Genomic DNA, 57671 nt, shown 5'->3' with positions numbered 1-57671 from the left:
TTCCTCGAAGCCCTCGCCTTCCCAGCCGAGACCGCGATAGCCCATGATCTCGATCATCAGCTCGGCGCGTTCCTGCCCCAGCTTCGTGCCGGCCTTTTTCAGGATCGAACTGATGTCGGACACGCCGCCGGCCGCCTTGCTTTCGTCCATCGCGCGCCGCGCAGTAAGCAGGAAGGCACTCCAGCGCATCTCGAAATCGGCGACCTTCACGCGCAGCTCCGCGTCGGCCAGCTTGCCGTTCTCGTCCAGGCCGATGTAGCGTTCGGCCACCTTGCCCAGCGGCTGGGCGTTGAGCGCGGCCAGCGCCCCGCCGCCCGAAAGATTCGTCCGCTCGTGCTGCAACAGCCGCTTGCCGATGGTCCAACCCTGCCCTTCCTCGCCCACGAGGTTTTCCTTGGGCACGGCGACATCGGTGAAGAAGGTTTCGCAAAACGGGCTCATGCCCGAAATCATCTTGATCGGCTTCACCTCCACGCCCGGCGCGTGCATGTCGATCAGCAGGAAGGAGATGCCCTTGTGCTTCTCGCTGCGGTCGGTCCGCACGAGGCAGAAGCACTTGTCGGCCCATTGCCCGCCGCTGGTCCAGGTCTTCTGGCCGTTGACGAGATAATGGTCGCCCTTGTCCTCTGCCATGGTCTGCAGGTTCGCGAGATCGGATCCGGCATTGGGCTCCGAATAGCCCTGACACCAGCGCACCTCGCCCCTGCAGATCGCGGGGATATGCTCGTGCTTCTGTTCTTCGCTGGCGAATTCGAGCAGCGTGGGGCCGAGCATCATCACGCCCATTCCGCCGATCGGGTTCCACGCGCCTGCCTTCGCCATTTCTTCTTCCAGCGCACGAGCCTGCGCCTTGGTCAGCCCGCCGCCGCCATATTCCTTGGGCCAGGTCGGTGTGCCCCACCCCTTTTCGCCCATGGCGAGGCGCCACGCCTTTTCGGCCGCGCTTTCCTGCCCCGCTTCCTCGACACTGCTGAGAAGGTTGTTCTTCCCGCGCAGTTCGGGCGGGAAGTTTTCCGCCAGAAACGCACGAACCTCTTCGCGAAAGCTGTCGAGGTCGGGTTTGGTCCCGGATTCCTGCGTATCGGGTTCGGCGACACTCGCCATGGCAATTCTCCCAAATCGTCTGTTCTTGGTGCGAACCTACGCGCTGCCTTACGCTTGCGTAAAGGAGAATCTGCGTGCGACCGTCCTGACGCTACGGCACTCGCCCGTTGACCGTTAGCCGTCGGGGATGGCGGCCTCGCCGATCAGCAGTGCATCCTCGTAATACATGCGCAAGGCATCGGTAGTGCAGGTGGCCGCGAGCTTGGAGAGCATGTTTGCGCGATGGATTTCGACCGTGCGCGGACTGATCCCGAGATCGAGCCCGATCGCCTTGTTCGACTGGCCCTCTGCCATCTTGGCGAGCACCTCGGCCTCTCGCGGCGACAAGGTCTTCAATCTCATGCGTGCCGCGGATGCCCGCCGACGCGCGGCGGCATAGGGGGTGCCACCCCGATCGAGTTGCGAGAGGCTTCGCGCCAGGCTCGGCGTGTCGAGAGGCAGCGCGAAATAGTCGTAACCGCCGCCGCGCATGAACTCGACGATGCGCCGCAGGCTTGGCCGGGCAGAGTAGGCAATCACCGCCAGCCACTCCCCCTCAAGGCACAGGCTCTTGCGCAGATGCAGCGCATCAACCCGCTCGTCTCCGACCAGCACCGCATAGGATTCGGCCCCGCGAAACCGTACGAATTCGCGAATGTCATCGAAGGGATCGGCAAGGAATCCCGCGCTATCCAGCGCGCGCAGCACTTGCGAACGCAAGGCGTCGTCCGGCTCGATCAGTCCCAGTTTCTCGCGCATACCCCAATGATCTCCGTTGCCCGGACCGACAATTGGCCCGCGCCCAGAGCATCAGCATTTTCCCGGTTCGCAGAAATACGAGGTACTGCGAATATGGAGGTATTACCGCACGTTATTCCGCTGCCATCGCATCAGCGATCCTAGGTATCCGCGCAAGAGCCCTTCATCCCTTTTGGACGCGATAATCCGCCATCCACCCCACCGGCATTAACCCTAAGGTAGGATTACGGCATCGGCGCCGTAAATTTTTTCCCGTCCCCAACTCCGCCTTTAATGCGGGATAGCGCTGCCGTTCTTCTGGGCAGAGGGGGAAAACTGTCATGCCGCAATCTCTGGCTGCAAGCGCGCCGATTAACCACGAGACCGCCATGGGGATGCCGGTCCAGGATGGCGACGTCCATGAGGCGATGGCGCGCATTGCGGACATCATCGTAGAAGGCGGCGAAGGCCTGACGCTGGAAAGCCTGATCAAGGCTTTCTGGCGCACCTATTCCACGCCCGAAGGCAATATCGTTTCGATCCACGAAGGGCGCGGCAATTCCAGCGATGCCGCCCTGCCCGAAGATGCCTTTGCGCGCCTTTCCGGGCGGATGGACCAGATCGCAGAGAGCCTCGGCTTCCTGTCCGGTTCGGGCGAGGATGCCGCGCCGCCGGCGGTTGGCGGGGCAGTACTTGCCGCGAACGCCTATCGGCAGGATGGTCAGACAGCTTCCAACGGCATTGGTGGGGCCGGCGATACGCCCGCCCGCCGCCGCCGTGCTGACGACGCTGCCGATGGAAACGACGGCCCGCGCATCGAAACCAGCCTGCCCGACCGGGCCCAGTTCGAAGTGGCTCTGGAGGAAAACTTCCGCATCGCGCGCAACGAGGTGGAGCCTCTCTCGGTCGCGATCTGCTCGGTCAGCCGGATCGACCAGATCGTGGAACAGCACGGCTTGCATACGGCCACCCGTCTTATGGAACGGGTGGCGAGCACGCTCTCAACAGCGACTAGGGGCGAGTGCTACAGTGCCCGCAAGAGCAATTCGGAATTCATCATGCTGGCGCGCGGAATAACGATTTCGCAGTTCCGCGAGGTGCTGGAACAAAGCATCTACGACCTTTCCGTGCGCCGCTGGCACGACAAGTTCTCGAACAAGACGCTCGGCATGATCGACATGCATGTCGGCATTGCACACGTTTTCGATTTCGCCAGCCCTTCACACGCAATGCGCGCAGCCGACCTCGCGCACGAGCAGGCCGTGCTGGAAGCGAGCAGCAATGTGGTGCTGGCAGACGAGGCGATCCTCGCCGAAGACTGAGGGCTTCCGGCGATATGGCACGGTACTCAAGGGCGTCTTAAATCCTTGGAAAGAGGTTGCGGTGTAAGCGGGTCCCATGCGTAGCGATGGGCCTTCCGCCACCTTAGCGTCGATGCCGCGTCCGGTTGAGGACGCCATGCAGATCGCGCGGATCGGTGGCAGCCAGCACACGCCGGTCCTGGTGACGGGCGGGGCAGGCTATATCGGGTCGCACGCGGTGCTCGCCCTGCGCGATGCGGGTCGCCCCGTTGCGGTGATCGACAACCTCTCGACCGGATTTCGCTTCGCGGTGCCCGATGGCGTGCCCTTCTACGAAGGCGATATTGCGGACCGCGCATTGCTGGAACGGATCTTTGCCGAACAAAGCATGGGTGCCGGACGCGGTGCGATCATGCATTTCGCCGGGTCGATCATCGTGCCCGAATCCGTCGCGAAACCACTTTGGTATTACGAGAACAATACCGGCAAGAGCCGCGGCTTGATGGAAGCGGTCGTCTCTGCCGGTGTGCCGCACATCCTCTTCAGCTCGACCGCCGCGACCTATGGTGTGCCGGACGTATCGCCCGTCACCGAGCAGACGCCGACGCGGCCGATCAATCCCTATGGGTGGTCAAAGCTGATGACCGAGCAGATGCTGGCCGACAGCGCGAATGCGTTCGATTTCAACTACTGCGCGCTGCGCTATTTCAATGTCGCCGGCGCCGATCCGCAGGCCCGTACGGGTCAGTCGACAGCCGGCGCCACGCACCTGATCAAGGTCGCGGTGGAGGCTGCGCTGGGCAAGCGCGACCGCGTCAGCATTTTCGGCACGGACTACGACACGCCCGACGGCACCGGCGTACGCGACTATATCCACGTGAGCGATCTGGCGGCGGCGCATGTGCTCGCGCTCGATGCGCTGATCGCCGAGCCCGGACGCTCGATGACGATGAATTGCGGTTATGGGCGCGGCTATTCGGTGCTCGAGGTGCTCGATGCGGTGGACCGGGTTACCGGCGGAGCCATAGAGCGCATTTATGGCGGGCGCCGTGCGGGCGATCCGGCTAGCCTCGTCGCGGACAGTTCGCTGCTGCGCGCGACTGTCCCTTGGCAGCCGCGCTACGACGATCTGGACACGACCATCGAGCATGCGCTGGCGTGGGAAAGCAAACTGCCCGAAGTGCGCCGCTCCGCCGCCTAGGCGCGAGCATGCATTAGCCTGCGCGCACCAGTTCGCGCAGCTGGAACACCATCACCGTCACGAAGGCACAGGCGTAGCCCGCGATCCGCGTGAGAGCGAGCGCCGCAAATGCGAGCGCGGGGGACCCGCTGGTGACCGCAGCCAGCGTAGCGCCAATCGCCTCGGAAATACCCAGCCCGCCGGGGACGATACCGACCGCCGAACCGACCACCGGCGCAATGGCGTGAAGGGCCGCGTCCACGATGGTTGCATTGGCGCCCAGCGCCCAGAAGCACAGCATCAGCTGGCCAGCGACGATGCCCAGCATGCCAACGCGCAGGCCAAGCAGGATGCAGGCATGCCCGATGCCGCCGACGCGAGCGATCAGGAAAAGCAGGACGGCGCTTGCCGCGCTGCTTGCGATCACAACGGGCATGCCGACCGGACCCGACATTAAGGCAACGCCGGTGAACAGCCCTGCGACACTCAGCCGCAGCAGCCCGACATAAAGCAGAATCTGCCCACTCTGGGCGACACTCGCGCCCTTGGCGACCAGCGCCCCACCGCGCACAAGCGCACTCGCCGGAATAGGCAGCAGGTTCGAGAGGATACCGACGCTGGAAAGGTGGATCGCTTCGCCAGCAGGCACTTGCCTGCCGATGGCACCGCCACTTGCGCTCAGCTCCAATCCGTTCAGGATCACTCCTGCGAGACCCAGCAGGATGGCCGCGCCTAGCCACGACCAGTTGAAATCCACCGGGTCGATACCAGTGCTGTTCAGCGCCCACGCGAGCCCGCCGAGGAACAGTGCGGCCGCGACAGCCAGCAGAATGTGGCGGTGTCGGCCAGCCACCTCTCGCAGCCAGGCGAAGGCGGGCAGCAATCGGCTGACGATCGCGGTGTTGCGAGAGGCCTCGAACCGGGAGGGTTGCTCGGCGATCATGTCAGTATTCCGACATCATCATGCCGCGCGGTGGCGCAATGTCTGGCCGGGGCAAGTGATCGCCCCAGCGAAGGGTCGCTTCGCCCGTCGCGTCGACGCTTAACGGCCCGCGCTCAACCTCGATTGTATCGCCGACCGCCAGCGTGCGGCCCGAGACGGTCAGGCCCGAACCCTCTACCGTGTAGGTGCCCGGCACGCCGATTTCGACGGTCGATGTGCCCGGCGCGATTCGCTTGCCCGCGACGAACATCGGCCCCCAGTGCCGCACGTAATTGTCGCGGATGAAGCGCTCGTCTTCCGGCAGGAAGCGCTCAGGGGCGGCCTGCCCGGACAGGGCGGCAGAAATCACGCCGTGATTGTCGATCAGCAGAGGAATGGCTTCGCGCTGCGCCCGCTCGACGATCTCGGGCACGCCCCGCTCGCGATACTTGGCGAGCCCCCAGCCCGAGGTCATGAATTCGACCGCGCGCGGATAGTCCGCAATCTGCCCGCTGAAATCGATATAGGTCACCGGCTGCGGGAAGACCTCGCGCACGCCAGCCTGCACGATGCGCTGGTTGGGCAGCGGATCGGCCGGATCCAGCGCGTACAGGATGCCGCCATTGGCGACGAAGATCAGCGCATAGAGCGGCGCCGCGCCACGTGCCGTCACCTTCGAGAGCAGCGGAGCCAATGCGATCGCCACCGGCGGCAACAGGAAGACGAAAAAATAGGGGTAGGCATTGCGGTAGAAGACGAGTGTCAGCAGCATGCCGTAAAGCCCTGCGAGCAGCACCAGCGTGCGCGGCGAGCCGTCACCCTGCCGCCAGTCGCGGATGGCCAGTACGGCCAGTGCCGCGAAGGGCAGCCCCATCACGACTTGCCGCAGCAGGAACCTCCACTGCGGGAACAGGCCTTGCGAGAACACGGTGGTGCCCGCCGAGTTCAGCGCCTTGCCCGAAGCCTGTGCAGTATCGCTCGGCAACCCCGCCCCGTGCAGCGCGATGGCGATGCCGAACAGCAACGCTCCCCCGCCCGCCAGCGCCCCTAGCCGCATCAGGCGCGCGATCTGCGCGCCACGGCTCATCGGCCACAGCGCGTAGAGCGCATAGCCACCGATGGGCAGCGCCCAGAATGCGCTCTTGATCGTGAACAGTCCCGCCAGCGCGACCAGCGCCGCGCCGATGGCGACCTTCACCCAGCCCAGCCGCTCCGCCCCCGCGATCCACAGCACCCAGACGAGGCACGCCGCCGCAAGCGGATCGGCACGATAGGCAAAGGCCTGCGTGAAGACGTAGCCTGCGGTGAGGTAGGCGAGCGCGCACAGCAGCGCCGCAACGGGCTCGACGAAGCGTCGTGCCACCGCGAAGATGCCACCGGCGGTCACCAGAGCCGCACCCAGCATGAAGACGCGCACCAGGATGACCTGGTCGACCGAGGTGCCGCCGGTCGCGGGCACCCACGCAAGCAGTCGCACCCAGAAGGTCTGGAGCGGATGGGTCAACGTGCCGTCGCGAAAGCGATAGACTTCGGTCAGGTGGAAAAACTCGTCCCAGTTGATGCCCTTCTGGAACAGCAGGGCCATCTGCAAGGCGACGACCGTACCCAGCGCAAGGGAAACGATGACCGTCTGGCTCGGCGCACGCAGGCGCAGCGGCGCCCGTGGCGCGGAAAGACTTCCGGTCAGGGCGTCCACCGCCCTACCCTTTAGCGCGCAGCGAAACGGGCGCGCTGTCGTTGGTCTCGGCAGGATCGGGTCGTTTGTCGGCAGCCGCTTCGTCCGCCGCAAGCTCCAGCCGCCGGACCTTTTCCAGCGTGAGTTCGAGCAGCTGTCGGTTGCGGCTGACCACGTCCGCCAGCAGACCGGCGGTAAAGGCGATGAAGGCCATCACGCACAGCACCCCGCCCAGCACCAGCGATTGCAGGTGTCCGGTCCCGTCGCCGCTGAAATAGAACCACAGGAACCGCGCAATCGGCGCAATCCCGATCATCGCAAGCACCAACCCCAAAGAGCTGAACGCGCGCAGTGGCGAATACATCACGTACATCTGCAGCAACGTCTTCAGCTGCCGCGTGACGAAATGCGGGATGTTCGTGAACAGGCGGCTCTCGCGCGTCTTGGCGTTGGTCCCCACCGGGACCGAGACGATCGCCATCTTCTTGCGACCCGCCTGCAGCACGGCCTCGATCGTGTAGCTGAAGGGGGAGACAATATTGGTCTTGATCGCGGCCTCGCGGCTGATCGCGCGAAAGCCCGAGACTGCATCGGGAATGCGTGCCCCCGCCAACGTCGAGACCGCAGCACTGCCGAGCCGCTGGAGCAGTTTCTTGCCGGGCGAGAAATGGACGATTTTGCCGGTCTGCCGGTCACCGATCACCATGTCGGCCTCGCCCGCAACGATCGGCGCGACCAGCTTGGCGATATCCTCACCGCGATACTGGTTGTCGCCATCGGTGTTGACGATGATGTCCGCGCCCTGCCGCAGCGCTTCTTCCATACCCCGCGCAAAACTGCGCGCGAGCCCACGATTGGTGCCGTTGCGGACGATGTGGTGCACCCCGAAACGCCTAGCGACTTCCACCGTGCGGTCGGTCGAGCCATCGTCGATGATGAGGATTTCGACCTTGTCGATACCCGGAATCGCGCGCGGCAGGTCGACCAGCGTCTGCGGCAGCGTTTCCTCTTCATTGAGGCAGGGTATCTGGATGATCAGTTTCACTACGGCGAGGCCCCTTCGCGTCACGCCGGTCTAGGCCGATGATGGTTACCTTCGGGTAAAGATCGGCGCCCGAAAGCCCGTGATGCGAAGGGTTTCCGCGTTCTTTAACGCAGGAGCGCGAGGCCTATAGCGACTGGCCGTCATCCACGGTAAAAACCGATCCGGTGATGTGCCCGGAGGCGTCGGACGACAGGTACAGCACCAGATCGTCAAGCGCATCGATCCCCATGATGCGGCGACGAGGCCAGCTGGCTACCTGCGCCTTCCCGCCTTCGCTGTCGAACCAGTCGCCCACCAGCTCGGTACGGATATAGCCCGGCTGGATCACGTTGACGTTGATCCCCTGCCGCACCCACTCGCGCGCCAGCTGCCGCGCCAGGTGCGCGACGCCCGCCTTGCTGGCCGCGTAGGCGGCATCGCCCTGCCCGGTCATCTGCGCCGTGATCGACCCGATGATGACGATCCTGCCCGATCCGCTGTCCCGGCTTCCCGCCGCCATCATCGCGCGGGCCGCCGCATTTGCCGTCAGGTGGACACCCAGAAGGTTGGTATCGATTACCTGCCGCAGGTCGCTTTCGGCGAGGTCTGTGGATCGCCCGTAGCGAGAGACCCCGGCATTGGCGACAACCGTATCGACCGGGCCAAATGCCTCCCCGGCCATCGCGAAGGCGCGGTTCACCGAATCCTCGCTGGCGACATCGAGCGGCACGGCCAGCGCCTCGCCGCCAGCCTCACGAATGTCGCTGGCGATCGTTTCGGTCAGCTCGGTGCGCCGCGCGCCCAGCACCACGCGAGCACCCGCCTGCGCCATGCGCTGGGCAAGGTGCGCCCCGATGCCGGAGGATGCTCCGGTGACGAGGCAAGTCCTGCCCGCAAGGGTCTGATTTCCTGTCATTCGCTCTCGGTCCGCTTGTTCGGCGCGACCAGCGTATTCGCTTCTTCGTAAAGGTCGAACCAGTTTTCCGGCGGCAGGGGAAGCGCGCGGCTTTCGTTCGCGCGTGCAGGCGTGAAGGCCCGCAGCGGAGTGTCGCTACGCAGCTGCTCTAGCCAGAAAACCCCGTCGAACCGCCCGCTATTTCCGCGCGTGCCGACAAGGTCGATATCGCCGTCACCGTCCATGTCGCGCGCGATGAACTGGTCGAACATTCCGCGCACCCGCCGCGAAATATCGTGCCGCTGCCACTCGCTACCTGCCGCGCCCGGATTCTCGAACCACGCGATGCGCCCCACGGTGGAGGACGCTGTGACATCGGGATGGTCCGCATCGCGGGTCGCACCGGTATAGCCGCCTTTCAGGATGTTGAGCCCGGAATAGCCGCCGGTGATCGCGTCGAGGTCTCCATCACCGTCGATGTCGGTCAGTTCGACCGCGATGACCATGTCGGGCACGATATCGCCGATGCGGGTGTAGCGCCACGGCGCGTCTAGCGCGTCGGGCTGCTCCAGCCAGCCGAGTGCGGGCAAGCCGCCCGGCGCACGCGGATCGCCGCATTTCTCGAACACGCCGGTGACGAGGTCGGGTCGCCCGTCGCCGTTCATGTCGCGGAAGGCAGACTGGAAGGCCGAGGTCGTGACGGTGCATTCCGGCAGGCTGCTATCGTCGATCGCGATCTTGTGCGCAGCGGTCCGCACCGTGCCATCCTCTGCAGGCCCCAAGTTCTCAAGGATATAGGCATCCTGCGCAATGCGCGCCGCCGCGAGGATATCCAGATCGCCGTCACCATCAATGTCGAACGGCACGGCGGTGTTGGGCACGTCTTTCTTGAAAAGCACCTGTTCGCGCCATGACCCGGCCTCCATCGGATCGCCGTGAAGCGTGAACAGCGAGGTCGTCCGGTCCTCTCGCGGAGCATCGGGATCGACGATGTCGCTCGCGCCCTTGTTGGCGCCCGTCACATCGAGCCGCCCGTCCCCGTCGATATCCGCGATGAAAACCCGCAGCCACGAACCGCGACCCTGCGTGACCGGCGGCACGAAGCCGGGCCATGCGCCCGCGCGCGCAGCATTGCGGCTTCCCGGATTGCGAAAGACCGCGAGGTGCGCCTCCTCGCTGGCGGCGACCAGATCGGGCCATCCGTCGCCGTTGAGGTCGCCCACCGAGACATCCTCTATCGCGGCGACGATATCGCCCGAGGCCACGGTGGCGAGCGTCCAACTATCGGGGTCAGCGCTGCCGAAGGCGATCCGCAGATGGTTCGAATCCTCGTGAACCGAAACAATGTCGAGAAAGCCGTCCCGGTCGATATCGGCCATCTGCAACCCGTCGCCGCCACGGATCGGCACGCCGCCCAGATCCTCGTCGTCGATCCGGTGTTCGCGCCACGCGATATACTTCCCCGAAGGCGTGCGGGCCTCGCTGGGCGTATCGGCTACCGTGAGCGGAGCGGCGGGCAGGCCCTCGCTCGTCGCGCAGCCCGCCGCCGGCAATGCGGAGAGAGCTGCGAATGAGACGCGCCAGTCGCCCCGCAGCCTCACGTTGCCTCCACCTTGGGCGCGGTCGCCGGGCTATCGGCGATATCCTGCCGGATATGGCGCGAGGCGAACATGTAGTGCGCAAAGGCCCAGATCGACGCCGCGCAGCCCACGATCAGCATCGCGGTGGGCAGCGCCGATTCGGAGCCGGCAGCGGTGAAGCTGTCGCTTAGGAAGCCGACGATCGCAGGGCCACAGCCGAGACCGATCAGGTTGATGAAGAAGAAGAACACCGCCGATGTCAGCGCGCGCATTCGGAGGCCCACCAGCCCGTGCGACACGGCGAGGGCCGGGCCGAGATAGGATGCGGAAAGGAAATGGAACGCGCCCATCAACATCAAGGAAAGCCTCATGTCGCCTGTGTTGAGCATGATCAGGAGCACTGGCGTGATGGCGAGGACCATGAAGGCTGATCCCCAAACATACCAGCGGCGGTCGCGCTGGCCCATCTTGTCCGCAAACCACCCGCCGAAGAACGAGCCTGCACCGCCACCGAAGCCTGCGGTCAGCGCAAGCCAGACGCCAAGCTCTGCCAGCCCGATTTCGTGGTGGCGTTGGTAGAAGGAGGGTAGCCAGTTGCCGATCGCATAGATCACGGTCGCCTGCAGGCTACCGGCAATGACGAGATGACGGAACGTCTTTCGCGACCACAGGAACGTGAGCACCGTGAGGAATGTGGGATCGTCGCCGGATTCGGTTTCGCGTTTTTCGGACCAGCCACGGATCGGTTCGGCCACGGTAAAGCGCAGGAACAGCGCCACGAGGATTCCCGGGAGGCCGACGACGAAAAAGGCCATGCGCCAGCCGAAGGTCTGAGCAATGTATCCGCCCAGCGCAAAGCCGGTGAGCATACCGATGTAGATGCCGACGGAGTAAACCGACAGCGCGGTGGCGCGCTCCTTTGCCGGGAAGATATCGGAAATCATCGAGTGGGCTGGCGGGCTACCGCCTGCTTCGCCCACACCGACACCCATCCTGGCCAGCAGCAGGTGCCAATAGTTCTGCGACAGCCCGCTGATTGCGGTCATTCCGCTCCACACAGTCAGCGCAAGCGCGATGATGTTGCGGCGAACGCCCTTGTCGGCCCAGCGCGCAATTGGGATGCCGCAAATTACGTAAAACAACGCGAAGGCAAATCCTGACAGGATGCCCAATGCGAAATCCGACAGAAGCAGTTCTTCCTTGATCTGGTCCTGCAGGATCACGAGCAGCTGGCGATCGACGAAGTTGAGCGCATAGACCAAGGTCAACACGCCGAGGACGAAATACCGGTAGGACGCCTTCGAATAGGGCGTGTCGACAGGCGGGGCCGCCCCCGTCTGAGTAGTACTGGTAGTGCTCATGATCGGGCTCTCCCCCTGGAATTCACGCTATTATGTGTCGTCGGACGGTGGTGCGACATTCAGGCCCACGGGCATTCCCCATGATCGCCCCGCCGCGCGCTGCTGCGCTGCGAATGTTTCGTGCAGTTCGAACATGCCCGGCTTGTAATTGCGACCGGGCAATGGCTTGTCGGCAAACCGGACGTAGTGCTCCGCCGAACCATAGGGCTGCCATGCGGGCAGGCGGGCTGCATGCGGGCGGCCGCTGGCGGCGAAGCTGGTCCAGTAGTCGAGCATCGCATCCGAGACCGCGCGATCATACGCGCCATCGGGCACGGGCCACACTTCGGTCAGCGATTTGGCGGCAAGGTTGCCGAAGGTGAACGGCAACTCGCTGGCATGGAAGGCGCACAGGTCGCGCGCCCGTGCAGACGGATAGCAATGGTCGAAAACGTAGAAGTAGGACGGGAGGCCCAGCGCGTCCTGGCTTTGCGCGATGCGCTCGCCCGACCAGCCAAAAATGATGTCGCCCGTCGCGTCGAGCAGTGCGTCGTCACCCCCCTCATGCGGATAGATCCGCAGGAAATCGGACGTCAGCGCACCATAGGTGTTCTGGATCATCGCTTCGTATTGGCCGGGCGTTGCCGGCATGCGCAGACCGAGTCCGCCTACGGGCCGATATTCGTGCGCGTTATAGCCCACGATCACGGGCACACGCGCCTGATCGCCGCGGTCGAAAACGTCGTTGAGCTGGTCGGGCAGCACCTTGCCATCGATCGTGCCCTGCGGTGCAAATCCGGCGAGAGTCGCGCGAATGGTGATTTGTTGCGCATCCATAGCCCGCGCCGCCTCGATATCGGCCACGCCCAGCTTCTCTAAAAGGTCAGCCCCGATCTGCTCGCCCGAGGGCATCCCGTTGGCCGCTTCCGACAGCTCCGGGAAGCTGCGCACATTGGTGCTCTGGATGATCGCCTTGTCGAACAGGCCGCGCGCCTTGGGCGAGACCATCAGGTAGGTTGTGCTGAGCGCTCCGGCGGACTCGCCCATAATGGTGACATTGCCGGGGTCGCCCCCGAAGGCGGCGGCATTCTCCCGTACCCATTGCAGCGCCGCGATCTGATCGAGCAGGCCGTAATTGCCCGAAATCCCAGCTTCGGACTCTGCGGACAATTCCTTGTGCGCGAGCCAGCCGAGCGGCCCGAGCCGGTAGTTGATCGAGACGAACACAATCCCGCGCTGCGCGTAGTTCGCGCCATCGTACATTGGCAGGCTGGAGGCCCCGATGCGCAGGGAGCCACCGTGAATCCAAACGATGACAGGCGCACCCTCAGCATCGCGGGGCACCCACACGTTGAGATTCAGGCAGTCCTCGGATGAGCTTTCGGGTGGATCGTTGTAGAGGCTCGTCGGCGGAACCGGCGGCTGGATGCAGGCCGGACCGAAAGTGCTCGCATCGCGCACGCCGCCCCAATGCGCAGCAGGTTGCGGCGGAGCCCAACGGAGATCGTCGACCGGCGGTGCGGCATAGGGAATGCCGCGGAAGACGTTCAGGTCGCCCTGTGCCGTGCCTCGCAGCGTGCCATGCGATGTGGTTACGGCGGGATCGGCGCTGCCCGCGACTGGTGCGTCGCGCATGCTCGCACAGCCTCCCAGCAGCAATGCTGCGGCGATCGTCCCCATCGTCAGGCCACGCTTGGTCATGCCTGTCTCCATCCTCTCCTGCGGGGGCCGGCGAAGTTTCTTCGCTGTCGTAACCCCCGCTTTTCTCAGCGGCACTATCGGAAGCGCCGCCTCTCAATAAATTCACTCTCCAGCGAGTTAGTATTTTATATGCTCTTCAACGCTGGAGCCGCAGGGTACGGCATCCCCGACGGCTAAAGTGCCTCTTGCTTTGCCTCCCGTTCAGCGCTGCGCGTTTCGCAAATTTCCATGAAACCCGCGGCCATGAAGCGTGCCATGCGATCCTTGATCGCGCCGAAATCCTCGGACTTCGCGAGCCCGCCGGAAAGCTTGTCGATACGCCCCGTCCTCGCGAGCGTCAGCATCAGGGCACCGGTTACGAAGTGGTACCCCCAGAAGATATCTTCCTCGCACGCTTCGGGCAGTGCCTTCTTGAGGAGGTCGATCAGCCGCAGGACGATAGGATCGAACCATTCGTCGAACATGTTTGCGCCCCATTCGGGAGTGTTGGAGACCAGGGCCGCGAGCCGCCCGGAGTGGCGCCACTGGTCCCCGCCTTCGCCGTAAAGATCGAGGTTGGTGTCCAGAAACGCGCGCAGGGCCCCCTCCACCGTGGGATTACCGCCAGTCTGGCGATCATACTCGTCCATCGCCTTCATACGGACTTCGTTGGCGACGACTGCGCGGCGGCCGAACACCGCTTCGAAGAGCTTCTGCTTGTCGTCGAAATAGTAGTTCAGCAGCGTGTGATGCACGCCCACGCGCTTGGCCACATCCTTCAGCGTAACCCCGTGCAGGCCATGACGCGAAAACAGGTATTCCGCCTCGTCGAGGATCTGCTCGGTAGTCTCGGCGCGTTGTTCCGCTTTGGTGGGGCGCTTCGTTTTTGCCTTGGTACTCGACAATTCACTCTTCCTAGGTGCGCGTTGCGTGGGCCGCAGCTCGGGTTTTGCTGCAAGGGTCGTCACCGGCCGTACTCCGACCTCAAGCGCAGTTTGTCGACTTTTCCTGTAGCTGCCAATGGCATGTTCGCAAGTCGATGGACGGTATCGGGCCGCCACCAGTTCGCAACCTTGCCATCCAGCGTATCCAGCAAAGCCTCGTCGGAAACTTCGACGTCCTGCCGCAACTCCACCACCAGGACCGGGCGTTCGCTCCACTTCTCGTGCTCACGGCCGATTACAGCGACCAACGCAACATCGGGGTGCGCGCCGATGATCGCCTCTATCTCGGCCGGATTGATCCATTCCCCACCCGACTTGATCAGGTCCTTCGATCGGCCGGTGATCGTCAGCGCGCCTGCTGCATCGATCCGGGCAAGATCGCCGGTGTCGAACCAGCCATCGCGTGTGGCCGGTTCTTCCTGGTCCAGATAGCGCTCGACCACGCTCGGTCCGCGCACCCACAGGTGGCCTTCGGCATCGCGCTGCCGTTCCAGCGGTGTCCCTTCCGCATCGGTCAGCATCAGATCGATCCCGATGGCCGGTCGCCCGGAGGTCAAGGGATCGCGCGCCACACCCTCGGGCGGGGTGGCCGTCCCCAGCGGGGAAAGCTCGGTCATGCCCCACGTCGTCTGCACGCGAATGCCGCGGGCTTCGATCCGCTCCATCAGAGCGGGAGGCATGGGCGCACCGCCCACCATGATCCGCTTGAGCGAGGGCACGGAAAGTCCGACTTCGTCGAGATGATCCATCAGTCCCAGCCAGACAGTCGGCACGCCGACAGCGATCGTGACGTCCTCCTCAATGATCAGCTGGGCCAGTGCAGCCCCATCCGAGCGCCTGCCCGGAAGCACCAGCTTGCCTCCGACAGCAGGGACGGAAAACGGCAGACCCCAAGCATTGGCATGAAACATTGGGACGACTGTCAGGACCGAATCTTCGCCCGTAATCCCGGCAACATCTGCCTGCAGCTGGCGCATCGTATGCAGGTAATTTCCACGGTGGGTGTAGGTCACGCCCTTGGGCTGGCCCGTCGTGCCCGATGTGAAGCACAACCCGCACGGGGCATTCTCGTCGAAAGTGCCCCACTCGGTATCGCCATTCGCGTGCTCGGTCGCGGCAGCCAGAGTGCCGACCCGGCGCGCGCCATTGGCTATCGATTTCGGCTCGGCATCGCCGTCGATCAGCAGGATTTCCTCGACCGCCGGAGTGGTCGCCAGCACTTGTCGCGGGAGATCGTGCAGGTCGGCACTCAGGATCAGGATGCGCGCGCCGCTCTGGTTGAGCATCGAAGCGAGTTGCTCTGGCAAAAGCCGCGGGTTGAGCGTGTGGCAGATCGCCCCGATCCCGATAATGCCGTACCAGGATTCAAGGTGCGCCTGCGTATTCCAGGCAAGGGTCGCAACGCAGTCTCCATGCTTGACCCCGCGCTCCGCCAGCGCTGCCGAAACGCGCTTCGCCTGGACGCGAAGTCCGGCATAATCGATCCGGGCGGGCGGTCCGCTATCCGTCGCCGTGACAACCTGCGCGTGCGGGTGCCATTTCGCTGCATGGTCGAGGAATTTGTCCAGCGTCAGCGCATAGGGCTGCATCGTGCCCGGCAACATTAGCAGCCCTCTACCTTCGCAGGGATCGGGGGGCTCAGCACGCCGACATTCCAGTGCCACGGCTGGTCCCCTGCGGCACGTCGGCGACAGACCACCTCTTCGATCAGCGCATAGCGCGGGCCCAGCAGGTTGGTGCCGGCCTGCGGCGTCTGGTCGAACAGGATGAAGGCGCCATCCTTGCCATAGGCAGGCCAGTCGACCTGACCGCTCGCCACGGGTGCGCCATCGCGCGCGAAGGTAAGCCAGTATTGCAGCATTGCATCGGACAGGGCGCGCTCTGCCGTAGTGCGCGGAATGCTTGGCCAGTTGGGCGTGGTGTCATGGATCGTGCCGAAAACGTAGGGAATCTCGGCTGCGTGGAATGCGTGCAGGCCTGCCTTGTCGGCTTCGGGATAGCCATGGTCGAACAGGTAGAGATAGGCGCTCTCACCTAGTGCAGTCTGCTTGCGCGTAAGGCGTTCGGCAGTCCAGCCGTAGAGCGCATCGCGCGTTGTCGCGAGCATGCTCTCGTCGATATTGTCCGACGGATAGATCGCGAGGAATTCCTCGGCGAGATCGCCGTAGAGCTCGCGGATCTTGCACTCATAGGATTTCTTCGTGCCCGGCGCCGGTGGTAGCAGCCGCCTGAGCGAACGGATTTCCCCGCTGTTGAAGCCCGCGAGAAGCGGCACATCGGCCTGCTCGCCCCGGTCGAAGGTCTCCGCGATCTGGTGCGGGATCAGCTTCCCGTCGACCGTGCTCCACGTCAGGAAGCCCGCACGCGTCGCGCGGTTGACGAGCGCGCCCGGTTCCATTGCGCGCAGGGCGGCAAGGTCGTCCGCTTCCAGTTCCCCCTGCAACCACTCGCCCATCGATTCGGCGGAAGGATGCCCGTTCTGTTCTTCCTTCAGCGCGGGTGAGGACACCATGTAGGCGCTCTGCATGATGGCCTTGTCGAACAGACCGCGTGCATCGGGCGATGTCATCAGCCACATGACACTGAGCGCGCCCGCAGATTCCCCGGCTATGGTGACATTTTCCGGGTCGCCACCGAAGGCAGCAATATTGTCCTCGATCCAGCGCAGCGCGGCGATCTGGTCCATCAACCCGTAATTGCCCGAAATGCCGTCTGCCGATTCCGCGCTCAGTTCGGGATGCGCGAGGAAGCCGAGCACGCCCAGCCGGTAATTGATCGAAACGACGACGGCGCCCTGCGCCGCCATGCGCGATCCATTATACATGTCGAAGCGGCTGCTGCCGGAAACGAGCGCGCCGCCGTGGATCCAGACGAACACGGGCGCATCGCTGGCATCTTCCGGCGCCCAGATATTGAGCGACAGGCAATCCTCGCTCATCGTGCCGACATCATCGTGATAGATCGAATTCGCCGCGCCGGGCACGGTCGGCTGGTAGCATGACGGGCCGAACTCGGTCGCGTCGCGCACACCGTCCCACTGCGGTGCTTGCTGCGGGGGCTGCCACCTCAAATCGCCCTGGGGTGCGGCGGCGTAGGGAATGCCCTTGAAGCTGGCGATACCACCCTCGACCACCCCCTCGACCGCACCTGCAGGCGCTTCGATCACATGCTCCGACCCTGACTGGGCCAGCGCAGCGGCAGGCTGTCCTACCAGCCCGAGTATTCCCAACAGCATCAGGGCGGAAAGATTCTGTCGGATCTCTGGAATACGCACGAAATCACCTGTCTCGGTGCGCTTGCCCGCCCGCGACCGGACGCAACAAGCGCGAATAGATAGTGGGTGGCTTCGCGGCCCTTTGTGAGCCGCGAAGCCGGGTCGCGTCAGAAGACGAAATTGGTGCGCACACCGAAGGTCCGTGGGCGCAGTCGCGCGTAGCGACCGTCGAGGAACGCCTCGGGGTGCACGTAGACAATCGCGTCGTTGTTGAAGACGTTTTCGACATAGGCCGTGACCGACAAGTCCGGGCTCAGGTTCACACCGGCATAGGCATTGACGAAGACATATTCGTCGGTCTCGTCATATTGCGGCGACTGAACCGTGGGCTGCCCCGGAACATTGGGGAACAGACCCGGATAGGACCCGACATAGGACACGTTGCCGGTAACGAACGCGGTTTCCGTATCGCCAACCGGGAAGCTGTAGGTCGCGGTTGCCGATCCCTGGAACTCGGGCGTTGCCAGCCGGATATCCGGTTCGGCACCGGAGATCGCCGCCTCGGAAGCCGACAGATCGTCGATCCGTGCGTCGATATAGGCACCGCTGGCCTGCAACCTGAGGCCATCGACCGGACGGGCAACCAGCTCGAACTCGATACCCTTGCTCACCGCGCCGCCAATATTGGTCGCAAACTGGATCGCGTCCGAAACGCGGTTCGCCTGCACCTGGATATTGTTCCAGTCGATATAGAACGCGGCGAGATTGGCCGTGAAGCGGTTGTCGAAGAACGAACCCTTCAGGCCGATCTCGTAGTTGGTGAGCTTGTCCGAAGTTGCCCCATCGGGGATGGTGATGTCGGTGGGTGCCGAAGCGGGCGGCGCAAGACCGGCGCGGGCGTTCACCACCGGCGGACGGAAGCCGGTCGAAACCGTGGCGTAGGTCGTCACGTTGTCGCTAGGCTTGAAGGAAATGCTCCCCTTCCACGACAGCTTGTCGTCCTTGGCCAGCAACCCCTGCCCCGGTACGATGGGGCCTGTCGTCAGCGCTGGGATGAAGCCGAAGCACTGCGGCGTGAACACCGTGCAAAATCCGACGGTCAGGAAGTTGCTGGTGTAGCCACCGCCGCGAGTCGTGGTCTGCACCTGGACCTCGCCATAGCGTAGGCCACCGGTCAGCCAAAGCTGGTCGCTGAAGCGATAGGTCAGCTCACCGAAAACCGCCTTTTCGCTGATATCGGTGAAGTTCTTGAACCGCTGGTAGTATTGATCGGGGAAGGCGGTGACGCCCGTCAGGTTCAGGAATGCCTCGGTCGTGCGATAGTCGAAATCGACCGAACGACGCTTGTCGAAGTAGAACCCGCCGACAATCCATTCGAACGGACCATCGTGAGACGATGCCAGCCGCACTTCCTGGACGATTATGTCGTCATAGCCCACTGCATCGAGCGAGAAGGGCACGAGCTGGTTATAGGTGCCGGCCAGGTCGACGATGAAATCGCCGGTCAGGTCCGAATAGGTGGTCGAGCTGGTCAGCTCGGCAAACCCGAAATCGGCCACGACCGTCGCGTTCAGCGCCAGCAGGTCGCTCTGGAATTCGTCGGGCCGATCGGTCCGGCGAACATAGGTGCCAAGAGCGGGGTTGGTCAGGCTCGAATCCGCCGGCTTGCTGACTTCCTTGTTGACCGAAAGCTTGACCGAGAACCGGTCGGTCGGCTCGATCAACACAGCCGCCCTGATGCCATAGGCTTCGAGCGAGTTGGCATCGTCGATGCCTGTGCCGATATTGTCGACCCAGCCGTCTTCATTGCGGTAATAACCCACCGCGCGGAACGCCATTGTATCTTCGGCGATCGGGATATTGATCATCCCGTTATAGCGCTGACGCAGGCCGCCTTCTTCGGTGTATCCGAGATCGACGAGCGCCGATGCCTCGAAGTGGTTGGGATTGGGCGACTTGGTAATTATCCGCATCGCACCGGCGAGCGAACCCGAACCGAACAGCGTCCCCTGCGGGCCGCGCAGGAATTCGACGCGCTCGACATCGTACAGGTTCGGGTCGAGGATGGTGGAGTTGCCGTTCGCGGAGATCGGCAGCTCGTCGATATAGATCGCGACCGGGGCCTGGAGCCCTGCGCTGTAGCCATTGGTCGAAATGCCGCGTGCGGTGAAGTTGTTGAAGTTCTGGGTCGGCCGGTTGAGCACGACACCCGGCGTCTCGCGAGCAAGTCGCTCATAACCCACGATGCCCTTCTCGGTCAGATCTTCCTGACTGAAGGCGGTAACGCTCAGCGGCACATCCTGCAGCTGCGCCTCACGGCGCGTCGCGGTGACGATGATCTGGTTGCCTTCGCGCTGTGCGATCGGCGAAATTTCCTCGGTGGTTTCGGTTTGGGCCTCCACCTCGTCCTGCGGCTGGCTGGTTGCCTGCGCGCTGACAGCTGTCGGTAGTAGGCCAAGCGTGACCGCAGACGCGGACGCAAGAAGCGATCCCCTCATAGTCCTCTCCATTTTTCCCGGCGGTTCCCCCGCCGTGGTGGGCACTGCATCTCGCGAATTGGAACGCTTGTCAACATTCACTCACGACTGTGTGAATGTTTTTCTTATCGGTGCGAATGGGACCCGCGCTATGGAATGCGCCGCCTCGTAGGCACGAGGCGAGGCACCTCGATGTCATCGAGTTTTCACGATTGGCGGCGAATGGCGACTGCATCCGACCGAATTTATTTGCCTCTGCCGCAACCGAATGGGAATGGAGCCGCATGAGCCCAAGCCAAGCCCGCAACCTGCGTCTCGATCTTTCCCGCCGACACCTTCTCAAGGCGTTCGGCGCCAGTGCGGTCACCGCATTCGGCCTGTCGTTTACCGCGCCTCTTCTCGCGGCCCCGGTGTTCGCTACCTACCCGTTCCAGTTGGGCATCGCCTCGGGCGATCCCTCGTCCGACGGGTTCGTGATCTGGACCCGACTTGCTCCCGATCCGCTGGCAATGGGCTACGGCATGCCAGCCGCCGCTGTAGAAGTGGAATGGGAAATCGGCGCCGACAGCCGCTTTGGCGATGTCGTCCGGCGCGGCACCGCCATCGCCCGGCCCGAGCTGGGCCACGCGGTTCATGTGGAGGTCGACGGGCTCCAGCCGAACCGCCCCTACTGGTATCGCTTCATTGCCGGGCGCGAACGCAGCGCCACCGGGCGGGCAATGACGCTCGCCGGTGTGGGCCAGCAACTCGAATCGGTTCGCTTCGCGGTCGCCGGGTGCCAGCAATACGAGCAGGGATATTATACCGCGCACCGCCATCTCGCCGCGCAGCAGCCGGACTTCGTGTTCTGCTATGGCGACTATATCTACGAAAATCGGTCGACGCGCGTGTGGAACTCATCTGCAGGCCCGGTCGAAAACCCGCGCCAGCACTTTGGTGACGAGCTCTATTCGATCGACGATTACCGGCGTCGCTATTCGCAGTACAAGATGGATGTCGATCTGCAGGCGGCCCACGCCGCCGCGCCGTGGTTCGTCACTTGGGACGATCACGAGATCGACAATAACTGGGTCGATCTGAACGAACAGGATGGAACCCCCGCCCCGATCTTTGCGCTGCGGCGGCAGATGGCCATGCAGGCCTATTACGAGCACATGCCGCTGCGCGCGTCCTCATTGCCGGTCGGCCCGGCCATGCAGCTTTACCGCCGCGCGGTGCTGGGCAACCTGCTCGATCTGAACCTGCTCGACACACGCCAGTATCGCACCGATCAGGTATGCGGAGACCGCTGGGGGGTGCCTTGCGACGAAACGCGCCGTGCAGCCGAGGTGCTGGGAGAGCGCCAGCATGCGTGGCTCGCCAACAACCTGCGCCGCTCCGACACGAAGTGGAAGACGCTGGCGCAGCAGATCATGGTGATGGACCTCGACCGCGATCCGGGTGATGGGGTGACCGAGAATCTCGACAGCTGGGCGGGTTATCGCCAGCCGCGCGAGCGCCTGCTGAAGATGGTGCGAGAGCTGGGTCAGGCCAGCACCGTCATCCTCACCGGCGACGAACACCAGAATTTCGCAGGCGAGCTACACCTCGACGGCAAGAACCCCGGCGATACGCCAATCGCGACCGAGTTCGTCGCAACCTCGATCTCTTCGGGTGGCGACGGGGTGGACCAGCGCAGCGACACCTCCGCCATCCAGGAGGTCAATCCGCAGCTGAAGTTCCACAATGCCCAGCGCGGTTACGTGATGTGCGATGTTTCGCACGAACGCTGGCTGACGGATTTCATCACGCTCGACCAGGTCAGCACGCGCGGCGGCACCGCTCGTTCACGCAAGAAACTCGTCGTCGAACCGGGCAATCCCGTCCTGCAACCGGCCTAGCCCGGGAGGTATAGACGCTCCGCGACTGTCCGGCGGCGCCAGCCGGAATCTGGCGCCACCGGTATGTCGGCATCCGAGCTGACTAGAACGTATCGGCGGTATCGGCCTCGTCGATGATCCCGTCGCCATTGGTGTCGAGACGGGAGAAGGTCCGGTTGCCCGATTCATGCAGCTCGTTCAGCGTCATCTCGCCATCATCGTCTGAATCGAGGATCCCGAAGCGGAAATGCGCCTGCCGCAAGCTGTTGGCGCGACGCGCCGCCAGTTCCTTGTCCAGACGATACTGGTAGTCTTCCACATACTCGGTTTGCGTGACCTTGCCGTCCCCGTCGAGATCGTAGGTTTTGTGAATCTCGGCACGCTCGGCCAGAAATTCTTCCATCGAAACCTTGCCGTCGCCATCGACATCGTAGGACTTGATGAAGTCCTGCTTGCCATGGCCACCGGTCGAGGCGCGGCGCTCGGCAGTTTGCGCTTCGGTTTCCTGCGCCATGGTCGGCGCGGCGAGCCCCAATGCAGCAATGGCGAAAACACTGCCTGTCAAAAATGCTTTCATCGCTTCAATTCCTCTTTGCTTGATACTTAACCCCTGGGCACTCGGCCCTATCGAGGCACTTCCATTTCACGTTCCCGATCCCGGACCTGCGATGGCTTGGTCAATGATCGGGAATTACACGAATCCTTGCAATCCTAGCGTCCCTTGATCCCGAACCGGAATGTCCTGCTGCCACCGCCGGGCGGACGGGGAAACGGTGCCGCCCGGCGGACCATCTGCGTAGCTTCCCGATCGAACCGGCCAGAACCGGAGCTGCGGACGATATCGATACCCTGCACGCCTCCGTCGGCCAGCACGGTGAAACCGATGGTGACTGCACCCGGGCCGACCGTGTTGCTTCTTCTGTAGCGCATCAGGTGGGCATAGACAGCCGCTCCGTAAGCGTCGCCATCCCTGCCCCCTCCGGCGGAGGCCTGCGCGGACGACGCCTGCCGCACGTCAGACTGGCTGCCAGCAGGTGCTTGTTGCTGGCGCGCGTTTTGCTTTTGGGTGCGGTCCTGCAAACGTGTCTCGCGCACCGGTTCGCGCGGTTCAGGCTGCCGGGTCGGCTGCTCGGTGCGCTCAACGGGCGTGACCTCGTTGCCGGTCTCCGGCTCCTGTTCTTCCGAAACCCGCTCGTCACTGGTCAGGAGTGCAATTTCGTTCGGCTTTTCGGCACCATCTGCCCGCTGCTCGACCTGTTGCGGCGGGGGCGGAGGTGGAGGTTGCGACGCCATTTCCTGCGCATCCGCACCATCCTCCCCGAAAGCGAAGACCGCAAGGTTCGCCCCGCTTTCGGCAATCGCGTGGCCGATATTCGTGAACCAGATGAAGCTCACGAATATGACCAGGTTGGCGAGGATGGACACAATGATCCCCGCAGTCTTTTCCGTGCTCCAGCGATTTTCCGGTCGTGCGTACATGCGGTCCGTCTTCGTTACGGCGGCGGAACCCCAGCCCCGCCGCCGGTGCCGATCAGAGCTGGAGCGAAACGGTCCCTCTCACCGTCCGTCCGGGCCCGGGCCGGGTTGCAAGGGCATTGATGTAGAATTCGTCGAAGAGGTTCTCCACGCTCAGGCGGAACGACAGATTGCGCAATCCGTCGACCTGCGGCTTCCAGATCGCGTGCAGGTTGTGGAGATAATAGCCTTCGGTATCGAGCACACCGTCGAGATAGAGATCCTCGACCAGGATACTTTCCGAACGCAGGTCGAAACCACCGAAGCGCTTGCCGAATCCGAGGCGATAGGAGTTGGCGGGAATGTTGTTCCAGTCTGCAATCACACCGCCGCCATTCAGGAACTCACCATCGACGATGTTGCCGTTGAAGTCCGCGTAAAAGCCTGACGCGGTGGCGTATGATGCTTCGATCTCGAACCCGTCGATATAGACTTCGGTCGCCCCGCCAAGCTGCGATGTGGCGTTGGTCAGCTCGCTATCGTAGTAATTGACCTTGAAGGCAGCCCGATCGTTCGGGAACAGGACAGAGGTGCGGTTGAATGCACCGCCCACTTCCCAGGTCTCGCCACGCTCGGCTTGGTCGCGGAAGGCAGCGCTTTCAAGATCGTCGAGGATCGGGAAGCTTTCGGTACGCGCCCAACTGCCGAACACGGCAAGCCCGAAGGGCAGTTCGTAGCGGCCCGAAACACCGCCCATGAATGCCTCATAGCTCACGCTGATCGGCGTTTCATTTGCAGTGCCATCGAAGATGATCGCCTTCATCGACTGGCCCTCGTAACGGACCGCCGGAGTCAGGGTGAAGCCCCGGAAAAGCTCCATCTCGTTCACCAGGAACGCCGCCAGACGTTCGTCCGTGCCGCCCGGTGCCGCGCTGGCATCGAGCCGGTCCTTGCGCACATATTCAACGCCGGTGCGAAGGTTATGACGAATGCCGCCCGTAGTGAGGTAGGCCACGTTCTTCAGCGTCACCTTGCTCGTTTCATACCGGTGATCGGCGTTCACCGTGCCGGTCAGGAAGGGGAAGGAGGGCGTGCCTTCCAGCGGGGAGCTGCCCGGCACATATTCCTGGTCGATCTCCTGATCGGCGTAGGAATAGACGAGGCTGAGGTTGACCGCATCGGTGGCAATCGGATCGAAGTAGTAACCCGCAACGATTGTACGCGACTTGGTATCGCGGTCGACATTGCCGAAGGCGCCTCCGGTTGTTTCGAAGGAATCGTAGGGCTTGTCGCGCTCGGCCGTTTCGGTCTGGTTGTAGGTCGCCTCGATGGTGTGCGCATTGTCGGCGCCGAAGTGAACCGCACCCTTCACGAGGAAGGAAGGCAATTCGAACTCGCTATTGCTGATCGGGTTGCCGTTCCCGTCCGAACGCGTGCCGCCTTCGCGATAGGTATAATTGGCAAGGAACTCGAAATTCTCGGTCGGCATGGCCGCCACCGTGGTCGACGTGTTCCAGCCGGTTTCGCCGCGATCGACATATCCGCCGAGGGTCTGTGCCGCGGTAAAGCCGGTCTGCCCGCGCAGCAGGTCGTAAGCGTCGATGGTTTCGAGGCGCACGGTGCCGCCAATCCCGCCCGATCCGTATTCGAAGCCCCCGACAGGGCCGCGGATGACTTCGACCGTCTTGTAGAGGAGCGGGTCGGTGAACAGCTGCGTGCCGATCCGGTAAAGCTCTTCCGAACCGACCGAAGCGCCATCGATCTGGATGTTGATCTTCTGGTCGGTCCCATAAGTGCTGTTTGCACCGAAACCGCGAATGTTGATGCCCGAGCCAATCGGGGTCGATCCGTTGACAAGCGACACGCCGGGGACCGAGTCGATCAGTTCGGCGATGGTCGAAGCCTGACGATCTTCGATTTCCTCGCGGTTCACCTGGGTCACCGGGGTCGCCGTGCCTGTCTGGATCGAGCGGGTGCTTTCACCAATGTCGATGACGCCTAGGAATTCGCCTTCGCCGGCCTGCACTTCTTCGTCTTCGTCCGCCTGCGCCTGCTGGGCGAATGCGGGCGCGTTCAGCGCCATCACGGCCATCACGCCTGCCGATGCCTGCAAGGCTGCCTTGAAATATCCCGTCTTCGTCATCGTGAACCCCTGGTCTCGCTAATTCTAATGCGACGTATTCGCAAGAAGGCGCCCTATGGATTCTGCGACGCGTTTGCAACAGGGAATCTCGCGGATGCACAATTTCAGTAGAGGTCGTGGCGAATGCGCCCCGTTTTGCGCGCTGAAGCGAGCCAATCCTGGCCGAGAATTTCTTCCAGACGATGCAGGCACGCCTTGCCCATCTCCAGACGTCCGCAGATGATGATCGCGCCATCCTGCCCGAGAAATTCGCGAACCCGGTCGGCCTCACCTTTGAGGATGTCCTGCACGTAGGGGCCGCCCCCCAGCGACATCGCGAGATCGAGTCGTTGGAGATTTCCGGCCCCTTCCCATGACCGCATCTCGCGAAGTAACTCGCCGTTCTCAGGCGAACTCCGCTCGCCGAATATCAGCCAGCACGGGCGCTCTTTCGCCATGGCATCCAGAATATGCGGGCGCAGCCCGCCCCAGCCCGACCCTGCGCCGATGGCCAGCACGGGCCCGGTTCCTGCGGGTGGCCGGAAGCTCGCATGTTCACGGATGCGCCCGGGGATATTCGATGCGCCGACATCCGCCCCGGTCAGCAGTCCCGATCCCCTGCCCGCCTGCCCGCCAGACACAATGCGCCGCACGAAGAGGTGCAGTTCGTTTCCGCCCGGACGATTGGCAATCGAATATTCGCGCACATGCCCGCCGGGCAGCTGGAGTTCGAACAGGTCGCCGATCTCCCACGCCGGCTTAGCTTCCGCCTCCGAACGCAGCACGAGATGGAAAAGTCCGGCATTGCCATGATCGGCGCGCGGATCGGACGATGCGGCCGCGACCCGATCGCGCGACACGATCTTCCATGCATGGTGCACCGGATCGGGTCCCGATGCGGTCTGCGGAAATCCCTCCGCCTCCAGCAGGCCATCCCAGCGCGCCAGGTCTTCCGGCGAGAGGTCATCGACACATATGGCATCGCTGGCCAAGTTTGCTCCGGCAGCTTCCGCCCAGCGAGCAACCCGGATGCCGAACCTACAGAACTGGTCGTAGCGCCGGTCGCCAAGCGCAAGAACCGCAACGCGCTTGCCGCGGAGGTCCGCAGGCTGGCCCATCACATCGCGTTCGAAACGCCGCGCATTGTCGGGGGCCTCGCCCTCACCCGTGGTCGACACCGCGAAGAAGACGGTGTCAGCACTTGCGAGCACATCATGGGTCACCTCGTCTGCTGACAGGACCGTGCTGGACAGTCCCTTGGCGGAGAGGATGTTTTCGACGCGACGGTGGGTCTGGCGGGCAATATCCTCGGCCTGCCCCGTTTGCGATGCGAAGATGACAAGACAGTTAGCCGATGACGCATCTCCGCGCGGCTGGCGGCGCAACCAGTAGATGCTGGCCAGCAACCAGGCCGCAAGGAGGGCACCCGACATCAGCCAGTTCGCCGGGTCCGCCGTCAGGGTAAAATGGGGCTCAGCCATTGCTCATCCAGTCCGCAAGCGCCTGACTGTAATGAGCCAGTTCCGGCAGGCCATCTGCGCGAACGAGGACGCAGGGGATCGCCAACCTGCTGGCCAGTTCCACCGCGCGATCGAAACCGAGCGCGACGAGCGCGGTGGCCAGTGCGTCGGCCCGCCAGCAATCGCGGTCGAGCACTGTCGCGCCGCGCAGGTCGGTGATGGCAGGATCGCCCGTCTCGGGATCGAGGATATGCGAGAACTGCCGGCCATCCTCTTCGAAGCAGCGTTCATCCGTACCTGACGAAGCGCAGGCCCAATCGTAGAGCGCAATCCGCATCGCCGGTGTGCTGGCATAGCTGCACCAGTCCAGATCGACCCACCACGGCATGGCATCGAGCTTGATCCCGTGGCCTTTCAACTCGCCTCCGATCTCGACCAGTACCGAACCGAATCCATCCTGCGCGCGCAGGTCATCGGCGACCAGATCGACCGCGAACCCCTTGGCGATGCCGTTGAGGTCCAGATCGCAGCCGTGGCGCCGGATCAGCCGATCACCGTCGAGTACAGGTGCGGGATGTGCCAGCCGATCTGCCACCTGCTCCCGAAGTTTGGGACCGGTTTGTCCCGGTGCGCGCGGAGTGGGCCCAAAGCCCCACGCATTGGTTGCCGCACCCAGGAACGGATCGAATGAACCTTGCGTCTCATCCCGCAGGGAAAGCGCCTTCCGCACCAGCGAAACCATGGGCTCGGGCAAGTGCACGGCGTCGCCCTCAGGCAGCGCATTATAAAGGTCGATGGCCGACCCTTCGATCCACGGGCTCATCTGCCGGTCGACAATTTCCAGGATCGACAGGGCGCGCGCCGCCTGTTCTTCGCGAATGCGTGCCGCCTCACTCGCCCCGACACGCTCCTGCAGGATGAGGCGGACCGCCCAGTTGGTGCCGAATATCTCGCCGCCGAACGCGATCTCCTCGCCCTGCGGCACATCGTCGGGCGGCGTTACCTGCGGCGGGATAAAGAGCATGTCGGATGCTGGCATTGCGTGCCCCTGAGCCTGCCTGACGTGCGCAATCAGGGCCGGATCGAAACGCTCACCCTGCCCACTTCGCGGCTCCCTTTGGCCGAACCGCTGGATGCCCGGCCACGCTGGATGCGGAACGGCACCTTCACCAGCTCGCGCCCGCCATGTTCGCGCGATCCTTCGACCACCAGCGAATATTTGCCCGGCGAGAGGCGGTTGAGGCCACTCAGGCCGAACTTGTAACGGCCGGGTGCTCGTGTGGGCGATGAAATGCCGTCCGCCGGCATGTCCATGCTCCGCCCGCCCTCGCGCCACCACGTGCTCAGATCCGGCAGCCACCGGTTCGCGAGGCGCGCCTGATCGTGCAGGACGACCACGTTCTTCACCATCTTGCCCGAGGAATCCTCGATCCACACGGCAACGTAGGGCTTGCGATAATTGCGCACCGCCTGCTTCGGAATCTCGACCGACACGGTGCCGGAATTGGCCAGCGCGGGAGCGGGAAGAGCGAGAGCGATCAACGCGGCAAGACTGGGGAAACGCATAATGGGCAGGCCTATGAATGTACGAACAGGAGATAGGCGATGATCGGCAGGATCACGCCCAGCCCGGTGAGGGGCCATGTGGATGGTTTGAGACGCGCCTGAAGCCACAGCAGCCCGAAGCCAGTGAGCGCGAAAATCACGAATATCACCGCCGAAATATCTATCAGCCACGACCACACAACGCCGGAATCGCGCCCCTTGTGCAGGTCGTTGAGCATCGCAATCGTGCCGCGATCGATCACTTCGTGATAAGCGCGGCCTTCGTTCAGATCGAGCGTCAGGTTCGCGGTTCGCCCAGGGCGCGCGAGATCGAAATACATCTCGCCATACTCGTTGCGGGCAACCCTGCCGGAAAGGTCGATGCCGGTGCTTTCCCGCAACGCGGAAGCCTGGCTTCGTGTCAGGACAGCCTCATCCTCGATTGCGGAGAGATCCTGCACCAGAGGCGCAGGCAATTCGTACTCCGCCGCCGAGTTTTTCCCCTCGGCCTCGAGGGTATCGGCGTGGTTCAGGGTAATCCCGGTGATCGCAAACAGCAGGACGAGCATCAGGCACAGGGCAGAGCTGATCCAGTGCCACTGGCGCAATTGCCGTTTCCAGAACCCCGCGCGAGGGGCCGACACGGCATCGCCGGTCGGTTCCGCTCCCGCGGGCATCGGATGGAGGCTAGGCGTTGCCAAGGCGTATCCCTGAAATCGACATCGAATATTGAGAAGCAATCGCAATTGCGACTAGGTTTTTACGCGGCTCCTGTCAACGTAAGGCGCGCCTACTCGCGAGGCGCGCGTGCCAGCACGATGGCCGCCGAGAGGAAAGCAGCGGCCACTGTTGCGAAGGCCAGCCCGGGTGCAATCTCGTACAGGAAACCACCGAAGAGCGGGCCGATGACGATACCCAGCCCTTGCGCCGTGGTGACCGCTCCCGCCGCTCCGCCATGTTCCTGCGCGGACACGCTGTTCGTGGCGAGCGCCGGTACGGCAGGATAAATGCAGCCCATGCCGCAAGCGATCAGGGCATAGCCACCCCATACCTGCCAGGTAGCCATCGACAGCGCGACACCGGCAAAACCGATCGCCGCGACGAGCGACCCGAGGGCCAGCAGGCTTCGCGGTGGCCTCGCCAATTTCCTCACCACAAGCTGGGTCGCAAACAGCGATACCCCGACAATGGCCAGGGCGGTTCCGGCACCCGATGCGGCATCGGCAGGCGCCATGCCCATCCGGTCGATCAGCAGGAAGCCGATCAATGTCTGCGCCACGGCGACCGCCATGCTCGCCAGCACGGCCATGACAAGCGCCAGCCTTAGTCTGCGATCCATCAAGCCCAGAGGTGCTCTGCGCGTACCTTCCGCCGGTCGATCCTTCGGCAGCGCGATATACAAGAGCGCGAATGCGATTATCGGCAGCACCAGTGTAGCCGCCAGCGGCAGTATGAGGTCGTACCTGCCGAGCAACCCGGCAGCGCCCGGCCCCACCACCATCCCGAGCGAGCTTGCCGCCCCGATCCCGGCCATTTTCGCTGCGCGCCGTTCCGGCTTCGCGAGATCGGCGACGATCGCAGCCGCTAGGGTCGGCACGCTGGAATAGAAGGCACCCATCGCCCCGCGGCCAAGGATCAGCCCTGCCAGTGCGATTACCAAAGCGAACCGGGCGGGGACTGCGATGGCAAGGAAGGTCGTGAGCGCAGCGTAGGAAAGGGCGAACCCGGCAATACCCGTCAGAATGATCCGGCGCCGCCCCACCCGGTCGCTTATCACCCCCCAGAACCGCGCCGAAACCATCCATGCAATGCCGGAAATCGACATGACCAGCCCCAATTGCCAGGTCGAAAGCATCAGCAACTCGGATATCGGGCCTGCCACCGCGACGAAGGCGAGCAGCGCCATCGTTCCCGCAAACGCGGTGAAGGTAAGCGCGGCTATGGGATTGCTGGGAGGAGCGTGGCTTTCCGGCAGGCTCTTTTGCGGAGTATCGGCGGGCATGACAGGCCGCGCGTAGGAGCGCGCCTAGCCCTTCGCAAGTGTTGATAATGACTCGCAGTGAAGTTAGGGCGTGATCACACCCCGGCGGAAAAACCCATTGCAATTTGTCCTCGAAACACCCGGCAAAGGCTTGCGTGCCACTGGCGCGCGGCAACATGTTGTAAGCGGTAAACGCGCCACGTTGGACGAGCGATGCCAGCGCGCGCTGTCTGCGGGCGCAAGCGACACGCCCGCGGTTCTGGTAGGGGCGATCCCATTCGCCGCCGATGCTGACGAATTCATCTACCAGCCGGAACATGCGGTTGCTTCCGAAGCGCGACAGCTCACGACTGCCACGAGCGGTGCGCACAAGCCGAGCGACGCCCCGTCGAACGCACTGACCGCACGGCCCAGCGAAGGCGGCTATGCACGCATGGTGGAGCGCGCGCTTGTCCGCATTGCCGACCGGCATGGCCCCCGTCTCGACAAGGTAGTCCTGTCGCGCCAGATGCTGCTCGAGAATGCGGCAGGCCTCGACTTCGACAGGCTGCTGGGCGTGCTGGCCGACGATCCTGCGGTGACCGCGTTTCGCGCCGACCTTTCCGAGACCGGAAATCACCTTCTGATCGGAGCAACGCCCGAAAAGCTGATCTCCCGGACCGGACTCGCCATCGAGTCCGTACCACTCGCCGGTTCGATGCCGAGGGGCCGCAGCACGAGTGAGGACGAAGAGCGCGCTGCGATCCTGCTCGCTTCGGAGAAAGACCACCGCGAGCATGCGGTGACGCTCGAATTCGTGATGGACATGCTCAGCCCGTTCTGCCGCGAACTTTCGGCGCCCGATGGCACGACGCTGCACCGGACAGCGTCGATGTGGCATCTGGGGACGCGCGTCGAAGGCCTGCTGAAAAGCGAGGATATGCCGAGCGCTGTAGGCCTCGCCGCACTGCTCCATCCCACGCCCGCCGTTGGTGGATCGCCACGCGAAGCCGCTCTCTCCGCCATCGAAGACCTCGAAGAGCATGACCGCGGGTTTTACGCGGGCGCAGTCGGCTGGGTGGACGCGAAGGGCGACGGCGAATGGTACGTCGCGCTGCGCTGCGCGGAATTGGTCGCCGGACAATTGATCCTTCACGCAGGCGCCGGAATCGTCGAAGGATCGGTCCCCGAACAGGAAGTCCGCGAAACCGCGGCAAAGTTTCGCGCCATGCTGCGGGCAATGGGTGTCGAGGATACGCTCTGGGCCGCGCGAGAGGCCGCCGAATGACGCCCCTGAAGCAGGAATGGCCGCGGGACTTGGCGGAGAGCTATCGCGAAAAGGGTTACTGGCAGGGCCGAACCTTCCCTGACCTGCTGCGCGAACAGGCCGTACGCTATGCAGATCGCACCGCCGTGATCGGCGGCGGCGAGCGGTGGACCTATCGCGAACTGGAGCAGCGCGCCGAACGAGCGGCAGCGGGCTTTTGCGCGGTGGGCCTGAAGGCTGGCGACCGTGTCCTGGTCCAGCTGCCTAACATTCCCGAATTCCTTGCAGTGGTGTTCGGGCTATTTCGCGCCGGGATGGTCCCGGTCTTCGCCCTGCCCGCCCACCGGCTGACCGAGATCGCGCATTTCGCCCGCAAGGCCGAGGCAACGGCACTCGTCATCGCCGACCGGCACGACGGGTTCGACTATCGCGATCTGGCCGCTGCGGTGCAGGCCGAAGTGCGACATGTTCGGCATGTCGTCGTGGTGGGCGAGGCTGGAGGATATGCCGACTTCGCCAGTTTCGGTGAAGGCCAGCCTGCTGCTCCCGAAGCGGCTATCGACGCGGCTGACGTTGCGCTGGTGCAGATTTCCGGCGGCAGCACGGGCTTGTCCAAGCTGATCCCGCGCACGCACGACGATTATCTCTATTCAATCCGCGCGAGCAACGCGATCTGCGGTCTGGACGATGCCAGCGTGTATCTCGCCGCACTGCCGGTCGCGCATAATTTCCCGATGAGTTCGCCCGGCATTTTCGGCGCGATCTGCGCAGGTGCATGCGTCGTTATGGCTCCGGCACCGAGCCCCGACGTCGCCTTCGCGCTGATCGAGCGGGAGCGGGTCACGATTACCGGGCTCGTCCCGCCGCTCGCGCTGCTGTGGCTGCGCGCGGCGGCGAAGACCAAGCACGATATTTCCAGCCTCGAAGTGCTGCAGGTCGGCGGGGCCAAGTTCATGCCCGAAGCCGCACGCCGGATTCGGCCCGAGCTCGGGTGTACCCTGCAGCAGGTGTTCGGCATGGCGGAAGGGCTGGTCAATTACACCCGGCTCGACGACCCCGAAGACATTATCGTCGAAACGCAGGGGCGTCCCATCAGCGCGGATGACGAGATCCTGATCCTCGACGATGCAGGCAATCCGGTGGCCGAGGGCGAGCCCGGCAACCTGCTGACGCGGGGACCCTACACGATTCGCGCCTATCATGACGATCCCGCCGCCAATGCGCGCGCCTTTACCGAGGATGGCTTCTACCGCACCGGCGACGTCGTGAAGCGCGTGGCGGGCGCGTATCTGGTGGTGCAGGGCCGCGCGAGCGATCACATCAACCGCGCCGGAGAGAAGATTTCGGCTGAAGAGATCGAGGATCACCTGCTCGCCCACCCGCAGGTATTCGATGCTGCGGTCGTCTCCATCCCCGACCAGTTCCTTGGGGAGCGTAGCTGCGCCTTCATCGTCCCTGAGGGTGATCAACCCAAGCCTGCCGACATCAAGGCGTGGATGCGCAAGCGCGATATCGCTGCGTTCAAGGTGCCCGACCAGATCGTGCTGGTGGATAGCTTCGAAACGACAGCGGTCGGCAAGATCAGTCGCAAGGAATTACGCGCCAAGCTGCGGGCGCAGCACCTCGAGAGCGAGAATTCCGCATGAGCCAGTCCGGTCGCCTGCCGACAATCGCGCCCTACGAGCTGCCGCTGGAAAGCGAACTACCGACATCGCGTGCGCGCTGGACGCTCGATCCCGCCCGCGCGGCGCTGCTCGTGCACGACATGCAGGCCTATTTCGTCGATGCCTTCCGGCCCGGCCGCGCACCGATCGCACCCGCCATCGCCAATCTTGCCAAGCTGGCCCAGCAATGTCGCAAGGCAGGCATCCCGGTATTCTACACTGCGCAGATCGGTGCACAGGAGCCGCATGACCGGGGATTGCAGGGCCATCTGTGGGGTCCGGGTATGCGGCACGCGCCCGAGCACGAGCAAATCGTCGCCCCCCTCGCCCCGCAGGATGGTGACATCGTGCTGGTCAAGCACCGCTACAGCGCATTCCAGCGCTCCAACTTCGCCGAACTGCTGCGCGCGCGTGGCCGCGACCAGTTATTGATCGGCGGCGTCTATGCCCATATCGGCTGTCAGTGTACCGCAGCCGAGGCGTTCCAGCGCGATATCGAGCCGTTTTTCGTCGCCGACGCCCTCGCCGATTTCACCCGCGAGTGGCATGATGCGGCGCTGGCCAATGTTGCCGATTGTAGCGGGGTTGTCCTTTCGACACACCAGGCGCTGGAGCACATCTGAATGAGCACGATGACACTTGAAGACCTGCGGCGGCAACTGGCCGAAGTTATGGAGATCGACCCGGCGGACTTGCCCGACGACGGCAACCTGATCGATCTCGGGCTCGATTCCATGCGCGCGATGAACCTCGCGATGCAGTGGGAGGAGGATGGGCTCGAACTCGATTTCGCCGATCTTGCCGAGAGCGAGACGCTGGCGGGCTTGTGGAGCCTGATCGCGGCCGGACAAGAAGCCAGCGACGCCTGATTATGGCATGGACGCGCCTGACCGAAGCGCAGGAAGGGCTGTGGTATTCGCAGGCACTCGATCCGGCCAATCCCATCTTCAACACCGGGCAATATGTCGCTCTGGACGGCCCGCTCGACATTGATGCATTTCGCACGGCGGTGAATCAGGCGAGCGAGGAAGCGCAGGCCCTCTCGCTACGGTTCGACACCACAGCCGACGGCCCGATGCAGGCGTTCGATCCGGCAAACGCGCCGCGCCTCGAAGTGGTCGATCTTTCAGGCTCCGATGAGCCGGAAGCCGAGGCCAAGGCCACCATTGCGCGGCGGATGCGTACCCCGGTCGACCTGCAAAATGGGCCCATCGCGTTCCAGCATTTGTACCGGATCGGTAGCGGGAAACACATCTGGGCGCTGCAGGTCCACCACCTCGCCAATGACGGGTTCGGCATCATGATGCTGACCAAGCGCGTGGCCGATCTGTACTCGGCGCAAGTGTCCGGCAGCGGCAAGACGGGCAAGCCGTTCGGTCCGCTCGCAGGCCTGTTCGCCGAAGATGCCGAATACCGCGAAAGCGATCGCCGCACGCAGGACGCAGCCTGGTGGCAGTCGGCGTTCCGCAATCCGCCCGAGAGCGTGGGCATGGCGCCGGGTCGGGCGATCTCCGCGCACCGCTTCCTGCGCACGGCCAGCCCCATGCCCGAAGATGCACGGGCGGCTGTGGCGAAGCTGGCCAAGGCCGCCGGAGTAGCCTGGCCGGACGCCTTGACCGCACTGGTCGCCGCTTATTGCGCGCGCTTAGTGGATGGCGGTCAGCTGGTCATCGGCATGCCGCACATGGGGCGCTTCGGCAGCAAGGCTGCGCGCATTCCCGGCATGGTGATGAACGTGCTGCCACTGGCAATCGCGCCCGATGATTCCGCGCCTCTCGCCGACTGGATCAAGGCGGAATCGGCGCGCATGGCAGAGGCGCGCAGGCATGGCCGCTATCGCAGCGAACACCTGCGCCGCGACCTCGGCCTGATCGGGGGCGACCGGCGGCTCTACGGCCCGCTCGTCAACGTGCAGCCCTACGACAAGCTGCCGCAGTTCGCCGGGCTCGACGCGCAGCTGACCGTCACCGGCACCGGACCCGTCGAGGACATTCATTTCACCTTCCGGGGCGACCTGAACGAAGCGATCACGTTGGAGGTGGACGCCAATCCCGAGCTGTACGATCAGGCAGCGATAGACGCGCACGCCCTGCGGCTGGCCCAGTTCCTGAGCGCCGCTGGCAATGCGGCAAAGCTAGCCGACGTGCCCAGTGCCACCCCGGCTGAAGCGGAGTGGGAACTGGAGCAGTTCAACCGGACCGCGCATCCCATCCCCGAAACCACGCTCGCCGCGCTGGTCGAGACGACCATGCGCGAGCGGCCAGAAAGCGAAGCGCTGCGTTTCCAGGGCGAAACCCTCACCTATGCTCAGCTCGATGCCCGCAGCGCGGCGCTCGCCTGCGCGTTGCGGGACAGAGGCGTTGGCACCGAAGCTATCGTCGCGGTCGCGTTGCCCCGCAGTGTCAAACTCGTCGTGGCACTGCTGGGCGTCATCCGCGCGGGCGCCGCTTACCTCCCGCTCGATCTCGACCATCCGGCGGCGCGCATCGAGACCATTCTCGAAAGCGCGGGGCCCGCTGTCGTGCTGGCGCAGGACGATCCGCACGGGCTCTATGGAGAACGCTTGCTGGTCCCCGAAGACTGGCCGCAGGAGCCTGCCGGTACGCTCACCCCGCCCAGCCCCGACGATGCGGCCTATGTGATCTACACCAGCGGATCGACCGGGACGCCGAAGGGCGTGGTCATCACCCATCGCGCCATCGTCAACCGCCTGCTCTGGATGGCCGAGCACTACGATTTCGGCCCGCAAGACCGCATCCTGCAAAAGACCCCGGCAACGTTCGATGTTTCGGTGTGGGAGTTCTTCCTCGCCTTCATCACGGGCGGCACGCTGGTGGTCGCACCGCCCGACGCGCATCGCGACCCGAGCGCCATCGCACGACTTATCCGCGACGAGCGCATAACCACGGTGCATTTCGTGCCCTCGATGCTCGCCGCGTTCTGCGACGTGCCAGAAAGCGAGGGGCTGGCGCTGGCGCGCGTCTTCGTCAGCGGGGAGGAACTGCCTGCTGGACTGCGGGATCGCTTCCACCACCGGATAGAAGCGCAGCTGCACAACCTCTACGGCCCGACCGAGGCTGCCGTGGATGTCAGCTTCTGGGATGCCGGGCCGCAAGACGCCTCCCGCCCCGTGCCCATCGGCCATCCGGTCTGGAACACGCGGCTCGTAATCCTCGACAAATACCTGCGCCCCGCTCCGCCCGGCCAGCCGGGCGAGCTGTTCCTCGGCGGCGTGCAACTGGCGCGCGAATATCTCGGACGCCCCGACCTCACTGCCGAACGCTTTGTGACCGACCCGTTTCATCCGGGCGAGCGATTGTACCGCACGGGCGATGTCGCAAGGCGGCGCAGCGACGGCGCAGTCGAATTCCTCGGTCGCAGCGACTCTCAGGTTAAGATACGCGGACTGCGCATCGAACTGGGCGAAATCGAAGCCGCCATCGCGTCGACCGAGATGGCCTCTGCCGTCCACGTGGCAGCCGTGGAGCAGCGCATCACCGCCTATCTGGTGCCAGCAGCAGGCTACGCGAAAGAGGCGCTGCTCGATGCACTAGGTGCGCGCCTTCCCGCCTATATGGTGCCGACAGCGATCCTCGAGTTGGACGCCATGCCGATAACCGCAAATGGCAAGCTGGACCGCAAGGCCCTGCCCGCGCCGCAATTCGCATCGAGCGGTGGTGCTGCGCCCACGGGAGCGACCGAGCAAGCATTGGCGGCGATCTTCGCGCAGGTGCTGGATCTGCACACTGCGCTGTCGCGCGAAGACGATTTCTTCGCGCTGGGTGGAGACAGCCTGTCGGCGGTCGCGCTGATGCAGGAGATCGAGCGCCGGTTCGGGCGCGATCCGGGCCTTGGCGCTCTGTTCGAACATCCCGATATCGCCGGGCTCGCCCGCCTGATCGATACGGACGACGCGATCCGCGACGAAGGCATCGCACCGCTGATCACATTGGCGCGCGGGGATGCGCGCCATGCTCCACTGTTCCTGTTTCACCCGGCAGGCGGGATCTGCTGGGGCTATCGCCGGTTGACCGGCGCGCTGCAAACGGACCGCCCGGTGTACGGCGTGCAGGCGCCCGGGCTCCATCCGGGCCGTTCGCTCCCGGGCTCCATCGATGATCTCGCGAACGAATACGCCCTGCTGATTGCAGGCCGCGCCCCTGCGGGAATGATCCATCTCGGCGGCTGGTCGGTCGGCGGGCTGCTGGCGCAGGCGGTGGCGGTCCGGTTGCGCGCGATGGGGCGGCAAGTGGGGCTGGTTGCACTGCTCGATGCCTACCCGGCGGAATGCTGGCGCGACGAACCCGAACCGACCGAGGCCGAAGCGCTTAAGGCGCTGCTCGCCATCGCGGGGTACGATCCCGAAGGCTACCCGCACCTCGATACGCGGACGAAGGTGATCGCATTCCTGCGCGACGGGGACAGCGCACTCGGCAACCTGCCGCATGCGGTGCAGGATGGTGTGATCCGGGTCGTACTCGACACCAACCGGCTGGTTCGCGCACACCACCACGCGCAGTATGATGGCACGCTTACGCATGTTCGGGCGGCCGAGGATCACAAGGATCGGCCAGACCTCCAGCCAGAGCTTTGGCTGAACCATGCCGCCGCTCTCGACCGGATCGATGTGCCGTTCCTCCATCCCGAATTGCCGGGCGAGGAAGCAAGCGCCATGATCGGTCCTATGCTGGAGCAGCGAATGCTGGAATACGAAAAGGAAGCGCGATGAAAAGCGGTTTGGAAGACAAGATCGTGCTGGTGACCGGCGCTGCCGGGGGGATCGGTGCGGCGGTGGTCGACCTGCTGCGTGAAGAAGGCGCGCAAGTGATCGCGACCGACCGCGACAAGAGCGACGGTATCGAGCCACTCGACGTCACCGATGCGACCGCTGTGAATGCCTTCGTGCAAGCCATAGAACAGGACCGCGGACCCATTCACGCGGGCGTCAACGTGGCAGGCATCCTCGCGACCGGCCCCGTGCTCGACATCAGCGACGAGGAGTGGGACCGGGTCTTCGCGGTAAACACCAAGGGCGTGTTCTACGTCAGCCGCGCACTGGGCCGCGTGATGCGGGATCGACGCACAGGAAGCATCGTGACGGTCGGCTCCAACGCAGCGGGAACGGCGCGCCACTCGGTGGCGGCTTACGGTGCGTCGAAAGCCGCCGCGCACATGTTTATGCGCTGCCTCGGGCTGGAACTCGGCGAATACGGCATCCGCTGCAACATCGTGGCTCCGGGCTCTACCATGACACCGATGCAGACCGGCATGTGGGCGGACGAACGCGGCGGCGAAGCGGTGATCGCGGGCCAGCCGGAGGTCTTCAAGGCGGGCATCCCGCTGCGCAAGATCGCGGAGCCGGAAGAGGTCGCGCAGGCCGTGCTGTTCCTGCTGTCAGACCGGGCGAGCCATATCACGATGGCCGACATCTATGTCGATGGCGGGGCCACGCTGAAAGCCTGATCGCGCTATTGCGTCGCGTGCCTACCCCAGCCGGTCCTTGACCAGCGTTGAGAAAATGCTCGCCGCGACCGTCAGCAGGCGGTCGTCGAACCGGTATTGCGGGTTGTGGCACATGGCACTGTCCTGCCCCAGGAACAGGTAGGCGCCGGGCGCTGCCTTGAGGAACAGAGCCATGTCGTCGGTAAACGGGAACGGCGGATGATCTCCAACCACGCCGCTCTCTCCCAGCACCTTCGCACACGCGTTGGCGGCATTGCGCGCAGCATCCGGGTGGTTCACGCAGGGCGGCACTTCCGCCTCGATATGCAGCACGATCTCGCATCCGGTTAGCGCCGCGATCCCGTCGCAGGCCTGCCGCAGGCGATCGAGCAGGCCTTGTAGGATTTCGGGTTCGAGCGCGCGCAGCGTCCCGCTGAGTGTCGCGCTGTCGGGGATGATGTTGTGCGACGAACCTGCCTGTAGTGACCCCACATTGACCAGTGCGCTCTGCGTCGGGTCGACATAGCGCCCGACCAGAGAGGATATCTCGACCGCCAACCGCGCAGCAGCCTGCAAGGGGTCGGTCGCCTTGTAGAACGCTGCGCCGTGCCCGCCGACGCCGCGCACCTCGATCCGCCAGATCGCATAGCCGTTCAGCACCGCGCCTGCGCGCACGCCAGCCTGCCCCGGCTCAAGCAGCGGCATATTGTGGAAGGCATAGACCTCGTCGAAGGCAAACCGATCGAGCAGACCGTCGGCGATCATCGCCTTCGCACCCTCGCCCGTTTCCTCCGCCGGCTGGAAGATCAGCACCACCCGCCCCTTGGCCGGAGGGTTCTGCGCAAGATATTGCGCGGTGCCGAGCAGCGCGGTGGTATGCCCGTCGTGCCCGCAGCAATGCGCGGCACCCGCGTTCCGGGATCGGAACGGAAGATCGTTCTCCTCCTCCATCGGCAGCGCGTCCATATCTGCGCGCAGGGCAATGCTGGGGCCCGGCTCGTTGCCCTCGATCACTGCGACCACGCCAGTGCCGCCGATCCCGGTGACCGGGTCGAGCCCGAATTCGCGCAGGCGATCGGCCACGAAAGCCGCAGTTCCCGTTTCCTGCATCGAAAGTTCGGGGTGCTGGTGCAGGTGTTGCCGCCATTGCGCGAGCGTATCGGATCGGGCGGCAATCTGTTCGATCATGGGTATGTCTTTCTTTGACCTTGCGGCGCCTGCTATTGCGAACCGGATGCAGGATTACAACCGCTCTCCGATGGGATCGGCTTGACACATCGGCAGGCTTGGTCAACCGCGCCGCCATGCCGCCTCGCAACCAGCCCGAAATGCGCGCCGAAGCGATCGATTCCTACCTGCGAACCGCCAGGCGCAGGGCGATTATCCTCGTCGTATTGCTGCTGGCATGCTGCGTAGGGCTGGCGCTCGATATCTCGACCGGCCCGTCGTTCCTGCCGCTGGACCAGGTGTGGGACGGGCTGTTCCGGCCCGACCGGCTGGATATTCCCGCACAGGTCATCATTCGCGATGTGCGCCTTCCGATTGCGCTGATGGCGCTGCTGGTGGGGGCCGCGCTGTCGCTGGCCGGCGCGGAGATGCAGACCATCCTCGACAATCCGCTGGCCAGCCCGTTCACTCTGGGCGTGTCTTCCGCCGCATCCTTCGGCGCGGCGCTCGGCATCGTACTCGGCATCGGCATACCCGGCCTTTCGCCCGACTGGATCGTGCCGGTGAACGCCTTCCTGTGCGCGTTCGGTTCGGTCGTTCTGCTGGAGGCGCTTGCCCGCAGCCGCGCCGCCGGAACGCAGGGCATCGTGCTGTTTGGCATCGCGCTGGTCTTCACCTTCAACGCGCTCGTCGCACTGATCCAGTTCGTCGCCTCGCAGGAGGCGCTGTCGCAGCTGGTCTTCTGGACGATGGGTTCGCTCTCGCGCGCGACATGGTCGAATGTGGCGGTCCTGGCCATTGTCGTCGCCGCCGTGATCCCGTTTTCGATGCGTGCGGCCAATGCGATGACTGCGATGCGGCTGGGCGAAGACCGTGCGCGCAGTTTCGGCTTCGATGTCCGCCGCCTGCGCATGTTCTCGCTGCTGCGGATCAGCGCGCTCGCAGGCACGTCGGTAGCGTTCGTGGGTACGATCGGGTTCGTCGGGCTGGTCGGGCCGCATATTGCGCGGTTGATACTCGGGGAGGATCATCGCTTCCTGCTGCCCGCATCGCTGCTGTGCGGTGCCCTGCTGATGTCGCTGGCATCGGTGGCGAGCAAGCTGATCGTGCCCGGGGTGCTGCTGCCTGCGGGGATCGTTACCGCGATGATCGGTGTGCCGGTGTTCCTCATCCTGATCCTGCGCCGGCCGGACCGGGTGTAAGCATGGACGATCAGGCCCCTCTCATCATCGCAGGAATCAGCGCAGGCTACCGCAAGGTCACTGTGGTGGAGGATTTCAGCCTCGCCCCGATCGCGCCGGGCGAGGTCGTCTCGCTGCTGGGCCCCAATGCTGCAGGCAAGACGACAATCCTGCGGTCGCTGGCAGGGCTGCACAAGGCCAGCGGATCGGTGCAGCTGGGCACGCGCGAACTGATGGACATGCCGCTGGCCGAACACGCGCGTTACGTCACCTACATGCCGCAATCCCTGCCCGACAGGGTGGGTCTGACGGTGACCGAGGCGGTGATGAGCGCGCTGCGCGCCGGGCCTGCGGACGATTCCGCAGCGAACATGCGCGACCTGCTCGACACGGCGATGGAGGTTATCGAACAGGTCGGCATCACCCACCTTGCCTCGCGCGAGCTGGGCCAGCTCTCAGGCGGTCAGCGCCAGCTTGCCTCGCTGGCACAGGCGCTGGTCCGGCGCCCCCGCGTGCTGCTGCTGGACGAGCCGATCAGCGCGCTCGACCTGCATTACCAGCTGAAAGTGATGAAACTGATCCGCCAGATCGCCAGCTCTGACGCGATGACCGTCATCATGGTGCTGCACGACCTAAGCATGGCCGCAAGGTGGTCAGACAGGGTGGTACTGCTGGCCGATGGCAAGGTGGAGGTCGAAGGCACGCCCGAAGAGGCGCTGACGGCGCAGCGACTGGCAAAGGTCTACCAAGTCAGCGCTGCGGTGACGCGCGGCGAACACGGCCTGTCCATCGCCATTCACGACACGATCTAACGCGGACAGGAAAAAGGGGCGGAACTCGCCAGAGCCCGCCCCTTTTGTGCATTCAGACTCTTCCCGCGTCAGTCCTTGGGTCGGATGCGGGTAATCATGTCGCCATCGTCGCCGCCGCGCTTGTCCACGACATAGACCGTGCCATCCGGTCCACCGGCCACGTGGTTGGCATATTTCACGCCGCCGAAATTGGCCACCAAGTTGCCGTCCACGTCGACCACGCCGACCATGCCGCCATTGCGCGCGGTTGCGTAGGCGAGGCCGGTATCGGCATCGAACATCACGTTAATCGGGTAGGATCCGAAATAGGTGTGCGCGACCAGATCGCCGGTCTCTTCGTCCATGATCGTCACGCCGTCTGTGTCGCGGCCAACCACGAAGATGCGCCCCGTCGCCGGGTCGTGCGAAACGCCGATCGTGGCCCGTCCGCCCGGTACGGGAAGAACCTTCGAAACTTTGTCGGTCTGCGTATCGATGATCGCGATTTCCTCGGTCGGGATGCTCGCGACATACAGCTTGTGCGCTTCGGGATCGAGCGAGAGCGAGGCCGTACCCACGCTCTTGCCGCGCTGCGGCGTGTCGATCGTGATGACCGCGACCTGCTCCAGCGTGCGGGTGTCGAACACATACACATCCGGCGTCATCGACGCGGTGACGTAGGCTTTGCCCAACTCCTGGTCGATCACCACATCACGCGAATGATAGACCGCACCTTCGTCGAACTGCTTGACGAGGCTGAGATCGGACTGGCGATAGACCGCCACCGAGTTCTGGAAGGTGTTGGTCACCCAAATGGTGCCATTGGCGTCATCCACACCGATACCGAACGCCGCATAGACCTGATCGGTCATCATGGTGCCACCGCGTCCGCGCCGGTCGGGCGCTGCCGGGGGCGTCACTCGAGCGGTCACCTGCATCGTCGCCGGGTCGATCTTGACGATTTCAGATTTGATGGGATCGCCGAACGCAGTCGCAGCGGCGAACAGCGCGCCGCTCGCTTCGCTGTAGGCGGACTGGTACAGGCCATTGGTCGGGTTCGTGGCGAGCACCTCGAAGCCATCCACGCCCTGCTCGGCGACCTGCGGCCAGACCTTCAGTTCCTCGACCAACGCCGAATAAGGCTCTTCGGTGAAAATCACGATCTGATGGATGCCCGGGGCAGCGTCCGCCGGCAGCGTGATCTCGGCCTGGACCTTGCCGTCCGCATCCGCAGTCAGCGGACCGTCGGTGAGCGCGGTATCACCGTAAAGGATAGACACGCTTTGCGAAGGGCGAAAGCCCTCGCCCGCGACCTTGACCACGGTGCCCCCGACAACCGGCGCACCGCGCTCGGCGGTCGAAAAGCTTACCTTGGGGGTGGAAACAATATCGGTCTCGCCGAAGGTTTCCTGCGCTTGCGCAGCCATTGGCAGCGCGCTCGCTCCGGCGAGGGCCAGCACGGCAATGCCGTTCATCAGGGCTTTCTTGGTCGGACGCATCATCTTCTCCTGCGAAACGATTGGTCGGTCTGGCGCGGGCCATGTGCCCCCGCACGATGGTTCAGAGCGCTATCCAGTAGGTCCCCTCGAAGGGGATCCCGAGATAGTCGGTATTGATAGATTCCAGTGTCTCCGCCGGATCGAGATCGGCAAACAGCTCCGGGTGCAACCATTGGGCGAATGCTTCGATCGCGACGATATCGAGCGGGGAATTGAGGAGCTGGTGCGAGAAGCCGAAGGCCTGCCCCTCGCGCACGGCTCCAAGGCCAGCGATACCCCGCCGCTGCACGACTTTCGCCAGCGATTGCCGCGCTGCTTGCTGCGAATAGCCCGCGCCCAGCTCCAGTCCGCCACGCTGCGCAAGATGCGGGCCGCCGGTGCCTATATAAATGTCCGGATCGCGGGACAGGACATATTCGAGGCTCAGCTTGCCAGAACTTTGGGCGATGGCATCCGCCCCGATATTGTGCCCCCCGACCAGCTCCAGATACTCGCTGGCATTGCCGCTGCCCGGGGAATTGCAGCAATCGGGGCTGCCACCCGCGTGCGCTTCCATGAAAACCAGCTTGCGATCCGCTTCCGGCATATCCGCGAGACGGCGCCGGATCAGATCGATTTTCTGCTTCCGGTAGGCGAGGAACCGCGCTGCCTTTTCCTCCTGCCCGGTCACTTCGCCAAGGATGGTCAGGCTTTTCTCAAGGTTCGCCATCGGGCTGGTGAAGAAATCGAGCATCACGACAGGAATGCCTGCCTCCTCGACCCGCGCGATCTGCGCCTGCGTCAGCCCGCTTTCGGTGGAGAGGATGGCAATGTCAGGGCGCGCGGCGATCAGCGATTCGACATCGAATTCCTGCGCCGAACTCGCGATGCGCGGCAGCTCTTCGAGACTGGGCGATTTCTCGAGGAAGGCGGCGTAGCCTTCGTCCCCCAGCCGGTTCGCGTCATGCGCCCAGGCCGCCAGCAGCGATCCGGGATCGTCATGCAGCAGCGCGAGCGCGATCAGATAGCGGCTATCGTCGATCGCAAGCCGCTTCTTGGGTCCGTCGATCACGACCTTGCGGCCCTGCACGTCGACCACCGATTGCCCCTGCCCGTCCGATGCAGTTTCATTCCGGTCCGAACACGCAGCCAAAGCGATGCCAAGGAAGATGGCGATCAGGACCGATGACTTGCAGTATGATGCAAGCGTGTTCAGCAGGGTGTGGAAGGTGGACATTCTGCCTGAGCGCTATCGGAATCGATCTTGGGTGGCGGCTGGAAATTCCCTCGCCTAATTGCGAATGATTGTAAAGAGCAATTACGGATCGCTAGCCCAAAGGGACTGGTTGGAACATGCAGGAACTAAGCACTTCGATCGGGCAGGCTGCCAAAATGCCCTGCACTGCGATGCACGCGTGGACGATCGCGTCGTCCACGACGGGCGCAACCTACAGGATTTACGCGACGCAACCGGAGGGCATGCCGCCCGAAAGCGGCTGGCCAGCGATCTTCCTGCTAGACGGCGAAGGGCTGTTCGGCACGGTGAGCGAAGCCATTGCGCGGCTATCGCGCAGGGCGGACGCCACAGGGGTAAAACCGGCGGCCACGATCGCCATTTGCGCCGAACCGGTCGCAAGCGTGGACGTTCGTCGGAGGGATTTCGGCACCCCCTCCCCCGATCCGCATGGCGCAGGTCCGTCATCGACAACACAACCTCAAGGCGAGGAATTTCTGCAATTCCTCCATACCGCACTGGTCCCGGCGCTGGTCGAGGCGATGCAACTCGATGGTCGGAAGCTTTCGCTCTACGGCCATTCGCTGGCAGGCTTTTCTGCCCTCAACTCGTTCCTGAGCAGTGCCTCGCCGTTTGCGCGCTTCGCCGCAATCAGCCCCTCGATCTGGTGGGATCGGGAGGGGCTGTATGCCAGGCTCGATCACGCGGACACCGGAAACCGGCGAATTTTCCTCGCGGCGGGCGAGTGGGAAGAAGCACTGCCGCCATGGCAGGCGCGCACCGAACAGGCCGAAAGCATTCTCGCCAGGCGACAAGCACGTCGCATGATCCGGAACGCGCGCGAAATGTCAGAGCGGATCGTGGCCAGATCGGGCGCGGTCGCGGCAACCTTCGCATTCTTCGAGGATGAGGATCACGCCTCAATCGTCTCCCGGTCCATTGCACCGGCACTGCGCTTCATATCCGTGGAATGATCGTCAGATTGTGCATCGGGAAGAAGCGAAGAGAACGGGCGGGAGATCGGGAACATGGCGAAGAGGACGAATTCGAGAAATGGTCAGGAGCGGATGCCAATCCTGCTCGCCGAGCGTGATTGGACGAGTTGGCCAGATGACTTGGTGGCAAGGCACGCGCGCTTTGTGTGTCATTCGAGGGCGTGCTGACTGTCGAACGAACCGATCAACCTTGAAGTGCACGGTAAGACATGAGGCTTGATCGAATACGGAAACGATGAGAACATAATAGGAACTTAGCCCAAAGCCGATTCGTATTCACCCTGTGCCTGATGTCGATGCCTTGCCCTCACCTACCAATGACGTGCGCACGCACAACATCGCACTATTGCGTGCAACGGAACTTCCCATCGCACGCGCGAGCGCCGGTGCGCAATGGTCGCCGGATTGCGAACTCCCGCCAAGTGTATGGGAGCTTTTTTCTAGTGTGGACCATGCGGCGGGCGAGGCGCTGGCACTGGGTTTTGCGCAGATGCGAGCAAGCAGGGACGAAGCATCAAAGCCGTGGCTGTGGATACAGGATGCGCAGAGCATCCGGCACAGCGGGAGGCCGTTTCTTCAAGGGCTACCGGCCCAGCAGCGTCACAGGTTTATCCATGTGGAAGCCCGTCATCCTGCCGATGCGCTTTGGGCGATGGAAGAAGGCGTAAGATGCGACGCGCTGTCTTTTGTCATAGGCGAGATTGCGGGCGATCCGAAGGTTTTGGACTTTACCGCAACACGGCGGCTTGTGCTCGCCTCCGAGCGCCATGGCGTGCCGCTTTATCTATTAAGGCGCGGGGGGACCGCAGACCTTTCAGCGGCGCGATTGCGCTGGCGGGTGGGCCCTGCGCCCTCTGCCCCGCACCGTTGGAACGCGGTTGCGCCGGGGGCCACCCGAATAGCGGCAGAGCTATTTCGTGGGCGAGGCCTGAATCCGGATCAATTTGTGCTCGAACACGCGGTCGGCACAGATGAGCCAAACGCCACGGCGGGCCATCGTCTCACTCTGGTTTCCAAACCTCGCCAGCGACCGGTGGATCCGGAACGCCGCCAGACGGGGTGAGGATAATGCGGGGCTGCAGCCTGTAGTCCTCGTCACGGAAACCGCGCACGGCCCGGTTATCGATGCGACGAGCCCACTCGCGTGCGAAGCGGGCGCGCGGGCTGGAATGCGTCTGGCAGATGCCCGGATGCTGTCCCCACAACTGCTTGCCATCCCGTCTGATCACGAAGGCAACCAGCGCGCTCTCGAACGCATGGCGATTGCCGCACAGCGTTGGGGTCCGTGGAGCATGGTCGACGGTGCGGATGCGGCTTTGCTCGATGTGACAGGAACGGCGCACCTGTTTGATGGCGAGGCGGAGATGCTGGCCGAAATCGAAGAGCGGTTTGCAATGCAGGGCTATACGTGCCGCAGTGCGCTGGCTCCGAATGCCGGTGCCGCCTGGGCGCTTTCACACTACGGGGCAGATCGGCCTGTTGTTCTTGATCCGGTTGCGCTGCCCTTGGCGCTTGGCCCGCTTCCGGCAGCGGCTCTTCGCGTTAATGATGAAACGAGACTGCTGCTCACACGCCTTGGCCTCAAAACGATCGGCGATGTGATGAATGTTCCGCGTGAAAGCCTCGCGCGTCGCTTTCGCAATCGTCGCGCTGCCGAGGCAAATCCGCTTGTGCGTCTTGATCAGGTTCTGGGCAAAACGCACGAACCGCTAGTGCCGCTGGCGGATGACCCGCCGCTCGCCGTAGAACGCCGTCTGATTGAACCACTGTTGGCGCTTGATATGTTGACGCGCATCACGGCGGATCTAGCCGAAAATTTGGCCTATACTCTGGAAGCCGAGCGCAAGGGCGCACGGCGCTTGGCTTTATTGCTCTGGCGTGTGGATGGCGACATCATCTGCCACACGGTCGAACTAGCGGCCCCCTCGCGTGATCCCGCACATCTGGCACGGCTGTTCGAGGACCGGCTTGAGGGGATCGAAGCCGACTTTGGGATCGATCAGGTGCGTCTCGTCGCGGTCTGGGCAGAACCTCTGGATCAGCAGCAAAATCGCCTTGATACGACGTCCCCCACCGGCAGTACGCTTCCGGTTCTTCTCGACCGGCTGGTCACGCGGCTCGGGGAAGGTCGCGTTTCACGGTTTATTGCATGCGGAAGCCATCTGCCAGAACGGGCGCAAAGGCGCGTTGCGCCAGGCATTGGCCACGCGCCGGTCCAATATGATCTTGGCTTTCACCAGCGCCCACTCAAACTGCTCGCACGGCCAGAGCCAATCACCGTCATTTACGCGACGCCGGAGGGCCTGCCGCGCCGCTTCCGCTGGCGTGGCGGCCTGCATAATATCGCCAAGGCTGAAGGGCCGGAGCGGATCGCACCCGAATGGTGGCGGCAAAAGGCGCGTGCCCGCCTGCGCGACTATTACCGGATCGAAGACGAGGCAGGGCGGCGCTACTGGATCTATCGGTACGGGCTGGTCGGCGACGGACGTGGCGGGCCGCCCGACTGGTATCTGCACGGGTTTTTCGCCTGATGCCTGACCAGCCGCTTACCCCTGATCGCCGCACCTTGGCGCGGATCACCGACGAGGATTTCAACGGGAATCCGCCTGCCGATTTCGTCGAGCTCGGCGTAACGAGCTGTTTCTCGTTCCTGCGGGGCGCTTCGGACCCGGTGGACCTTGTGCTCTCCGCTTTCGGCATGGGCTACGACGCAATCGGGATTGCCGATCGCAATACGCTGGCAGGCGTGGTGCGCATACATACCGAGGCAAAGACTGCACGCATGCGGCCAGTGATCGGCTGCCGTATCGTCACGATGGAGGGCTGGCACTTCCTTGCTTACCCCACCGACCGCTCGGCTTACGGGCGGCTCTCGAAATTGCTCTCCGCAGGCAAGATGACGACGCTTGGAGGTGAATGGCAGGACAAGGGGGAGACCCATATCGATCTGGCCATGCTGGCCGATCACGCAGAAGGGATCGCGCTGATCCTCATGCCGCCCGATGTGCTGGACGAACCCTTCGAGGCGACGCTGGGCGATCTGTCCGAACGCCTGCCTACCCTGCGCCACATCGCCGCCGCCTATCTCTATCGCGGAGACGACATCGCCCGGATCAACCGGCTCGATCATCTTGCCAGGGCCCACGGGCTTTCCATCCTTGCGACCAACGACGTGCACTACCATGCGCGCGAACGGCGACCCTTGCAGGATGTGATGACCTGCATCCGCGAAAAGACGACCATCGGGCAGGCAGGGTTGCTGCTCCACGCGAATGCCGAGCGGCATCTCAAGCCGCCTGCGGAGATGATCCGCCTTTTCGCTCAGTGGCCCCACGCGATTGCTGCCACCCGCGAAGTGGCCGATGCCTGCGATTTCAGCCTCGATGAGCTGGCCTATGAATATCCGGACGAGCCGATCCCGAAGGACCGCACGCCCGATGCGCATCTCGCCGAACTGGCCCGGCAGGGCGCGCAGCAGCGTTACCCCAAAGGCGTGCCGGAAAAGGTCGAGCGCCTGATTGCGCGAGAGCTGGACCTGATCGGGAAGCTCAAGATTGCGCGCTACTTCCTCACCATCAAGGACATCATCGATTTTGCCCGGAGCCAGGACCCGCCGATCCTGTGCCAGGGGCGCGGCAGTGCGGCCAATTCTGCCGTTTGCTATTGCCTCGGCATTACTGCCGTAGATCCCGACGAACACGAGCTATTGTTCGACCGCTTCATCTCCGAAGAGCGCAAGGAGCCGCCCGACATCGATGTCGATTTCGAGCACGAGCGGCGCGAGGAGGTGATCCAGTATATCTACCAGCGTTATGGTCGCCATCGGGCAGGCTTGTGTGCAACGGTGATCCATTACCGCCCGCGTATGGCCATCCGCGAGGTCGGCAAGGTGATGGGCCTATCCGAAGACACCACGTCTGCCCTCGCCCGAACTGTGTGGGGCAGTTACGGCAAGGAAATCGCGGAGAAGCATACCGCAGAGGCTGGGCTGGACATGCGCGATCCACACCTGCGCCGTGTGCTCAAGCTGACCGAACAAATGATCGGGATGCCGCGTCACCTTTCGCAGCACGTGGGCGGCTTTATCCTGACGCAAGGCCCGCTGACCGAAACAGTGCCCATCGGCAATGGCGCCATGTCGGACCGTAGCTTTATCGAATGGGACAAGGATGACATCGATGCGCTCGGCATCCTGAAGATCGATGTGCTGGCGCTTGGCATGCTCACCTGCCTGCAAAAAGGCTTCGACTTGCTGCGCGCCCATCATGATCGCGACCTGACGCTCGCAACGACGCCGCGCGAAGATCCGCGCGTTTACGACATGCTGGTAAAAGGCGACAGCTTGGGCGTTTTCCAGGTCGAGAGCCGCGCGCAGATGAATATGCTGCCTCGCCTGAAACCGCGCCGCTTCTACGATCTCGTGATCGAGGTTGCGATTGTGCGGCCAGGACCGATCCAGGGTGACATGGTGCATCCTTACCTCAAGCGCAGGCGTGGCGACGAACCGGTGATCATTCCCAAGCCATCGCCCGCCCACGGCCCGCCAGACGAACTGTCCTCGATTCTCCAGCGAACATTGGGTGTGCCGATCTTTCAGGAACAGGCGATGAAGATCGCACTGGATGCGGCGAAGTTCTCCAGCATCGAGGCCAATCAGCTGCGCAAGGCCATGGCGACCTTCCGTAGCCGTGGCATGGTCGATGAATTGCAGGACAAGATGGTCGGGCGAATGATCGATCGCGGCTACGATCCAGAATTTGCCGAACGCTGCTTCAACCAGATACGGGGCTTCGGGGAATATGGTTTTCCCGAAAGCCACGCGGCCAGTTTTGCGCATCTCGTCTACGTGTCGAGCTGGATGAAATGCCACTACCCGGCAGCGTTTGCCTGCGCGCTCCTCAACTCCCAACCCATGGGCTTCTACGCGCCAGCGCAGATCGTTCGCGATGCGCAGGAGCACGGGGTCGAGGTTCGCGCCGTCGATGTAAACGAGAGCGGGTGGGACAATACGTTGGAAGCCTTGGTCGAAGGTTGCGTGAAACCGCCGATGCGGTTGGGCTTTCGCCAGATCGACGGTTTCAAGGAAAGTTCTGCTGCCCGCCTGATCGCCGCGCGTGACACTGGTGGACCCTATCGCAGCGTGACCGAATTGCAGGAACGGGCGAAGCTCTCTCCCAGCGTCATCGAGAGGCTGGCTGCTGCCGATGCGTTCCGATCAATTGGGCTCGACCGGCGTCAGGCGCTCTGGGATGCGCGTGCACTCAAGCCGCTTGTCGATCTACCGCTGTTTGCCGCCGCCAATGCCCGCGACGAAGGCACAGAACGCGCGCAGCATCTTTTGCCGCAGATGCCTTTGTCGGAGCATGTGGTCGCCGATTACCTGACCACCCGCCTCAGCTTGAAGGCGCACCCGATGCACTTCCTGCGAGGTGGCCTGCGCGAACGCGGGTTCACAGCAAGCGGCGATCTGAGGAGCAAGAACTTCCGTTCAATGGTGAAGATTTCGGGCGTGGTGCTCATCCGCCAGCGACCGGGCAGCGCCAAGGGTGTTTGCTTCATCACGCTGGAGGACGAGACAGGCGTCGTGAACCTCGTGATCTGGCCCGACATGATGGAGCGATACCGGAAGGTCATCATGGGCGCTCGCCTCATGGAAGTGACGGGGAGGCTGGAGATGGATGACGAAGTGCTCCACGTCATCGTTACAAGGATGGAAGATGCTACTTGGCGGCTATCCGAATTGAGCGACGACTTGTTGTCGCCACAGATTTCACGTGCGGACGAAGTCAACCGCCCCTTGCGCACCATGAGCGCTGCCAAGCGTGAAGTCGCGATTGTGCCCAAGGCCGCCAATGCCGATTGCGCACCGCGACAGGTAAGACGGACCCTGCGTGCACCACAGCCATCGCACCCGCGCAATGCCCGCATTCTCCCCAAAAGCCGAGATTTCCATTGATTGGCTGCTAAGCCCTCGCACCTCAGCAACCCATGCCATTTGCGGGTCTAGGCTCCATTAGGATGGTGTCTAAACCGGAATTGCCCGCCTAAAATAGAAGGTACCGTTCCTGACGTAGAGGTAATCGCCCCGGTCGATCTTTTTCACTACGCGGCTCGCCCACTCGTAGCAGTTCTTGTAGCAAATCTCCCAGCCCAACCCCCCTGGCTGAAAGGGTTTTAGCATAAATCGGGGGGTCAAAGTATGAGTGGCGGAGAGGGTGGGATTCGAACCCACGATACGGTTACCCGCATACCGCATTTCGAGTGCGGCGCATTCGACCTCTCTGCCACCTCTCCGCTAAAAAAGGGGCGCTTGGATAACACGGGCCAATGCCGTGCCAGAAGGCCGGGAGCGGCGCAGCTAGCCTAATGAAGCCGCGCTGCCAAGCCCCCACGAAGGGGCGCGATATCGACACCGGGCGGCGGGTACCCATTGTACAGCGCCCTTCGGCAATCTACATTCGGCAAAATGCAGGTCTCGCAGTTCTTTTCACACCAAGCCGGGCGCCAGATCGTGGTGCCCCTTACCCGGCAGGCGCGATTCGGCGTCGGCGATGTGGTGCGCCACAAGATGTTCGATTTCCGCGGCGTGGTGTTCGATATCGACCCCACCTTCGCCAACAGCGAGGAATGGTACGAGGCGATCCCCGAGAATATTCGGCCGGGCCGCGACCAGCCGTTCTACCACCTCTTCGCCGAGAGCGACGATTCGTACTATGTCGCCTATGTCAGCCAGCAAAACCTCGTCGCCGACGGGCCTGCAGGGCCTGTCGATCATCCCAATATTGTCGAGATGTTCGATGAATTCGCCGACGGTCGCTACCCGATGCGCCGTAGCCTGACGCACTGATCTCCCGACGGCGCGTCAGGAGCGGATTTTCCACCCGGATCTGAGCAGGGCGAACGCCGCTAGCGCCAGCACCACATTGAGCCCGAGCAACCCCGCACCGGCGAGCACCACATCGCTGGTGCCGTTGCCGATATCGCTTTGCCCGATGAAGCCGTAGCGGAAGCCCGAAATCACGTAGAAGAACGGGTTGAAGTGGCTGATTGTGTAAAACGGCTCCTGCAACCGGTCGAGTGTGTAGAATGTGCCCGAAAGCAGGCTGAGCGGCGCGACGACGAAGTTGGTCACCGCCGCGTTATGATCGAACTTCTCCGCCCAGATCGACGCCATCAGGCCGAAAAAGCCGAGCATCAGCGCGCCCATCAGGCCAAACCAGACAATCGCCCACGGGTGCGCGACCATCAGCTTGGCATCCGGATAGAGGAAGATCGCAAGGGCCACCGCGCCGCCGACGAGCACACCCCTCGTGACTGCGGCGCCGACGATACCCGCCAGCAACTCGCCATGCGAAAGCGGTGGCATCAGCAGGTCAATGATCGTCCCCTGGATCTTGCCCGACAGGAAACTGAAGCTCGAATTGGCGAAGCTGTTCTGCATCATCGCCATCACGATCAGGCCGGGCGCAAGAAAGCTTTCGAACGGCACGCCGAGGATCTCGCGCCCGCCCCGCCCCAGCGCGACGGAGAAAATCACCAGGAACAGCAACGTCGTGAAGGCGGGAGCCCACACGGTTTGCGTCTGCACCTTGAAGAAGCGTCGCACCTCCTTGCGATAGAGGCTCCACAGCCCGATCCGGTTGATCCCGTGGATGGTCGGCTCGCCCCATGGCGGCAGGCTGTTCGGCACGGCTTGCCGTGTTGCGAGGGGTTGTTCGGCGGCTGACGCTTGATCGCTCATGTCCCGCCGCCTAAGCCGGTCAGCCAAGGGTGGCAACCCGGGCCGCGAATGCCTAAGTACACGGCCAAGGCTACACAGATGGATTTTCGATGAGTTGGACTGAAGAGCGCACCGCGACCCTCAAGCGCATGTGGGAAAGCGGCGCCACTGCGACCGAGATCGCCAAGGAACTGGGCGATGTTTCGCGCAATGCCGTGATCGGCAAGGCGCACCGGCTGGGGCTGAAATCGCGCCCCTCTCCCGTGAAATCGGCGGACAAGAAGAAGGCTGCCCCCAAGGCCAAGCCTGCACCCAAGAAGAAGGCAGCGCCCGCGCCAAGCCCGACGCCGACGCCAGCTCCGGTTGCTGCGAAGCCTGCCGCCCGCCCTGCGCCTGCACCCGCGCAAGGCCCGGCTGCTCCTGCCGCGCCAAGTCAGCCGCAGCAACCCGCATCGAGCACGCCTCGCATCGTGTCGGTCGGCCCCGGCGGGTTCCTGCGACAGGGCCCGGGCGACCAGCAGCCGCCGATCCCGCCTGCACCGCCGCGTCGGCTCGTGCCCGCGAAGCCGGACCCGTCGATCGCTGACAAGACCAGCCTGCTCGATCTGTCGGACAAGGTCTGTCGATGGCCCATGGGCCACCCGGGCGAGCCCGATTTCCACTTCTGCGGCGAAGCGGTGAACCCCGGCTTCCCCTATTGCGTCGAGCATTGCGGCCGGGCCTATCAGGCACAGCTGCCGCGCGGTGCGCGCCGTCCCCCGCCCCCGTTGCCCTATGGCGGCCCGCGGGTACGCTAAGTCAAATCTCAGAAGCCCGCCGATGCGATGTCGGCGGGCTTTTTCATATCCGGAGAAAACCGATGTCCTTCACCCTCTACGATGCCTTCGTGCCCACCACTCGCCAGTTGCTGGGCGCCTTGCCCGGTGTAATCGCCAAGGCAGAGCAGCATGTCGCGGACAGCGATTGCACGGATGACGAATTGCTGGGGGCGCGGCTGGCATAGGATATGTGGACGTTGCCCTGGCATGTACGTTCGTGCTGGGTCCACAGCAGCTATGCGCTCGACCAATTGCGCGGGACCGAGTTCACGCCCGACTTCACGCAGATCCCCGATAGCTGGGATGCGATGCGCGCAATGATCGCGGAGGCGGAAGCGCGCTTGGCTGCTGCCAAACCGGAGGAGCTGAACAATATTGCCTCGCGCAAGATCGACTTCGTGCTGGGCGGGGAAACGCGCTTCACCCTACCGGGCGAACGCTTCCTGCTCGGCTTCAATCTGCCCAATTTCCAGTTTCACACGACGACCTTCTACGACATCCTTCGCATGAAGGGTGTTCCGCTGGGCAAGCGCGATTACATGGGCGATCCGTCGGGCCCGATGTTCCAGGGCTGACGCTCTCCTCGCGGACGGTCCAGCCCTAGCGCTTGCGCGCAAACCAGATCGTGTGGCGGGGGCCCTTGTTGTTGGGCCGTGCACGCACTTCGCGCACTTCCACCTCCAACCCCGCGTCCATCAGGCGCCGGGTAAACTTGTGGTCGGGCGCAGCCGACCAGACCGCGATGAGCCCACCGGGATTGAGCGCTTCCTTCGCCTTGGCGATGCCTGTGCGGGTATAAAGGCGGTTGTTGCTGTCGACCACGATCCCGTCCGGGCCGTTATCGACATCGAGCAGGATCGCATCGAACTTGGCACATGTGCCGTCGTTCGCATCGTCGATCAGCGCGGCAACATCGCACAGGATCACCTCCCCGCGCGGATCGTCGAGACTATCCCCTGTCAGTTCGACGAGCGGCCCCTTCGCCCATTCGAGGATATCGGGGACCAGCTCGGCGACGGTCACGCTCCCACCAGCAGGCAGTTTCGCCAAAGCGGCGCGGTAAGTGAAGCCCATGCCGTAGCCGCCGATCAGGACGCGCGGCTTAGGTGCGGACAGCTCGTCCAGGGTCAGCACCGCGAGCTGTTCTTCGGAGAACTGCATCCGCGTACCCATCAACTCGTCCCGGCCGAGCATAATGATGAAATCGCGCCCGTGGCTGATGAGCGTGAGCGATTCTCCGCCGGGGATCTGCGCAGTGGCGATGGTTTCGCGGGGTAGCATGCGCGCTCCTTAAGCGTGCTCCCCGCCAGACTCCAGCCGTGTTTCCCGCGCCGGGGTCAGGCGCTTTCCAGTTCGGTTTGCGCGTCCCCCCACGCCGGGAAGGGATCGTGCATGTCTTCCCATGCCTCGGGCGTGAAACCGGCTGCATCGACAAGGCATTCGTCGAGAGCCTTTGTGATGCGCGCCTGATCCATGGCGATGCCGATGAAGACCAGTTCCTGTCGCCGATCGCCCCAGGTCTGGTCCCAGTGCTTGACGACGAACTGCTCGAACATGCCATCATCGGGCCAGCGGTTCTTGGGCACCGCAGCCCACCAGCGGCCCATTCGGCTGACGCTCTTTTGATGCCCCGCAATGGCGAGTTCTCCCAGGAAATCGGGCCGCGTCGCGAGCCAGAAGTGGCCCTTCGACCGGATCACCTTGTCCAGATCATTGCCGGTCAGGAAGGCGTAGAACTTTGCCGGATCGAAGGGCGCGCGAGCGCGGTAGACGAAGCTCTCCACGCCATATTCCTCGCTCTCCGGCCGATGGCTGGCGAAATCGTATAACTCCTTGAGCCACAGCGGATGCTCCGCCGATTGCTCTTCGTCATACAGGCCCGTGCCCAGCACGCTGTCGAGGCCGACCTTGCCGTGGTCGGCCTCGATAATGCGGGCCCCGCCATTGAGCGAAGCGACGACCTTCTTGACCATTGCCAGTTGTTCCGCGCTGACATCGCTCGCCTTGTTAACGATAACCACATCGGCAAATTCGATCTGTTCGACCAGCAGGCTCACAAGACTGCGATCATCGCCCTCGCCCGCCGTTTCACCGCGCGCCGACAGCAGATCGCTGCTCGAATAGTCGGCCAGCAGATTCACCGCATCGACCACCGTTACCATCGTATCGATCTGCGAAACATCGCCGAGGCTTTCGCCCGCCTCGTCGCGGAAGGAGAATGTGGCGGCAACCGGCAGCGGCTCCGAAATGCCCGTGCTCTCGATCACCAGATAGTCGAACCGCCCCTCTTCAGCGAGCGTGCGCACTTCCTTCAGCAGATCGTCGCGCAATGTGCAGCAGATGCAGCCATTGGTCATTTCCACCAGCCTTTCTTCCGAACGCGACAGGCTCGCTTCGCCCCCGCGCACGAGATCGGCATCGATATTCACTTCCGACATATCGTTGACGATCACCGCAACGCGCTTGCCCTCCTGATTGGCGAGAATGTGATTGAGCAGGGTTGTCTTTCCCGCGCCGAGGAAGCCGGAAAGGACAGTGACGGGGAGGCGTGCGGGTGCATTCATAGGTCAAAAATCCAAGGCTAGCATGAGATATAATATCATTACTATCTGGATCGATCACTTTCAACCTCTGCCCGGATCGCACCAATGAAAAGGGCCGCGAAGGATTGCTCCCTCGCGGCCCGGTTATCTCGATCCAGCCTGTGCTGGAGGTTCAGAGTGTCAGTCGTCGTCGCGCAGGAAGGCGGGCATGTGCGCCGCACCGTCGCCGCCATTGTCCCCGTCGCCCTTGTCGCGGCGCGGACCCCGGTCGCCACGATCGCGGCGCGGGCCACGATCGCCACGGCCACCGCGACGGTCGCCACGGTCACCGCGCGGCTTGTCGCCACGCGGTTCGCGCGGCGGGCGGGTGTCTTCCAGCTCGTCGCCTTTTTCCTGGTCGACGACGCGCATCGACAGGCGGACCTTGCCGCGCTGGTCGATCTCGAGGACCTTGACCTTAACTTCCTGGCCTTCCGACACGACGTCGGTCGGCTTTTCTACGCGCTCGTTCTTCATTTCGCTGACGTGGACGAGACCGTCCTTGCCGCCCATGAAGTTCACGAATGCGCCGAAGTCGACGATGTTGACGACCTTGCCTTCGTAGATCTTGCCGACTTCGGGTTCCTCGACGATGCCGAGGATCCACTTCTTGGCGGCTTCGATCTGGTCGCTGTCGGACGAGGAGATCTTGATCACGCCTTCGTCGTCGATGTCGACCTTGGCACCGGTTTCGGCGACGATCTCGCGGATCACCTTGCCGCCCGTACCGATCACGTCGCGGATCTTCGACTTGTCGATCTGCATGGTCTCGATACGCGGAGCGTGCTTCGAAACGCCCGTACGTGCCGAACCAAGCGCCTTGGCCATCTCGCCGAGGATGTGCTGGCGACCGGCTTTCGCCTGTTCCAGCGCCTTGG

General features: G+C 63.6%; 45 protein-coding genes, 1 tRNA gene and 1 pseudogene (1 of these 47 running past the window's edge). 18 read left to right on the top strand and 29 right to left on the bottom strand.

Annotation, left to right across the window (positions count from 1 at the left end):
• On the bottom strand, window positions 1-1104 hold the 5' portion of the coding sequence (locus ACEQXE_RS05280) for an acyl-CoA dehydrogenase family protein (protein WP_370177904.1). 123 nt of this gene lie to the left of the window's left edge; 1104 of the gene's 1227 nt are visible here — the first part of the coding sequence; it begins with the start codon at window positions 1102-1104; its stop codon lies beyond the left edge, outside the window.
• A gap of 114 nt (window positions 1105-1218) precedes the next feature.
• Complete coding sequence (locus ACEQXE_RS05275) at window positions 1219-1842, bottom strand: response regulator transcription factor (protein WP_370177903.1); 624 nt, start codon at window positions 1840-1842, stop codon at window positions 1219-1221.
• Between the two features lie 320 nt (window positions 1843-2162).
• On the opposite strand from ACEQXE_RS05275, the gene ACEQXE_RS05270 reads away from it, so the two are divergent.
• Together ACEQXE_RS05270 and galE are read left to right on the top strand one after the other, a co-directional pair.
• Window positions 2163-3143 (top strand): diguanylate cyclase domain-containing protein, encoded by a 981-nt coding sequence (locus ACEQXE_RS05270; protein ID WP_370177902.1) that lies wholly within the window; start codon window positions 2163-2165, stop codon window positions 3141-3143.
• Window positions 3144-3255: 112 nt separating this feature from the next.
• Entirely contained in the window at window positions 3256-4323 is a 1068-nt protein-coding gene (galE, locus tag ACEQXE_RS05265) for a UDP-glucose 4-epimerase GalE (protein ID WP_370177901.1), read from the top strand.
• Between the two features lie 13 nt (window positions 4324-4336).
• On the opposite strand, the gene ACEQXE_RS05260 is transcribed toward galE, so the two are convergent.
• The 11 genes from ACEQXE_RS05260 to ACEQXE_RS05210 form a co-directional block, all read right to left on the bottom strand.
• Window positions 4337-5245, bottom strand: coding sequence for a hypothetical protein (locus ACEQXE_RS05260; RefSeq protein ID WP_370177900.1), 909 nt, complete (start codon window positions 5243-5245; stop codon window positions 4337-4339).
• A gap of 1 nt (window position 5246) precedes the next feature.
• Window positions 5247-6920 (bottom strand): hypothetical protein, encoded by a 1674-nt coding sequence (locus ACEQXE_RS05255; RefSeq protein WP_370177899.1) that lies wholly within the window; start codon window positions 6918-6920, stop codon window positions 5247-5249.
• Window positions 6921-6924: 4 nt separating this feature from the next.
• Window positions 6925-7944: a glycosyltransferase family 2 protein gene (locus ACEQXE_RS05250; RefSeq protein WP_370177898.1), complete on the bottom strand. Its 1020-nt coding sequence runs from the start codon at window positions 7942-7944 to the stop codon at window positions 6925-6927.
• A 124-nt stretch (window positions 7945-8068) separates the two neighbouring features.
• A complete protein-coding gene (locus ACEQXE_RS05245; protein ID WP_370177897.1) occupies window positions 8069-8839 on the bottom strand; it encodes an SDR family NAD(P)-dependent oxidoreductase in 771 nt (256 codons plus the stop codon).
• A complete protein-coding gene (locus ACEQXE_RS05240) occupies window positions 8836-10419 on the bottom strand; it encodes an FG-GAP repeat domain-containing protein (protein WP_370177896.1) in 1584 nt (527 codons plus the stop codon). The genes ACEQXE_RS05245 and ACEQXE_RS05240 overlap by 4 nt, the downstream gene beginning before the upstream one ends.
• Window positions 10416-11759 carry a spinster family MFS transporter gene (locus ACEQXE_RS05235; protein ID WP_370177895.1) on the bottom strand — a complete coding sequence of 448 codons (1344 nt, stop codon included), beginning with the start codon at window positions 11757-11759 and terminating at the stop codon, window positions 10416-10418. Before ACEQXE_RS05235 ends, ACEQXE_RS05240 begins: the two co-directional genes overlap by 4 nt.
• Before the next feature lie 30 nt (window positions 11760-11789).
• Window positions 11790-13439: a carboxylesterase/lipase family protein gene (locus ACEQXE_RS05230; protein ID WP_370177894.1), complete on the bottom strand. Its 1650-nt coding sequence runs from the start codon at window positions 13437-13439 to the stop codon at window positions 11790-11792.
• A gap of 173 nt (window positions 13440-13612) precedes the next feature.
• Window positions 13613-14323 carry a TetR/AcrR family transcriptional regulator gene (locus ACEQXE_RS05225; RefSeq protein WP_370177893.1) on the bottom strand — a complete coding sequence of 237 codons (711 nt, stop codon included), beginning with the start codon at window positions 14321-14323 and terminating at the stop codon, window positions 13613-13615.
• A 59-nt stretch (window positions 14324-14382) separates the two neighbouring features.
• Window positions 14383-15966 carry an AMP-binding protein gene (locus ACEQXE_RS05220; RefSeq protein WP_370177892.1) on the bottom strand — a complete coding sequence of 528 codons (1584 nt, stop codon included), beginning with the start codon at window positions 15964-15966 and terminating at the stop codon, window positions 14383-14385.
• Window positions 15966-17636 carry a carboxylesterase/lipase family protein gene (locus ACEQXE_RS05215; protein ID WP_370177891.1) on the bottom strand — a complete coding sequence of 557 codons (1671 nt, stop codon included), beginning with the start codon at window positions 17634-17636 and terminating at the stop codon, window positions 15966-15968. Before ACEQXE_RS05215 ends, ACEQXE_RS05220 begins: the two co-directional genes overlap by 1 nt.
• Window positions 17637-17743: 107 nt before the next feature.
• Window positions 17744-20074 carry a TonB-dependent receptor gene (locus ACEQXE_RS05210; RefSeq protein ID WP_370177890.1) on the bottom strand — a complete coding sequence of 777 codons (2331 nt, stop codon included), beginning with the start codon at window positions 20072-20074 and terminating at the stop codon, window positions 17744-17746.
• 263 nt (window positions 20075-20337) lie between these two features.
• Between ACEQXE_RS05210 and ACEQXE_RS05205 the strand changes: the two genes are divergently transcribed.
• On the top strand, window positions 20338-21933 hold the full coding sequence (locus tag ACEQXE_RS05205; protein ID WP_370177889.1) for an alkaline phosphatase: 1596 nt from the start codon (window positions 20338-20340) through the stop codon (window positions 21931-21933).
• A gap of 82 nt (window positions 21934-22015) precedes the next feature.
• Here the strand turns inward: ACEQXE_RS05205 and ACEQXE_RS05200 are convergent, their stop codons facing one another.
• The 8 genes from ACEQXE_RS05200 to ACEQXE_RS05165 all read right to left on the bottom strand — a co-directional run bounded on the left by ACEQXE_RS05200 (window position 22016) and on the right by ACEQXE_RS05165 (window position 30496).
• Entirely contained in the window at window positions 22016-22489 is a 474-nt protein-coding gene (locus tag ACEQXE_RS05200; protein ID WP_370177888.1) for an EF-hand domain-containing protein, read from the bottom strand.
• A 134-nt stretch (window positions 22490-22623) separates the two neighbouring features.
• Window positions 22624-23391: a cell envelope integrity protein TolA gene (locus ACEQXE_RS05195; protein ID WP_370177887.1), complete on the bottom strand. Its 768-nt coding sequence runs from the start codon at window positions 23389-23391 to the stop codon at window positions 22624-22626.
• Between the two features lie 52 nt (window positions 23392-23443).
• Window positions 23444-25510 (bottom strand): TonB-dependent receptor plug domain-containing protein, encoded by a 2067-nt coding sequence (locus ACEQXE_RS05190; RefSeq protein WP_370177886.1) that lies wholly within the window; start codon window positions 25508-25510, stop codon window positions 23444-23446.
• 104 nt (window positions 25511-25614) lie between these two features.
• Window positions 25615-26970: an NADPH cytochrome P450 oxidoreductase family protein gene (locus ACEQXE_RS05185; protein WP_370177885.1), complete on the bottom strand. Its 1356-nt coding sequence runs from the start codon at window positions 26968-26970 to the stop codon at window positions 25615-25617.
• Entirely contained in the window at window positions 26963-27988 is a 1026-nt protein-coding gene (locus ACEQXE_RS05180; protein ID WP_370177884.1) for an FAD:protein FMN transferase, read from the bottom strand. The genes ACEQXE_RS05185 and ACEQXE_RS05180 overlap by 8 nt, the downstream gene beginning before the upstream one ends.
• Before the next feature lie 32 nt (window positions 27989-28020).
• Window positions 28021-28515: a DUF2271 domain-containing protein gene (locus ACEQXE_RS05175; protein ID WP_370177883.1), complete on the bottom strand. Its 495-nt coding sequence runs from the start codon at window positions 28513-28515 to the stop codon at window positions 28021-28023.
• Window positions 28516-28526: 11 nt separating this feature from the next.
• Complete coding sequence (locus ACEQXE_RS05170) at window positions 28527-29171, bottom strand: PepSY-associated TM helix domain-containing protein (protein WP_370182568.1); 645 nt, start codon at window positions 29169-29171, stop codon at window positions 28527-28529.
• 113 nt (window positions 29172-29284) lie between these two features.
• Window positions 29285-30496 (bottom strand): MFS transporter, encoded by a 1212-nt coding sequence (locus tag ACEQXE_RS05165; protein ID WP_370177881.1) that lies wholly within the window; start codon window positions 30494-30496, stop codon window positions 29285-29287.
• A 181-nt stretch (window positions 30497-30677) separates the two neighbouring features.
• On the opposite strand from ACEQXE_RS05165, the gene ACEQXE_RS05160 reads away from it, so the two are divergent.
• The 6 genes from ACEQXE_RS05160 to dhbA are packed head-to-tail and all read left to right on the top strand — an operon-like array spanning window position 30678 to window position 38848.
• Window positions 30678-31742: an isochorismate synthase MenF gene (locus ACEQXE_RS05160; RefSeq protein ID WP_370177880.1), complete on the top strand. Its 1065-nt coding sequence runs from the start codon at window positions 30678-30680 to the stop codon at window positions 31740-31742.
• Window positions 31739-33367 (top strand): (2,3-dihydroxybenzoyl)adenylate synthase, encoded by a 1629-nt coding sequence (locus ACEQXE_RS05155; protein WP_370177879.1) that lies wholly within the window; start codon window positions 31739-31741, stop codon window positions 33365-33367. Before ACEQXE_RS05160 ends, ACEQXE_RS05155 begins: the two co-directional genes overlap by 4 nt.
• Complete coding sequence (locus ACEQXE_RS05150) at window positions 33364-34008, top strand: isochorismatase family protein (RefSeq protein ID WP_370177878.1); 645 nt, start codon at window positions 33364-33366, stop codon at window positions 34006-34008. Before ACEQXE_RS05155 ends, ACEQXE_RS05150 begins: the two co-directional genes overlap by 4 nt.
• Window positions 34009-34254, top strand: a complete 246-nt coding sequence (locus ACEQXE_RS05145) for a phosphopantetheine-binding protein (RefSeq protein WP_370177877.1) — start codon at window positions 34009-34011, stop codon at window positions 34252-34254. It begins immediately after the preceding gene.
• A gap of 2 nt (window positions 34255-34256) precedes the next feature.
• The gene (locus ACEQXE_RS05140; protein WP_370177876.1) at window positions 34257-38114 is read left to right on the top strand and encodes an amino acid adenylation domain-containing protein; all 3858 of its coding nucleotides are present in this window, start codon (window positions 34257-34259) and stop codon (window positions 38112-38114) included.
• Entirely contained in the window at window positions 38111-38848 is a 738-nt protein-coding gene (gene dhbA, locus ACEQXE_RS05135; protein ID WP_370177875.1) for a 2,3-dihydro-2,3-dihydroxybenzoate dehydrogenase, read from the top strand. Before ACEQXE_RS05140 ends, dhbA begins: the two co-directional genes overlap by 4 nt.
• 21 nt (window positions 38849-38869) lie before the next feature.
• On the opposite strand, the gene ACEQXE_RS05130 is transcribed toward dhbA, so the two are convergent.
• Entirely contained in the window at window positions 38870-40015 is a 1146-nt protein-coding gene (locus ACEQXE_RS05130; RefSeq protein ID WP_370177874.1) for a M20 family metallopeptidase, read from the bottom strand.
• Between the two features lie 116 nt (window positions 40016-40131).
• Between ACEQXE_RS05130 and ACEQXE_RS05125 the strand changes: the two genes are divergently transcribed.
• Complete coding sequence (locus tag ACEQXE_RS05125) at window positions 40132-41196, top strand: FecCD family ABC transporter permease (protein WP_370177873.1); 1065 nt, start codon at window positions 40132-40134, stop codon at window positions 41194-41196.
• A gap of 2 nt (window positions 41197-41198) precedes the next feature.
• Window positions 41199-41987 carry an ABC transporter ATP-binding protein gene (locus ACEQXE_RS05120; RefSeq protein ID WP_370177872.1) on the top strand — a complete coding sequence of 263 codons (789 nt, stop codon included), beginning with the start codon at window positions 41199-41201 and terminating at the stop codon, window positions 41985-41987.
• 68 nt (window positions 41988-42055) lie between these two features.
• On the opposite strand, the gene ACEQXE_RS05115 is transcribed toward ACEQXE_RS05120, so the two are convergent.
• Window positions 42056-43468, bottom strand: coding sequence for a YncE family protein (locus ACEQXE_RS05115; RefSeq protein ID WP_370177871.1), 1413 nt, complete (start codon window positions 43466-43468; stop codon window positions 42056-42058).
• A 58-nt stretch (window positions 43469-43526) separates the two neighbouring features.
• Complete coding sequence (locus ACEQXE_RS05110) at window positions 43527-44681, bottom strand: ABC transporter substrate-binding protein (RefSeq protein ID WP_370177870.1); 1155 nt, start codon at window positions 44679-44681, stop codon at window positions 43527-43529.
• A 116-nt stretch (window positions 44682-44797) separates the two neighbouring features.
• On the opposite strand from ACEQXE_RS05110, the gene ACEQXE_RS05105 reads away from it, so the two are divergent.
• From ACEQXE_RS05105 to ACEQXE_RS05090, 4 genes are all read left to right on the top strand, one after another.
• Window positions 44798-45652: an alpha/beta hydrolase gene (locus tag ACEQXE_RS05105; protein WP_370177869.1), complete on the top strand. Its 855-nt coding sequence runs from the start codon at window positions 44798-44800 to the stop codon at window positions 45650-45652.
• A 304-nt stretch (window positions 45653-45956) separates the two neighbouring features.
• Complete coding sequence (locus ACEQXE_RS05100) at window positions 45957-46736, top strand: ImuA family protein (RefSeq protein ID WP_370177922.1); 780 nt, start codon at window positions 45957-45959, stop codon at window positions 46734-46736.
• A complete protein-coding gene (locus ACEQXE_RS05095; protein ID WP_370177868.1) occupies window positions 46645-48204 on the top strand; it encodes a DUF6504 family protein in 1560 nt (519 codons plus the stop codon). The genes ACEQXE_RS05100 and ACEQXE_RS05095 overlap by 92 nt, the downstream gene beginning before the upstream one ends.
• A complete protein-coding gene (locus ACEQXE_RS05090) occupies window positions 48204-51629 on the top strand; it encodes an error-prone DNA polymerase (RefSeq protein WP_370177867.1) in 3426 nt (1141 codons plus the stop codon). The genes ACEQXE_RS05095 and ACEQXE_RS05090 overlap by 1 nt, the downstream gene beginning before the upstream one ends.
• Window positions 51630-51877: 248 nt before the next feature.
• On the opposite strand, the gene ACEQXE_RS05085 is transcribed toward ACEQXE_RS05090, so the two are convergent.
• Window positions 51878-51967: transfer RNA gene (locus ACEQXE_RS05085), tRNA-Ser, on the bottom strand.
• A gap of 172 nt (window positions 51968-52139) precedes the next feature.
• On the opposite strand from ACEQXE_RS05085, the gene hspQ reads away from it, so the two are divergent.
• Window positions 52140-52520: a heat shock protein HspQ gene (gene hspQ / locus ACEQXE_RS05080; protein WP_370177866.1), complete on the top strand. Its 381-nt coding sequence runs from the start codon at window positions 52140-52142 to the stop codon at window positions 52518-52520.
• A gap of 15 nt (window positions 52521-52535) precedes the next feature.
• Here the strand turns inward: hspQ and ACEQXE_RS05075 are convergent, their stop codons facing one another.
• On the bottom strand, window positions 52536-53414 hold the full coding sequence (locus tag ACEQXE_RS05075) for an ABC transporter permease (RefSeq protein ID WP_370177865.1): 879 nt from the start codon (window positions 53412-53414) through the stop codon (window positions 52536-52538).
• A gap of 89 nt (window positions 53415-53503) precedes the next feature.
• Between ACEQXE_RS05075 and ACEQXE_RS05070 the strand changes: the two genes are divergently transcribed.
• Together ACEQXE_RS05070 and ACEQXE_RS05065 are read left to right on the top strand one after the other, a co-directional pair.
• Entirely contained in the window at window positions 53504-54190 is a 687-nt protein-coding gene (locus ACEQXE_RS05070) for a GcrA family cell cycle regulator (protein WP_370177864.1), read from the top strand.
• A 62-nt stretch (window positions 54191-54252) separates the two neighbouring features.
• Window positions 54253-54786: pseudogene (locus tag ACEQXE_RS05065) on the top strand (DUF1993 family protein).
• A gap of 25 nt (window positions 54787-54811) precedes the next feature.
• Here ACEQXE_RS05065 and ACEQXE_RS05060 read toward each other — a convergent pair.
• The 3 genes from ACEQXE_RS05060 to ACEQXE_RS05050 all read right to left on the bottom strand — a co-directional run.
• On the bottom strand, window positions 54812-55492 hold the full coding sequence (locus tag ACEQXE_RS05060; protein ID WP_370177863.1) for a spermidine synthase: 681 nt from the start codon (window positions 55490-55492) through the stop codon (window positions 54812-54814).
• 56 nt (window positions 55493-55548) lie between these two features.
• Complete coding sequence (locus ACEQXE_RS05055; RefSeq protein ID WP_370177862.1) at window positions 55549-56775, bottom strand: GTP-binding protein; 1227 nt, start codon at window positions 56773-56775, stop codon at window positions 55549-55551.
• Between the two features lie 159 nt (window positions 56776-56934).
• Window positions 56935-57671, bottom strand: a 737-nt coding sequence (locus ACEQXE_RS05050) for a S1 RNA-binding domain-containing protein (protein ID WP_370177861.1), incomplete at its 5' end; no start/stop codon positions are given.

The sequence above is a fragment of the Alteriqipengyuania sp. genome, from assembly GCF_964222115.1.
Taxonomy (GTDB): Bacteria; Pseudomonadota; Alphaproteobacteria; order Sphingomonadales; family Sphingomonadaceae; genus Alteriqipengyuania.
This window is presented reverse-complemented; position numbering and strand designations above follow the sequence as displayed.

Bases quoted from the DNA above. Each gene is read 5' to 3' on its own strand.
- ACEQXE_RS05275 (WP_370177903.1), bottom strand. From the start codon at position 1,842: ATGCGCGAGAAACTGGGACTGATCGAGCCGGACGACGCCTTGCGTTCG.
- ACEQXE_RS05270 (WP_370177902.1), top strand. From the start codon at position 2,163: ATGCCGCAATCTCTGGCTGCAAGCGCGCCGATTAACCACGAGACCGCC.
- galE (WP_370177901.1), top strand. From the start codon at position 3,256: ATGCCGCGTCCGGTTGAGGACGCCATGCAGATCGCGCGGATCGGTGGC.
- ACEQXE_RS05260 (WP_370177900.1), bottom strand. From the start codon at position 5,245: ATGATCGCCGAGCAACCCTCCCGGTTCGAGGCCTCTCGCAACACCGCG.
- ACEQXE_RS05245 (WP_370177897.1), bottom strand. From the start codon at position 8,839: ATGACAGGAAATCAGACCCTTGCGGGCAGGACTTGCCTCGTCACCGGA.
- ACEQXE_RS05235 (WP_370177895.1), bottom strand. From the start codon at position 11,759: ATGAGCACTACCAGTACTACTCAGACGGGGGCGGCCCCGCCTGTCGAC.
- ACEQXE_RS05230 (WP_370177894.1), bottom strand. From the start codon at position 13,439: ATGACCAAGCGTGGCCTGACGATGGGGACGATCGCCGCAGCATTGCTG.
- ACEQXE_RS05220 (WP_370177892.1), bottom strand. From the start codon at position 15,966: ATGTTGCCGGGCACGATGCAGCCCTATGCGCTGACGCTGGACAAATTC.
- ACEQXE_RS05210 (WP_370177890.1), bottom strand. From the start codon at position 20,074: ATGAGGGGATCGCTTCTTGCGTCCGCGTCTGCGGTCACGCTTGGCCTA.
- ACEQXE_RS05205 (WP_370177889.1), top strand. From the start codon at position 20,338: ATGAGCCCAAGCCAAGCCCGCAACCTGCGTCTCGATCTTTCCCGCCGA.
- ACEQXE_RS05200 (WP_370177888.1), bottom strand. From the start codon at position 22,489: ATGAAAGCATTTTTGACAGGCAGTGTTTTCGCCATTGCTGCATTGGGG.
- ACEQXE_RS05195 (WP_370177887.1), bottom strand. From the start codon at position 23,391: ATGTACGCACGACCGGAAAATCGCTGGAGCACGGAAAAGACTGCGGGG.
- ACEQXE_RS05190 (WP_370177886.1), bottom strand. From the start codon at position 25,510: ATGACGAAGACGGGATATTTCAAGGCAGCCTTGCAGGCATCGGCAGGC.
- ACEQXE_RS05185 (WP_370177885.1), bottom strand. From the start codon at position 26,970: ATGGCTGAGCCCCATTTTACCCTGACGGCGGACCCGGCGAACTGGCTG.
- ACEQXE_RS05180 (WP_370177884.1), bottom strand. From the start codon at position 27,988: ATGCCAGCATCCGACATGCTCTTTATCCCGCCGCAGGTAACGCCGCCC.
- ACEQXE_RS05175 (WP_370177883.1), bottom strand. From the start codon at position 28,515: ATGCGTTTCCCCAGTCTTGCCGCGTTGATCGCTCTCGCTCTTCCCGCT.
- ACEQXE_RS05170 (WP_370182568.1), bottom strand. From the start codon at position 29,171: ATGCCCGCGGGAGCGGAACCGACCGGCGATGCCGTGTCGGCCCCTCGC.
- ACEQXE_RS05165 (WP_370177881.1), bottom strand. From the start codon at position 30,496: ATGCCCGCCGATACTCCGCAAAAGAGCCTGCCGGAAAGCCACGCTCCT.
- ACEQXE_RS05155 (WP_370177879.1), top strand. From the start codon at position 31,739: ATGACGCCCCTGAAGCAGGAATGGCCGCGGGACTTGGCGGAGAGCTAT.
- ACEQXE_RS05150 (WP_370177878.1), top strand. From the start codon at position 33,364: ATGAGCCAGTCCGGTCGCCTGCCGACAATCGCGCCCTACGAGCTGCCG.
- ACEQXE_RS05145 (WP_370177877.1), top strand. From the start codon at position 34,009: ATGAGCACGATGACACTTGAAGACCTGCGGCGGCAACTGGCCGAAGTT.
- ACEQXE_RS05140 (WP_370177876.1), top strand. From the start codon at position 34,257: ATGGCATGGACGCGCCTGACCGAAGCGCAGGAAGGGCTGTGGTATTCG.
- dhbA (WP_370177875.1), top strand. From the start codon at position 38,111: ATGAAAAGCGGTTTGGAAGACAAGATCGTGCTGGTGACCGGCGCTGCC.
- ACEQXE_RS05130 (WP_370177874.1), bottom strand. From the start codon at position 40,015: ATGATCGAACAGATTGCCGCCCGATCCGATACGCTCGCGCAATGGCGG.
- ACEQXE_RS05125 (WP_370177873.1), top strand. From the start codon at position 40,132: ATGCCGCCTCGCAACCAGCCCGAAATGCGCGCCGAAGCGATCGATTCC.
- ACEQXE_RS05120 (WP_370177872.1), top strand. From the start codon at position 41,199: ATGGACGATCAGGCCCCTCTCATCATCGCAGGAATCAGCGCAGGCTAC.
- ACEQXE_RS05115 (WP_370177871.1), bottom strand. From the start codon at position 43,468: ATGATGCGTCCGACCAAGAAAGCCCTGATGAACGGCATTGCCGTGCTG.
- ACEQXE_RS05110 (WP_370177870.1), bottom strand. From the start codon at position 44,681: ATGTCCACCTTCCACACCCTGCTGAACACGCTTGCATCATACTGCAAG.
- ACEQXE_RS05105 (WP_370177869.1), top strand. From the start codon at position 44,798: ATGCAGGAACTAAGCACTTCGATCGGGCAGGCTGCCAAAATGCCCTGC.
- ACEQXE_RS05095 (WP_370177868.1), top strand. From the start codon at position 46,645: ATGAGCCAAACGCCACGGCGGGCCATCGTCTCACTCTGGTTTCCAAAC.
- ACEQXE_RS05090 (WP_370177867.1), top strand. From the start codon at position 48,204: ATGCCTGACCAGCCGCTTACCCCTGATCGCCGCACCTTGGCGCGGATC.
- hspQ (WP_370177866.1), top strand. From the start codon at position 52,140: ATGCAGGTCTCGCAGTTCTTTTCACACCAAGCCGGGCGCCAGATCGTG.
- ACEQXE_RS05075 (WP_370177865.1), bottom strand. From the start codon at position 53,414: ATGAGCGATCAAGCGTCAGCCGCCGAACAACCCCTCGCAACACGGCAA.
- ACEQXE_RS05070 (WP_370177864.1), top strand. From the start codon at position 53,504: ATGAGTTGGACTGAAGAGCGCACCGCGACCCTCAAGCGCATGTGGGAA.
- ACEQXE_RS05060 (WP_370177863.1), bottom strand. From the start codon at position 55,492: ATGCTACCCCGCGAAACCATCGCCACTGCGCAGATCCCCGGCGGAGAA.
- ACEQXE_RS05055 (WP_370177862.1), bottom strand. From the start codon at position 56,775: ATGAATGCACCCGCACGCCTCCCCGTCACTGTCCTTTCCGGCTTCCTC.